The organism is Variovorax sp. R-27 (assembly GCF_049913215.1).
Lineage (GTDB): Bacteria > Pseudomonadota > Gammaproteobacteria > Burkholderiales > Burkholderiaceae_C > Variovorax.
In genome coordinates this window covers 809,120-866,790 of sequence record NZ_CP183984.1, presented here as the reverse complement: position 1 = coordinate 866,790, position 57,671 = coordinate 809,120, and the positions used below count along the sequence as shown (strand labels likewise).

Below are 57,671 nucleotides of genomic sequence, written 5' to 3'. Positions count from 1 at the left end.
CAGTCACAACCGTCGATTGCGTTGGCGCAATGGTGTCGACCGTGAAGGTCAGCGGTGTCGACTTCGGCCCCTCGTTGCCAGCCGCGTCGACGTTGCTCGTCGTCAGGCTGTGCGCGCCGTTGGCCAGTTCCTTGCCGGCCTCGGGCGTGAAGCTCCACTTGCCCGAGCCGTCCGCCATTGCGGTGCCGATCAGCGTGCCGTTGTCGTAGACCCTGACCGTGCCGTTCGGTTCTGCACCGGCTCCCTTCAACTCGGGACGGGTGTCGTTGGTCGTACTGCCCGATGTGATCGGACCGGTGACCGGTGCCACGTCGTCCATGGCGCCGTCGATGGAAGGCGCCGCCGTGGGCGCGCTCTGGTCGACTGTGAGCCTGAAGGCGGCCGAAGCACCACCCCGGTTGCCCGCCCCGTCCTCGACGCGGGCGGTGTAGCTGTAGCTGGTGCCGTCGACGAGGCCCGCGTCCTGGAAGGTCCAGGTCGCGGCGCTTGTCATGGTGGCGACGCCCAGACGGACGCCGTCGCGATAGACCGCCACCACTTCGCCCACAACGAGCGTGCCGGCGAGCGTGCCGCCGAGCTGCGGCGACGTGTCGTTGGTCGTGCTGCCAGATGCGAAGGTGCCCTGCTGCGGGTCTTCGTTGTCCGTGTAGCCCGTGATCGCTACCGATTGGAGCGGCAAGCCGGTGTGCACGGTCAGTGTGAAGTCGGCCGAGGCTGTGCCCTTGTTGCCTGCCGCATCAGCGATCACCGCCGTGTAGTTGTGGGTGCTGCCATTGGCCAGTGCCGGCGTAGCGAAGATCCACGTGGCGCCGGTCACTGTGGCCGTGCCCAACAGTGCAGTGCCTTCGTAGATCTGCACGACGTCGCCGGCCTTCAGGCCCGAGACCGTGCCCTTGAGCACCGGCGTGGTGTCGTTCGTGCTGGTGCCGCTGCCGTATTCGCCGGTGTTGGGTGCAACGTCGTCGGTGTAGGCGGTGATGGCCACGGCGTTGTCCGTGGTTGGCGCGCTGCTGTCGATGACAACGACTTGAGAGGTCGCCTGCGTCGCGTTGCCTGCCGCGTCCACCACGCGTGCCAGGAAGGTATGGCTGCCATCGGGCAGCGAGACGCCCGTGTTGTCGTACTGGTAGGTGCTGCCGCTGACCAGCGTGGCGTTGTTCCAGGTCTTGCCGTTGTCCAGCGAGACCTGCACCGTGGCACCCGCCTCCATTGCCGCGTCGATCGTGACCGTTGCCACGAGAGTGCGGTCGCTGGTGACGAAGTCGCTGCTGCTCGTGCCGGTGTCGGTGCTGATCGCGCCGAGCGTGGCCTTGATCGCGGGCGCCGTGGTGTCCACGTTGATCACGAAGTCGCCCGAGGGCTTGCTCTCGTTGCCCACCGGGTCGATGGCCGTAGCGGTGAGCCTGTGCGCCCCCTCCGCCAGCGGTGTGGTCGGCGTGAAGCTCCAGCTGCCGTCGGCCTTCACCGTCGTGCTGCCGATGGCGCCGCCGTTGTCGTAGACCTGAATGACGTCGCCCGGTGTCGCACCGCTGCCGGTGAGCGTGGGCGTGGTGTCGTCGCTGGCGCCGCCGCTTGCGAGCGGGCCCTGCACCGAGCCGACGTCGTCCGAAGCTCCGCCGATGGCCGGCACGTTCGGCGCACTCGTGTCGATGGTCAGCGCGAGGCTGGCTGCGCCGTTCTTGCCTGCGGCGTTCACCGCGGTGGCCGTGTAGTTGTGAGCCCCCTCGCCCTGCACTGGCAGCGCGAGGCTCCAGTTGCCGTTGGCATCCGCCGTGGTGGAGCCGAGAACGGCCGCACCTTCCTTGACGGTCACGACGGCACCCGCCGTGGCCGAGCCCGCGAGCGTGGGCGTGGTGTCGTCGGTGGATGCGCCGGCGGCGAGATTGCCTTGCTTGCTGCCCTTGTCGTCCAGCGCCTGGGCGATGCTGACGACGACATCCGTGGTGTCGACCTTGAAGTCCAGCGGAGCGCTGGCGACGCTGGTGTTGCCCGCGGTGTCGGTGAGCGTGTGCGTGATGCTGTGCGCGCCCTGGCCCAGTGGCGTGCTGGGCGTGAAGCTCCAGCTGCCATCGGCCTTGACAGTGGCACTGCCGAGGAGAGTGGCACCGTCGTACACCCTGGCGGTGTCGCCGGCCTGGGCGCCACTGCCGCCGAAGGTTGGCGAGGCGTCGTCGGTGGTGCCGCCGGCCACGATCGGACCGGTGACAGCGCCCTGGTCGTCCGTGGCCCCGACCACGCCCGGAGTCGCCGGTGCCGTGGTGTCGAGCACGATCGGGTAGGCGCCCGTGGCCGGGCTGGTCTGGCCCGCGCCATCGACTGCAACGGCGCTCAGGTTCTTGACACCGTCGCCGCTCAATGGGCTGGTGGTCATGCTCCACGTGCCGTTGACGGCCACGCTGGCCGATCCGACGGGCACGCCGTCGGCGCGCACGATCACGATCGTGCCGGCCGTGCCGGTGCCGTTCAGCGTGAGGGTGTTGTCGTCGGTGCTGGCGTTAGGGGCAACGCTGCCGCTCACGCCACCCTTGTCATCGTTCACACCGGTGATGGCCGGTGCCGCGGGCGCATCGCCCAGCAGGGTGAAGGTCGAGGCGGGCGTCACGGAGCTGACGTTGCCCGCCGCATCCACCGCCTGCGCGGTGAGGCTGTGCGGGCCCGTGGCCAGGGGCAGCGCGGGCTCGAAGCGCCAGCTGCCATCGGCATTCACTGCCGTGCTGCCGATCAGCTTGCCGTTGTCGTAGACGTTGATGCTCGACACCTGCGCGGCGTCTGCCTTTCCGGTGTACACCGGCTTGCTGTCGTCGGTCTGCGCGCCAGTGGCGATGGGGCCTGTCACGGCACCCACGTCGTCCAGCACCTGGATCAGGGACGGGTCCAGCGCCGCGGGCGCCGTGGTGTCCACGTTGAGCGTGAAGGCGCCCGAACGCGGGCTCTCGTTGCCGGCCGGATCGGTCAGCGTGTAGCTGAGCTGATGCGTGCCCTCGCCGAGCGGGTTGGTCGGCGTCAGCGTGCCGGTGGCCGGGTCGTAAGTCGCGGCAACCTTGGTGCCATCGACATACAGCGATGGTGTCGAGCCAGCCGCAACCGTGCCGATGTTGATGCCGGGCGTGGTGTCGTCGGAGGTCGCGGCGACGCTCGCCGGATTCCTGATCGCGCCGGCATCGTCGACATAGCTCGTCGCGGCGGCCGGAGCAGCCGGAGCGGTCGTGTCGACGGTGATGGCGAGTGCCGGTGACGGCTTGCCCTCGTTGCCGGCCGCATCGGTCAGCGTGTAGCCGATCTGATGTGCGCCCTCGCCCAGGGGGTTGGTTGGCGTCAGCGTGCCGGCAGCTGGGTCATAGGTCGCTGCAACCTTGGTGCCGTCGACATACAGCGACGGCGTCAAGCCGGCCGCAACCGTGCCGATGTTGATGCCCGGCGTGGTGTCATCAGTGGTCGAAGCGGTGCTTGCCGGGTTCTGGATCGCACCGACGTTGTCGGCATAGCCTGCCGCAGTGGCTGGCGTGGCCGGAGCGCTGGTATTGACGGCGACGGCGAGCGTCGGGGCCTGCTTGCTCTCGTTGCCCGCGGCATCGGTCAGCGTGTAGCCGAGCTGGTGCGCGCCCTCGGTCAGCGGCGTGTTCGGCGTCAGTGTGCCGGCGACCGGGTCATAGGTTGCGGCGACCTTGGTGCCGTCGACATACAAAGACGGCGTCAAGCCGGCCGGCACCGCACCGATGTTGATGCCGGGCGTGGCGTCATCGGTGGTCGAAGCGGTGCTTGCCGGGTTCTGGACCGCGCCGATATTGTCGGCATAGCCTGTTGCTGCGGCCGGGGTGGCCGGGGCGGTGGTGTCCACGTTGACCACGTAGTCACCCGAGGGCTTGCTCTCGTTGCCCACCGGGTCGACGGCCGTGGTGGTGAGCCTGTGCGCGCCCTCGGCCAGCGGCGTGGTCGGCGTGAAGCTCCAGCTGCCGTCGGCCTTGACCGCCGTGCTGCCGATGGGGCTGCCGTTGTCGTAGACCTTGATGACGTCGCCCGGCGTCGCGCCGATGCCGGCAAGCGTGGGCGTGGTGTCGTCGGTAGCACTTCCGCTCGCAAGCGGGCCTTGCACCGAGCCGACGTCGTCTCCGGCCTTGCCGATGGCCGGCACGCTCGGCGCCGTCATGTCGATGGTCAGCGAGAGGGTGGCCTCGCCCTTCGTGCCGGCGGCGTTCACCGCGGTGGCCGTGTAGTTGTGCGCGCCCTCGCCCTGCTCCGGCAGCGTGAGGCGCCAGTTGCCACTGGCATCCGCCGTGGTGGAGCCCAGAACGGTCGTGCCTTCCTTGACGGTCACGATGGCTCCTGCAGTGGCCGTGCCCACGAGCGTGGGCGTGGTGTCGTCAGTGAGCGCACCAGGGGCGAGGTTGCCCCGAATGCTGCCGTGGTCGTCCACCGCGTGGCCGACGCTGACGACGACACCCGAGGTGTCGACCGTGAAGGCCAGAGGTGCACTGGCGGCGCTGGTGTTGCCCGCGGCGTCGGTGAGCGTGTGCGTGATGCTGTGCGCGCCCTGGCCCAGTGGCTTCTCGGGCGTGAGGCTCCAACTGCCGCCGGCCTTGACCGTGGTGCTGCCGATGAGGGTGGCGCCGTCGTACACCTTGACGATGTCGCCGACATTGGCGCCGCTGCCACTGAAGGCGGGCGAGGCATCGTCGGTGGTGCCGCCGGTCGTGATCGCGCCGATGACAGCGCCCTGGTCGTCCGTGACCACGACCACAGCCGGTGTGAGTGGCGCCGTGGTGTCGAGCACGATCGGGTAGTCGCCCGTGGCCGGGCTTGCCTGGCCCGCACCATCCACCGCGATGGCTTTGAGGTTCTTGACGCCGTCGCCGCTCAGAGGGCTGGTGGTCACGCTCCAGGTGCCGTTGGCGGCCACGCTGGTCGAGCCCACGGCCACGCCGTCGGCATACACAGTCACGATTGTTCCGACAGTGCCGGTCCCGCTGATGGTGGGCGTGTTGTCGTCGGTGCTGGCGTTCGGGCCAATGCTGCCGCTCACGCTGCCCTTGTCATCGCTCACACCGGTGATGGCAGGTGCCGCGGGCGCATCACCCAGCAGGGTGAAGGTCGATGCCGGGGTGACAGCGCTGACGTTGCCTGCCGCGTCCACGGCCTGCGCGGTGAGGCTGTGTGCGCCAGTGGCCAGGGGCAGCGCGGGCGTGAATCGCCAGCTGCCGTCGGCATTGACGGCCGTGCTGCCAATCAGCTTGCCGTTGTCGTAGACATTGACGCTGGCCACTTGCGTGGGGTCGGCCTTGCCGGCGTAAGTCGGCTTGCTGTCGTCGGTCTGCGCACCGGCGGCGATGGGCCCCGTTACGGCGCCTACGTCGTCCAGCACCTGGATCAGGGACGGATCCAGCGCTGCGGGCGGCGCTGTGTCCACGGTGACGGCGAGTGCCGGTGACTGCTTGCTCTCGTTGCCTGCGGCATCGGTCAGCGTGTAGCTGATCTGATGCGCGCCCTCGCCAAGCGGGTCGGTCGGCGTCAGCGTGCCCGTGGCTGGGTCATAGGTCGCGGCGACCTTGGCGCCATCGACATAGAGCGACGGTGTCGATCCGGGTGCAACCGTGCCGACGTTGATGCCGGGCGTGGTGTCGTCGGTGGTCGCGGCTGTGCTTGCCGGGCTCTGGACCGCGCCGAAATTGTCTGCATAGCCCGTCGCGGCAGCCGGCGCGGCCGGGGCGGTCGTGTCGACGGTGACGGCAAGTGCCGGTGACGGCTTGCTCTCATTGCCGGCCGCATCGGTCAACGTGTAGCCGATCTGGTGCGCGCCCTCGGCGAGCGGGGATGTCGGCGTCAGGGTGCCCGTGAGGGGGTCGTAAGTCGCGGCGACCTTGCTGCCGTCGACGTAGAGCGATGGCGTCAAGCCGGCCGCAACGGTGCCGATGTTGATGCCGGGCGTGGTGTCGTCGGTGGTCGCGGCGACGCTTGCGCTATTCCGAACCGGACCGGCATCGTCGGCGTAGCCCGTCGCGGCGGCTGGAGTGGCTGGCGCGGTCGTGTCGACAGCAACGGCGAGTGCCGGCGACTGCCTGCTCTCGTTGCCGGCCGGATCGGTCAGCGTGTAGCTGAGCTGGTGCGTGCCCTCGCCGAGCGGATTGGCCGGTGTCAGCGTGCCGGTGAGCGGGTCATAGGTTGCGGCGACCTTGGTGCCGTCGATATACAGCGATGGCGTCAAGCCGGCCGCAAGCGTGCCGATGTTGATGCTGGGCGTGGTGTCGTCGGTGGTCTTTTCGGCGCTCGCCGGGTTCTTGACTGCACCGGAGTCGTCGGCATAGCTGGTCGCAGCTGCTGGAGCGGCCGGCGCGGTCGTGTCGACGTTGATCACGAAGTCGCCCGATGGCCTGCTTTCGTTGCCCACCGGGTCGATGGATGTGGCGGTAAGCCGATGCGCCCCCTCGGTCAGCGGCGTGGTCGGCGTGAAGCTCCAGCTGCCGTCGGCCTTGACTGCCGTGCTGCCGATGGGGCTGCCGTTGTCGTAGACCCTGATGACGTCGCCCGGCGTCGCACCACTGCCGGTGAGGGTGGGCGTTGTGTCGTCGCTGGCTGCGCCGTTGGCGAGCGGCCCCTGCACCGAGCCGACGTCGTCCGCTACCCCAGCGACAGCCGGCACATTCGGCGCACTGGTGTCGATGGTCAGCGCGAAGCTGGCTTCGCCGTTCTTGCCCGCGGCATTCACCGCGGTGGCCGTGTAGTTGTGAGCCCCTTCGCCCTGCACCGGCAGCGCGAGGCGCCAGTTGCCGCTGGCATCGGTCGTGGTGGAGCCAAGAACGGTCGTGCCTTCCTTGACGGTCACGATGGCGCCGGCCGTGGCCTTGCCCTCGAGCGTCGGCGTGGTGTCGTCAGTGCGTGCACCGGGAGCGAGATTGCCCCGCACGCTGCCCTGGTCGTCCGCGGCATGGGCGATGCTGACGACGACGTCCGTGGTGTCGACTTTGAAGTCCAGCGGCGCGCTGGCGACGCTGGTGTTGCCAGCGGCATCGGTGACCGTGTGCGTGATGCTGTGCGCGCCCTCGCCCAACGGCTTGCTGGGCGTGACGCTCCATGCGCCATCGGTCGCCGCCGTGGTGCTGCCGATGAGGGTGGCGCCGTCGTACACCTTGACGGTGTCGCCGGCCTTCACTCCGTTGCCGCCGAAGGTTGGCGAGGCGTCGTCGGTGATGCCGCCGGCTGTGATCGGGCCGGTGACTGCGCCTTGGTCGTCCGCAGCCACAACGATGGCCGGAGTGGCCGGTGCCGTGGTGTCGAGCACGATCGGATAGAGCCCCGTGGCCAGGCTGGCCTGGCCCGCACCGTCGACCGCGACGGCGCTCAGGTTCTTGACGCCGTCGCCGCTCAAAGGACTGGTGGTCACGCTCCAGGTGCCGTTGGCGGCCACGCTCGCCGAGCCCACGGCCACGCCGTCGGCGTATACGGTCACGACTGTGCCGACCGTGCCGGTGCCGCTCAGCGTGGGCGTGGTGTCGTCGGTACTTGCGTCCTTGGCAATGTTGCCGCTCACGCTGCCCCTGTCGTCGCTTACGCCGGTGATTGCCGGAGGCGTGGGCCGATCGCCCAGCAAGGTGAAGGTCGATGCGGGCGTGATGGCGCTGACGTTGCCCGCTGCATCCACACCCTGCGCGGTGAGGCTGTGTGCTCCTTCGGCCAGTGGCAGATCGGGTGTGAAGCGCCAGCTGCCGTCGGCGTTCACCGCCGTGCTGCCGATCAGCTTGCCGTTGTCGTAGACATTGATGCTCGACGCCTGCGCCGGGTCGGCCTTGCCGGTGTACTCCGGCTTGCTGTCGTCGGTCTGTGCGCCGGCGGCCAGCGGGCCCTTCACGGCGCCCACGTTGTCCAGCACTTCGATCCTGGAGGGGTCCAGCGCCGGAGGCGGCGTGGTGTCGACGCCGACCCTGAAGGCACCGGAACGCGGGCTCTCGTTGCCGGCCTGATCTGTCAGGGTGTAGCTGAGCTGGTGTTCGCCCTCGGCGAGCGGGGAGCTCGGCGTCAGCGTGCCGGTGGCCGGGTCGTAGGCTGCCGCGACCTTGGTGCCGTCGACGTAAAGCGACGGGGTCAGGCCGGCCGCAACGGCGCCGATGTTGATGCCGGGCGTGGCGTCATCGGTGGTCGCGGCAACGCTTGCCGGGTTCTTGACCGCACCGGCATCGTCGGCATAGCTCGCCGCATTGGGCGGAGCAACCGGAGGCGTTCGGTCAACGGTGATCGAGAAACTGCCCGAATGCACGCTCTCATTACCCACCGGGTCGAGGGCCGTGGCGGTGAACCGATGCACGCCCTCCTTCAGCGGCGTATTCGCCATGGTGAAGGCGAAGCTCCAACTTCCGTCGTCCTTGACCGTCGTGGTGCCGATGGCGATGCCGTTGTCGTAGACCCTGATCTTGTCGCCTGGCGTCGCACCGCTTCCGGCGAACGTGGGCGTGGTGTCATCGGTGAAGCCGCCGTTGGCGAGCGGGCCCAGCACCGAGCCGGCGTCGTCCATGACCTCGGCGATGGACGGCACGGCCGGCGGGGTCGCATCGATGGTCAACGCAAGGGTAGCCTTGCTGTTGGTGCCGGCGGCGTTCACCGCGGTGGCCGTGTACTGGTGCGCTCCCTCGCGCTGCACCGGTAGCGCGAGGCGCCAGTTGCCGCTGGCATCCGCCGTGGTGGAGCCGAGAACGTTCGCGCCCTCCGTGACAGTCACGACGGCGCCTGCCGTGGTCTTGCCCTCGAGCGTTGGACTGGTTTCGTCGGTGAATCCGTCGGGGAACGTCTTTGACTGGCGCCCGGACGCCAGCTTGAGGTTGACGGGCACGCTCGTGGTGTCGACCTTGAAATCCAGCGGCGCACCGGCGACGCTGGTATTGCCCGCGGCATCGGTGGCCGTCTGCGTGATGCGGTGCGCGCCCTCGCCCAGCGGCGTGCCGGGCCTGACGCTCCAGCTGCCGCCGGCATCGACCGTCGTGCTGCCAATGACGCTGCCGTTGTCGAAGACCTTGATGACGTCGCCCGGCGTTGCGCCGCTCCCGTCAAACGCGGGCATGGTGTCGTCGGTGGTGCTGCCGTTGGCGAGCGCCCCCCGCACCGGGCCGGCGTTGTCCGTGACCGCAGCGATGACCGCGGCCGGAGGGGTCGTGTCGAGCACAGCACTGTCGGCCACCGCCGACGTGGAGACATTGCCGGCAAGGTCACGGCTGGTCGCGCTGACGCGGATCGCCCTGCCTTCGGCCGGGTTGGCGAACGAGACATTGACGAAACCGTTGGCGACATCCGCCGCGGTCAGCGTGACGCTGGGCGTGGCCGTGCCGTCGGTAAGGCTGATGACATCGCCCACGGCGGCGCCGGACACGAGCGTGACCTTCACGGTCACGTCGGCGCCCTTCTCGCTGGCGTTGATGAAGCCGTCGTTGTTGGCGTCGTTGACGATCGCGACGCTGATGACCGGCGCAGTCCTGTCGACCGTGGCCGTGGCTTCGGGGCCGGTGTTGCCAGCCGCGTCGGCGGCGGCAGCGCGCAGCACGGTGCCCTCCGGCAAGGTGGCCGCCGGCGCGATGCTGTACTTGCCGTTGAGCGCAACAGTCGTGCCGACGACGTTGCCTGCGCCGTCCTTGATCGTGACCACGGAGTTGGCCTCGGCGGTGCCCGTGATCGCGCTCCCGTTGGTCGGGTTGATGGTGGGCGCGGCCGGAGGCTTGCTGTCCACCGTCGCCGTGGCCTCGGGGCTGGGGTTGCCAGCCGCGTCGGTGGCAACGACGTGCAGCACGGTGCCGTCCGGCAGAGTGCTCGCCGGCGTGACGCTGTACGTGCCGTTGGGCCCGGCGGTGGCGCTGCCGATGAGGTTGCCTGCGCCGTCCTTGATCGTGACCAGGGAGCCGGCTTCAGCCGCGCCAGTGATCAGGCGGCCACTGGTCGGGTTGATCGTCGGCATATCGACCGCCGCGCTGTCGACCTTGGTCGTGGCTTCGGGGCTGGTGTTGCCCGCCGCATCGGTAGCGACAACGTGGAGCACCGTGCCGTCCGCCGGGACGGTTGCCGGCGTGACCCGGTACGTGCCGTTGGCCGCGGCGGTGGCGCTGCCGACGATGTTGCCCAGGCCGTCCTTGATCGTGACGACCGAGCCGGCTTCGGCCGTGCCCGTGATCGGGTCGCCGTCGGTCGGGTTGACCTTGGGCGCACTCGGGGGCGTTCTGTCTACTGTTGCCCTGGTTTCGGGACTGGTGTTGCCAGCCGCATCGGTGGCGGCAACGTGGAGCACCGCGCCATCCACCGGGGGGGTCGCGGGCGTGATGCCGTACGTGCCGTTGGCAGCGACGGTGGCGCTGCCGATGACCTTGCCCGAGTCGTCCTTGATCGTGACGACAGCGCCGGCTTCGGCAGTGCCCGCGATCCGGCTCCCGTTCGTCGGGTCGACCTTCGGTGCAGCGGGCGGCGCGCTGTCGACCGTGGCCGTGGCGGGCTGGCTGGCGTTGCCCGCTGCGTCCGTTGCCACGACGTTGATCGCCGTGCCGTCGACCGGAGGCTTCGCCGGGATGATGGTGTAGGTGCCGCTGGGCCCGGCAGTCGTGCTGCCGATGACGTTGCCCAGGCCGTCCTTGATCGTGACGACTGAGCCAGCTTCGGCCGTGCCCGTGATCGGGTTGCCGTTCGTCGGGCTGACGGTCGGCGCAGCGGGCGGCATGCTGTCGACCTTGGTCGTGGCGGGCAGGCTGGCATTGCCGGCCGCGTCCGTCGCCACGACGTTGATCACCGTGCCATCGGCCGGAGGCTTCGCCGGGGTGAAACTGTAGGCGCCATTGACTGCGGCGGTCGTGCTGCCGATGAGGTTGCCCAGGCCGTCCTTGATCGTGACGACCGAGCCGGCCTCGGCCGTACCTGTGATGGGGCTGCCATCGGTCGGGTCGACGGTCGGCACGGCGGGTCGCGCGCTGTCGACCGCGGTCCTGGCTTCCGTACTGACGTTGCCGGCGGCATCGGTGGCGACAACATGCAGTTGCGTGCCGTTTGCCGGAGGCGTTGCGGGCGTGACGCTGTACGTGCCGTTGGCAGTGACGGTGGCGCTACCAACGAGCGTGCCCGAGTCATCCCTGATCGTGACCAGGGAGCCGGCTTCGGCCGTGCCGGTGATCGGGCTGCCGGCGGTCGGGTTGACGGTCGGCGCATCGGGCGCCTTGCTGTCGACCGTGGCCGTGGCGGGCAGGCTCGCGTTGCCGGCCGGGTCTGTTGCGACGACGCTGATCACCGTGCCGTGGGGCGGCGGCGTGGTGGGGGTGACGGCATACGTGCCGTTGGGCGCAGCGGTTGCACTGCCGATGACCTTGCCCGCGCTGTCCTTGATCGTGACCATGGAGCCGGCTTCGGCCGTGCCCGTGACCGGGCTGCCGTCGGTCGGGTTGACAGTGGGCCTTGCCGGAGCCGCGCTGTCGACGGTGGTCGTGGCCGGCTGGCTGACATTGCCGACCGCGTCCGCGGCCACGACGTTGATCACCGTGCCGTGGATCGGCGGCGTGGCCGGCGTGATGCTGTAGGCGCCGTTCTGTGCCGCGGTCGCCTGGCCGATGACGGTGCCGTTTGCGTCGATGACCGTGACCACCGAGCCGGGCTCCGCAGCGCCGGTGATCGGACTGCCGTCGGTAGGGTCGACTGTGGGCATCTGGGGCGGCGTGCTGTCGACGGTCGTCCGGGCGTCGGGGCTGACATTGCCGGCCCGATCCACGGCGACGACACGAAGCTCCATGCCGTGCGGCGGCGGCGTGGTGGGGTGGACGACATAGCTGCCGTCGGGCGCGACGGTCGCGCTGCCGATCTCCTTGCCCGCACTGTCGGTGACCTTGACGATCACACCCGGCTCTGCGGTGCCGGTGATCGAACTGGCATTGGCCGGGTTGACGGTGGGCCTGGCCGGGGGCGTGGTGTCGCCCGATGCTGCGAGTGGGAGAACCGGCAGTTGCTGACCACCGCCACCACCGGCAGCGCCCGCGACGGCCAGCCCGCCTCCGACCAGCCAGGGCAGCACGCCGAAGTTGAAGTCCTGGTGCAACAGCAAGGGTTCGATGGAATCGATGCCCGTGTAGCCGACCACCAGGTCACCCTGCCCTTCACCGAATCCGGCCAGCCACAGGCCATCCTTGTCGTCGCTCAGCACCAGGTCGTTCTTGTTGCCGTCGAACGACGCGAAGAACTCGCGAATGGTGATGACCTCGCCGGAAACGGCGGTAATGACCAGATCGTTGCCGACACGGCGCATTCCCTTGATCTGTTCTTTGGACAGGCCGATGCGGACAACCGATGCCTCTTTCAGAAGAATCTCGTTCATCGAGACCTGATTGGCTCCGCCGCCGCTCTTGCTTATTACTTTCAACGAAATCATTTTTTAATCCCTGACCTTTTAATCAACAACAATCTGAGCCTCCAGGCAATTCGACATTCATTCCATCGTCGATGTCACCGTGTGCAATTTGTATCCGTGCCCGAATACGGATCTGAGCATCAGTCCATTTATCGGCTCTATTTTCAATTTCCTGCGGATCTTGAAAATGCACACATCCAGTGCGCGAGAACGTAAATTGACCATGTCCCGCCACAAGAGGCTGTACAGCTCGTCTCTGTTCAACAGGCGATCCCTGTTGCGAAACAACTCGAGGGCAAGGTCGTATTCGCGAGGCTGCAGGCGCATCTCCCGTCCTTCATGGAAAACCCTGCGCTCGCCGATCTGAAAGCGATAGCCTCTATAAACCAGCAATTCATTGCTCACCGAGCTCGGCGCGGCAAGGCTCGCCTGGCTCAGCAAACGCTGCGCCTTCGATTTGATTTCCTCCAGATTGAATGGGGGAAGAACAAAATCGAAATTCTTTTCACCGGGAAATTCGCTGCCGATGCGCCGCAATGTATCCATGCTGTCGGCATTGGCCGCAAACAGCACCGGGGCGTCGGTCAGCCCACGGATCGCCTGCAGCCAATGGACGTCGGCACCTGAAGGCAGGGTCAGGAGCAGCACGCCAAAGCGCCGGCCCGCGTGCAGCGCATTCGCGAAGTCGCTCAGCAAATCGAATGCGACGGGGGGAAGCCCGGTCGATTGACGCTGCTGCGCGAGCAGATCAACCGCGGTTTGCGCCATCGAGCGCTCCCACGAACAAGAAAACCGGCGCTATGGTGATGGCACCGACCGCGCTCCATTCAGATGCTTGCAGACGCAAGCCGTGGGCGCGGGACTCTGACGAAATCATTCCGACCTCTCCGTTACAACAATCAATGGATGTCGCGGAGAGGCGTCTCGCCGCACTCCGCTATGCCCTTTTGGGCAGCGGAATGTATCGGCTCACAATCACATTAGACAATGACAATTAAAGACAGTTAATGACCGTCGTTAGCAAGCTCGGAAGCTTAAGAAATGCGAACTTTCGACTCATACCATGCAGGAAATCGCGCTTTCAGCTCGGCACCCAGAAAAGATGCACATACGCGGCCTCATTTGCCACTTGTTAATGACGGAGATTGGCAATAAATGCCCCATCCGAGACAATGAAACCGTTTTCTTTTCGCGTCGAAAACTTCACACTTTCAGTGCCGGCGCCTCGAAACTTGCCGCATGGGGCGCTTCCTGGTCTTGATGCCCGAGGTCCAGCGGCAATGTCAGGCAGAACACCGTGCCTTCGCCGTCGCTGGCAACCAGCGTGACGTCGCCGCCGTGCTGCTGGGCGATGGTGCGTGAAATGTGGAGGCCGAGCCCCGAGCCGGGCACGTTGGCAGACGTGGCGCCCCTGAAGTAGCGTTCGAACAGGCCGCTTCTCTCGAACTCCGGAATCGGCGCTCCCTTGTTCGAAACGGTCACGCTGAAAGAGTCCGCGCTGGTGTCGCATCGAACATCGACTGCCGACTCCGCCGGCGAATACTTCAGGGCGTTCTGGACCAGATTCCGGATTGCCATTTCGATTCTTGTCTGATCGCCCCGACACATCGCCTGGCCCCGCGCCACGCTGATACTCAATCGGGCGTTGTCCTCAGGCAGCCCGATGCTGCGGATGTTCCCGATCACGTCCCAAAGATCGAAGCTCCGGGCGACGGGCCTCGAGCCGACTTCCAGCGCGTCGTCCAGCAGGATGTTCTCGATCAGCGCGGCGAGCCGGCGGATCGCCTTGCGGATCTTCCCGACGCTGCGCTTCACCCGGTCGTCCTGCCCGGACGGAGACAGCTCCAGCGCGTGCGCCACCGCGTCGACAATGGCCAGCGGCGTGCGGAACTCGTGCGAGACGATGGCCACGAACTCGCGCTGCCGGACTCTCTCCTCAAGCGCCTGCTTGGCGACCTTCATCGAGTCGAAGGCGCGCTTGCGCTGGGCTCTCAGCTTCAGTTCCGCCTGCCTGGAACGGCTGGCCACCGCGAAGTTGAGCAACGCCAGGTTCGCCAGCTGCGAGAACGGGATCAGGGTTTCGAGAATGAACGATTGGTCCACCTGCACATAGCCCAGGAGCACCAGCGAGAAGAAAATCCACGACAGATCCACCACGCCGAAGACCACCGCCGCAAGGAGGTACTGGCGGGCGCCTCGGCCGACAACGATCCACACGACGAATGCAAGGTTGAAAAGCGCGACGACTATCTCGAGATACACCGCCGGCTGGATGATGTTGCCGATGCCCCACCAGAGGGAAAATGGAATCATCGCGGCGAAGGCGGCCGCTGCGAGGTACATGAACCGCGCCGCCCAGACCGAGTACTGGCCATAGTTGAAGAACCGGCACGCGAACACGGCCGCAATCGACATCAGTGCGCACGACGTCACATCGACAAAGCGGTCGGCGCGCAGCGGGTCATCTGGGAAGAACAACGAGCTCGAATACCCCTGCATGGCAACAATTGCGACCAGCATGGCCACCAGGAACAGCGCATAGATCGGATAGATGCTGCTTCGCAGCCACACCCAGAAAATCAGGTTCATGAGCACCATGACGCAGATCGCTCCCGCGAACGCGGAAAAGAATATCGTCCGGTTGATTTCCGATCTTTCGAGGGTCGATTTCTGCCAGGCATTCAGATCGAAAACGGTCGGCCCATGCGTTTTTATTCGCAGGTAATAGGTTCTGGGCGAAGAGTCCAGGGCCACCGGAAAAGCCAGCACGCTGGTCTGTATGGCCCGGCTGGCAAATGGATGCCTGTCTCCCAATTGATGGAGGGATATTTTTCCAGCCGGATCCTGGCTGTACACCCTCACATCGTCGACCCAGGTCGGAAATATCTGCACGACCCAGTCGGACGCCGCACCAGGCTCTTGCTGCAATGAGAAGCGGATCCAGAAAACGTCGTCCGAGTGCTTCTGGAGATAGCGGACATCCCTGGGTATAAACTTTATGCCACTACCTGCCGATAAGATGTCTTCGATGGTGATATTCCCGGGTGCGTCCCGGAATATTTCCACTTCCCCAGCCAATGAAATCGGCCCTTCCTTGCCTTTGCTTTCCTGCAGAACAAGGGCTTCCGCACCCTGAGCAAACAGCCAAAGCAATACCGCGAGAAAAAGAACAAGGCAGGGTTTTGCTTTCATGCTATTGATATATCCGGCTTACCTTCGACGCCCAGCACTCTCGATTCTGAAAAACCGAAGAGAGGCGCACCATGACTACAAGACCCGACACCGATAAAAAAATAGTCGTCTATCTGATCGAAGACGAAGAAGACCTTCAGGAAGCGCTTGTCTACAGCCTCAACCAGCTGGGCTTCGCAGCCTCCGGATTCTCGACGGCCTCCGAGTTCTACCGGGCCTATGCCGTCAGCCGCTGCGACATCGTCGTCATCGACATCGAACTGCCGGACGAGAACGGATTTTCGATTGCCCAGCACCTGCGTTCCGCCAGCAACGTCGGCATCGTGTTCGCTACCGCGCGCGGCGAGCTCAACGACCGCGTTCGCGGCTTGCGCGGCGGCGCCGACGCCTATTTCGTGAAGCCGGTGCATGCCGAGGAGCTTGCGGCCACGCTCGAAGGCGTCTACCGGCGCATCAAGGCATCGAAGAGCAGCGCCGAACGGGCGCAACCACCGGCTGCCCCGCGCGGCACGGGACGCTGGACGCTCAAGGAAGGCGACTGGATCCTCTGCGACCCCGACGGGCGAGGGCTTCGCCTCACCATGTCGGAGCGGGCCATCGTGGCCTGCCTCTTCAAGCAGCGCAACAAGCCCGTCGACCGCTCGCAGCTCGCGACCGCGCTTGGCGGTGATCTCGAGAATTTCGACCTTCAGCGCGTGGATGCCGTGGTCAGCCGCCTGCGGCGCAAGGCGCTTGCGGCGGGCATGTCGCTGCCGCTGCACGCGGTCAGGGGCACCGGCTACCAGTTCCAGGCCTGAGGCGCGGGCCGAGTGCGAGCTGCTACTTGAACTCGTCCACCGTCACGCCCAGCTTGCGCACCTTGTCGTGCAGCGTCTGGCGCGCAATGCCCAGTGCGGCAGCCGTAGCCGGCTGGTCGCCGTGCTGGCGGCGCAGCTCCTCGACGATCACCGCGCGTTCGAACGATTCCACCTGCTGGGGCAACCCGCGCGGCAAGGCGGGCACGCCTTCGGCGCTGTTGCCGCCACGTGTCTGCGTGAGGCGCTCGCCGAGCAGGCCCAGCACGAAGCGGTCGGCCACGTTGCGCAGCTCGCGCACGTTGCCGGGCCAGGCATAGGCCATCAGGTCGGCCAGCTGCGCGTTGCTCAAGAGCGGCGCGGGACGCTCGTAGCGGCTTGCGGCCTGCAGGGTGAAGTGTTCGAACAGCAGCGGAATATCTTCGCGCCGCTCGCGCAGCGGCGGCAGCTCGATGAAGGCCACGCCCAGGCGGTAGTACAGGTCGGCCCTGAACTTCTGCTGGTCGCTCATGGCCTTCAGGTCGTCCTTGCTCGCGGCCACCACGCGGCAGTCGAAGGGAATGGTCTTGTTGGAGCCGATGCGCTCGATGCTGCGCTCCTGCAGCGCGCGCAGCAGCTTGATCTGCACCGCCATCGGCATGCTCTCGATCTCGTCGAGGAACAGCGTGCCGCCGCTGGCGTATTCGAACTTGCCCACGCGCATGCGGCTGGCGCCGGTGAATGCGCCGGCCTCGTGGCCGAACAGCTCGCTCTCGGCCAGCGACTCGGGCAGGCCGCCGCAGTTGAGCGGCACGAAATGCTGCCGGCGGCGCGCGCTGTGGTCGTGCAGGCAGCGCGCGACAAGCTCCTTGCCGGTGCCGGTCTCGCCGTAGACCAGCACGTCGGCCGAGGTTTCAGCCAGCGTCTTCACGGTCTGGCGCACCTGCTGCATCTGCGCCGAACGGCCGATCAGCACGGACTGGATGCCCTGCCAGTTCTCCAGCGCGTCGCGCAGCGCGCGCACCTGCAGGCTGAGCTGGCGACGCTCGATGGCGTGGCGCACGATGGCCACCAGCCGCTCGGAGCTGAAAGGCTTTTCGATGAAGTCGTAGGCGCCCTCGCGCATGGCCTGCACGGCCATCGCGATGTGGCCGTGGCCGGTGACCAGGATCACGGGCAGTTCGGCATCGACGTTGCGCAGCTCGGGCAGCCACTCGGTGCCGCTCAGGCCCGGCAGGCGCACGTCGCTGATGACGACGGTCGGCACGCCGAAGCCGATGTGCGGCCGCGCGCGCTCGGCGCTGGCGAAAGATTCGACCTCGAAACCGGCCAGGGTCAGCACCTGGGTGGTGCTGATGCGGACGTCTTCGTCGTCCTCGACCAGCAGCACCCGGATGGCAGGGGCTTCGCTCACTTGGGGGTCACTCCTGTTGTGCAATGGAAAGGGGGGAATGGGAGGGGACAGGCGGGTTGTGGATCACGGCAATGGCAGCGGGCAGGTCGATGACGAAGCATGCCCCGCCGCCGTCCAGGTTGGCCGCGCGCAGCGAGCCGTCCATGGACCGCACCAATTGTGCCGAGATCACAAGCCCCAGGCCCAGCCCCGAGCCCGCGGCCTTGCCGGTGACGAAGGGTTCGAACAGGCGCGGCAGGATGTCGGGGCGAATGCCCGGGCCGGTGTCTGTCACCGACAGGAGCACACGCCCCTCCTTCGGCCGCGCCTCCAGACGCAGCGTGCGGACCGGCGCGTCCTGCATGGCGTCGATGGCGTTGCGCATCAGGTTGGCGAGCACGCTGCCCAGCGCGGCGTCTTCGGCCATGACGCTCAGCGCCGGGGGTTGCACGTCGACCTCGATGGTCACGCGCTGCTTCTTCGAGGCCTCGGCGACGATCACCTGCGCGTCGGCGATGGCATGCGACAGCTGCACCGGCGCCAGCGGCAGCTCGCCCTTGTAGGCGAAGGTTCGCAGCTGCGAGGTCAGCCGCGCGAGCCGGTCGACCATGCCGCGGATGCGCTCGAGGTTGCCGCGCACGTCGTCCAGGCGGCTTTTGTCGAGCAGGATGGTGGCGCTTTCCGACAGCGTGCGCATGGCCGTGAGCGGCTGGTTGAGTTCGTGCACCACGCCGGCAGACATCTGGCCCAGCGCGGCCATCTTGCCGGCGTGCACCAACTCGCCCTGTGCGGCGCGCAGCTGCGCAGTGCGCGCCACCACGGTCGATTCGAGCGTGTCGTGCGCCGCCTGCAGCGCGGCCTGGTTGGCCAGCTTCTGGCGTACCGCGCGGCGGCGCTGCCACAGCGCGACGGCCACCAGCAGCAGCACCGCCATCGCGAGGCTGGCGGTAATGGCTGCATTGCGCGCCGCCACGCGCAGCGGCACCAGGTCGTCGAGCACCACCAGTTGCCACGGCGCGCCGCGCAGGGTGCGGGCCGAAGCGAGCTGGTCCACGCCGTCGAGCGAGATCACCTGCACGTCGCGGTCGAGCGCTTCTTTCTGCGTCCACTGCAGCGGCTGCAGGGTGGCCTCGCCGTAGGGGCGCGAGCGCAGCACCTCGGCGCGCTGCAGCGCATCGAGCGGCAGCAGCGGGCGGAACTTCAGGTTGTCGCGCGTGGAAAGAATGACCACGCCGCGCTGGTCGATCAGCGCCACGTCGCCGGGCAGCTTGCGCCAGGCGCGCTCGGTCTCTTCGAGGTTGATCTTCACGGCCACCACGCCGCGCGCGGACTGGCCGCGGCGCAACGCATACGAAAGGTAGTAGCCCGGCCGCTTGCTGGTGATGCCCACACCGTAGAAGCGGCCCCTGCCCTGCCCCAGCGCATCGATCACGTAGGGCCGGAACGACAGGTCCTGCCCGACGGTGGTGCCGGGCTTGTCCCAGTCCGATGCGGCCAGCGAAGTGCCGGCGGCGTCGAGCACATAGAGCATCTCGGCACCGGCGGTGGCGTTGACGCCGTCGAGGTAGCGGTTGACCACGTCGCGCAGGCGAGTGTCGGTCGGCGTGCCGAGCAGCGCCGGCACGACGGGCGTCATCTCCAGCAGCGCGGGGAGGTAGTCGAAGCGGGCCAGGTCGGCGTCGAGCCCGGTCGCGAGCATGTCGAGCCGGTGTTCGGCCGCCTCGCGCAGGCGCGCCAGGCCGGCCTGCATGGCGATCTGGTGGCCGGCAAAGGCGGCCACGGCCACCAGGGCCAGTGCGCCGCACCAGCGCGGCAGGCCGCGCCATCCCCTGGCATTGTCGGTAGGTCCATCGAAACGCCGGGCCGGCTCCCTTGAAATCATGGGAGCGTTATTGCACAAGGCCGGGCCGTCCGCATCGGTGGCAGCCCGATGGCCCTGCGCCGCCCCGCTTTCGCGGGGCCGGCAAGGAAGGGGTCAGGCCTGCCGTGCCGGGCTGGCGGGCATATGCGCCTCGGTTGCGTCGAGCACGCGCTCGGGCTCGTCGGCTTCCACCGTGCTTTCCTGGTCCAGGTGCTGATGCATGCGCACGGTGTCGAGGTCGCCGGTCCACTTGGCGACCACGATGGTGGCCACGCCGTTGCCGATCAGGTTGGTGAGCGCGCGAGCTTCCGACATGAAGCGGTCGATGCCCAGGATGAGCGCCAACCCCGCCACCGGCACATGGCCCACGGCCGACAGCGTGGCCGCCAGCACGATGAAGCCGCTGCCCGTGACGCCCGCAGCGCCCTTCGAGGTAAGCAGCAGCACGGCCAGCAGCGTGAGTTGCTGCGTCAGCGTCATGTCGGTGTTGGTCGCCTGGGCGATGAACACCGCCGCCATCGTCAGGTAGATCGAGGTGCCGTCGAGGTTGAACGAGTAGCCCGTGGGCACCACCAGCCCGACCACCGACTTCTTCGCGCCCAGGTTCTCCAGCTTGGCCATCATGCGCGGCAGCACCGACTCGCTCGACGAGGTGCCCAGCACGATCAGCAGTTCTTCCTTGATGTACTTGATGAACTTCCAGATGCTGAAGCCGTGGAACCTCGCTATGAGCCCCAGCACCACGAAGATGAAGAACAGGCAGGTGGCATAGAAGGTGGCCATCAGCTGGCCCAGTTGCAACAGCGAGCTCACGCCGTACTTGCCGATGGTGAAGGCCATGGCGCCGAAGGCGCCGATGGGCGCGACCTTCATGATGTAGCCGACGATCACGAAGAGCACGTGCGAGCCCTTCTCGATTACGTCGAACACCAGCGTGCCGCGGCCGCCGAACTTGTGCAGCGCGAAGCCGAACATCACCGCGATCAGCAGCACCTGCAGGATCTCGCCCTTGGCGAAGGCGTCGACCACCGTGTTCGGGATGATATTGAGCAGGAAGTCGGTGGTGCTCTGCATCTTGCCCGGGCCGGTGTAAGCCGCAATGCTCTTGGTGTCGAGCTGACTCACGTCGACGTTCATGCCCACGCCGGGCTTCACGATGTTGATGATGACCAGGCCCACCACCAGCGCGATGCTGCTCACGATCTCGAAGTACAGCAGCGCCAGGCCGCCGGTCTTGCCGACCTTCTTCATGTCTTCCATGCCGGCGATGCCCACCACCACCGTGCAGAAGATGATCGGCGCGATGATCATCTTGATCAGCTTGATGAAGCCGTCGCCCAGCGGCTTCATCGAAGCGCCGGTGTCGGGGTAGAAATGCCCCAGCAGCACCCCGAGCACGATGGCCGTGATGACCTGGAAATACAGGGATTTGTAGAAGGGCTTGGGTGCGGTGGTGTGTTCCACGGGGTGGCTCATCGGGTTGTCTCCAATTTCGTGGCCAGGCTCCGCAGCGGGGCGCGCGGCCGGCCCCGTGGTTCAGCAATCGACATGCCACGCACGGCACCGGTCGCACCGCGCGCTAAGTCCTTGATTTGATGGACCTTTTGGTGAGCGTGCGAACCACGCCCCGCCGACGATCCGGATGGCGCGGGCAACGCCCGTCCGATCCACCGGATCAACACCTCGGGGAAAACCCTAGCCCTCATTCAACGATGTCAGACTTGCCGCATGAACGACAACGCCCAGCCGGCAGCGGCCACGGACAGCGCCTCCAAGCGCATTGCGCTCACAGTGGCGGCCGCCTTCTTCATGGAGACGCTGGACGCCACCATCATCGTCACCGCGCTGCCGGCCATCGGGGCCGGCTTCGGCATGGGCGCGCTGGACGCGAGCCTGGGCGTCACGGTCTACCTGATCGCGATGGCGGCGCTGGTGCCAGCGGCGGGCTGGTGCGCCGGGCGCTTCGGCGCGCGGCGGGTGTTTGCGCTCGCGGTCGGCACCTTCACCGTGGCCTCGCTCGCCTGCGGGCTGGCGCCCACCTTCGAGGTGTTCGTTGCGGCGCGTGTGCTGCAGGGCGCGGCGGCGGCCTTCATGTCGCCGGTGGGGCGGCTCGTGGTGCTGCGCGAAACACCGAAGCACCGGCTGATCGAGGCCATCGGCACCATCACCTGGCCGGGGCTCATCGCGCCGGTGATCGGCCCGCCGCTGGGCGGGCTCATCGCAACGCACGCGTCGTGGCGCTGGATCTTCCTGCTGAACGTGCCGCTGGGCCTCGTGGGCCTGTGGCTCATCATGCGACTGTTCCCGCGCCGCACCGACGTGGCTCCGACGCGCTTCGATGCGGTCGGCTTCGTGCTCACCGCCGTTGCGCTGGCCGCGCTGGTCGAAGGCCTCACGCGCCTGGGCGGCTCGCAGCCGGGCTCGGCCACCACCCTCGGCCTGCTGGCAGCCGGCGCCGTGGCGGCAGCCGCCGCAGTGCGCCACGCGCGGCGAACGACGGCGCCCCTGCTCGACCTGCGCGCGCTGGCGGTGCCAACCTATGCGCTGGCCACCGCGACGGCCGGCTTCGTCTCGCGCATCGCGATCAACGCCTCGCCCTTTTTGCTGCCGCTGATGTTCCAGATCGGCTTCGGCATGAACGCGTTCCAGGCGGGCTCGATGCTGCTGGTGTACATGGGCGGCAACCTCGTGATGAAGAGCGCCACCACGGCAGTGCTGCGGCGCTTCGGCTTTCGCAACGTGCTGACGGTGAACGGCGCGATCTGCGCCGCCACGCTGTTCGGCTGCGGGCTGCTGTCACCAGGCGACCCGTTGCCGTGGGTGTGCGTGCTGCTCTTCGTGGCGGGCATGGCGCGCTCGATGAACTTCACGGCCATCAACACGCTGGCCTTTGCCGACGTGCCCGATGAATCGCGCGCCGGCGCAAGCACGCTCGGCACGATGCTGCAGCAGGTTTCGCTCGCGCTCGGCGTCGCGCTGGGCGCGATGGTGCTCGGCGCTTCGAAGGCGCTGCGCGGCGCGCCGGCCGTGCAGCTCGCGGACTTCCACCACGCCTGGTACGTGGTCGGCCTGCTTATGGCCATCGCAACGCTGATGACGCTGCGGCTCGACCGCCATGCGGGCATGGCGGTGTCGCGAAGGCCGTGAGAACATCGTTCGCCCTGCTGTTTCCCTTTCGGAGATTTCTTCCATGCCACTGCACATTGGCATCGTCGGCTGCTCGGCCGAAGGCGCTGCACTCTGCTATCGCACTCTGTGCGTCGAAGGCGCCAAGCACATGGGCCAGGAGCACGCGCACCCCGAGGTTTCGATGCACACGCACTCGCTCGCCGCGTATGTGGACTACCTCGATCGCGGCGACATCGACGGCGTCGCGCAACTGATGCTGTCGTCGGCGGGCAAGCTCGCGGCGGCTGGTGCTGATTTTCTGATCTGCCCCGACAACACGATCCACCAGGCGATACATCGGGTGCTGCCGCAGTCGCCGCTGCCGTGGCTGCACATCGCCGAGGTGGTTGCGGCGGAGGCGGCATCGCGGGGCTTTCGCCGCGTGGGCGTTCTGGGCACGCGCTGGCTGGTCGACAGCGAGGTCTACCCGCAGGCGCTGTCGGCCGCCGGGCTGGAAGCCGTGCGGCCTGATGCCGATGAGCGTGCAATGCTCGGCCGTATCATCATGGACGAACTGGTGCGCGGCGTGGTCCGGCCCGAGTCCACCACGGTGCTGCAACAGATGATCGACGGCCTGAAGGCGCGCGGCTGCGATGCAGTAGCACTGGGCTGCACCGAACTGCCACTGGTGCTGAACGACGGCAACTCGGCACTCCCGACACTCGACTCGACGCGCCTGCTGGCACGCGCGGCACTGCGGCGCGCAACAGCCGGCTGAGCCCCCCGCCTATTTGCGCGCCTTGTCGATCTCGGCCATCAGCTCTTTCACGGTGGCCTCGCCGACCGAGGCCGAGTACTTGTCGATGACCGGCTTCACCTTCGTGCGCAGCTTCGCCATCTCTTCGGGCGGCAGCTCCGACACGGTCATGCCCGCCTTCTTCAATGCGTCGAGCGCGCTGTCGGCGGCGCCGCGCGAGGCCTCGCGCTGGAACGCGGTCGATTCGGCCGACGCCTCGGTGATGATCTTCTTCTCTTCCGCGCTCATGCCGTCCCAGGTCTTCCTGCTGATCAGCAGCGCCTGCGGGTTGTAGATGTGCCGGGTCTGGGTGATGTACTTCTGCACCTCGGCGAACTTGGACGACAGGATGGTGGTGTTCGGGTTCTCCTGCCCGTCGACCGCCTTCTGGTCGAGAGCGGGATACAACTCGGGAAACGGCAGCGGAGTGGCATTGGCGCCCAGCGCACCGAACAGGTCGATGTAAATCGGCGACTGGATCACGCGGATCTTCAGCCCCGCGATGTCGTCCGCCTTCACGATCGGCCGCTTGCTGTTGGTGAGGTTGCGAAAGCCCAGGTCCCAGTAGCCCAGGCCATGCAGGCCCTTGTCTTCCAGCCTGGCCATCAGCTTCTGGCCGAAGGGTCCGTCGGTGACCGCATCGGCCTCCTTGCCGCTGTTGAACAGGAACGGAAAGTCGTAGGCCGCGAACTCCTTCACCTGCGCCGAGAGAATGCCCGCGTTCAGCACCGTGAGTTCGACCGTGCCGCCCTGCAGCGCCGACACGGTCTGAAGATCGCCGCCGAGCGCGCCGCCCGCGAACAGCTTGACGGTGATCTTGCCGCCCGACTTGGCGGCCACGAGGTCGGCGAACTTCTGCGCGCCCTGCGCCTGCGGATGGCCGGTCTGGTTCTGGAACGCGAACTTGAGCGTTCGCTCCTTGACTTGCGCACCGGCGCCGCACATGGCGAACAACGCAACGGCGGCAACCAGCAGTTTCAGCATCGAGGGCTTCTTCATGGCAACGTCTCCTTGTATGTATATGTCTATCCGTGGAACAACCTGGCCGGCCCCGTCACCAGCCACGGGAACAGCACCATCAGGAACATGACGGCGAACTCGGCGATCATGAAAGGCACCACGCCGCGCGTGACGTCGTCCATCGAGATCTTTCCGACGCCGGCCACCACGTTGAGGACCGTGCCCACCGGCGGCGTGACCAGGCCGATCGAGTTGTTGATGATGAAGAGCACGCCGAAGTAGACCGGGTCGATGCCCGCGGCCTTCACGATGGGCATCAGCACGGGTGTGAGGATCAGGATCGTCGGCGTCATGTCCATCGCAGTGCCCACGATCATCACGAGCACCATGATCGCGATCATCAGCAGGATCTGGTTGCCCATGAAGGGCTGCAGCAGCCCCACCACCTTCGAAGGCAGGTCGGCCACCGTGATGAGCCACGCGCTCACCATGGCCGCGGCGATCAGGAACATCACGATGGCGCTGGTCTTGGCCGCCCCCACGAACACCGCGTAGAGGTCCTTCCAGCTCAGCTCGCGATAGACGACGGTCGACACGAAAAGCGCATAGACGGCGGCCACCACGGCCGCCTCGGTCGGCGTGAACACGCCCATGCGCAGACCTACGAGGATGATCACCGGCAGCATCAGCGCCCACAGCGCCTTGCGGAACGCGGTGAAGATTTCGCCGCCCGACTTGCGCGGCGGAGGCACGATCTTCTCGCGCCGCACCAGCCAGGCCCAGGTGATCCACAGCGCGCCGCCGATCAGCAGGCCCGGCACGATGGCCGCGAGGAACAGCTTGGAGATCGAGACGTTGGCCGCCACGCCGAAGATCACGAGCCCGATGCTCGGCGGTATCACCGGGCCGATCACGCCGGTGGCCGCGATGAGCCCGCCCGCGCGCGCCTTGTCGTGGCCCGCCTTGACCATCATAGGCAGCAGCAGCGCTGTCAGCGCGGCGGCGTCGGCCACGGCCGACCCCGAGAGCGCCGAGAGCAGGCAGCCCGCCATGATGGTCACGTAGCCAAGGCCTCCCTTCACATGGCCGACCAGCGCGAGCGCGAAGTCGACGATGCGCTTGGAGAGGCCGCCCACGTTCATGATCTCGCCGGCCAGCATGAAGAACGGCACGGCCAGCAGCGGAAAGCTGTCGGCGCCGCCGATCACGTTCTGCGCAAGGATCTGCGCGTCGAACAGGTCGAGGTGCCACATCAGCGCGACGCCGCTGGCCAGCAGCGAGAACGCGATGGGAATGCCCATCGCCATGGCAAGGAGCAGCGAGCCCACGAAGACGACGATGGTCACTTGCGTGCTCCCTGTTGTGCATCCCCTTGAGCGGTGCTGTCTTGCGAACCGAGGATCTGCTGCAGCTGTACCGCTTCCTCGGACTCCTGCACCATCACCAGATCGCTCTCGGCAATGCGCCCGGTGAGCAGGCGCAGCAGGTCGAGCATGAGGATGAACGCAGCCAGCACCGAGAACACCACGCCTGACATGTACACCACCGCCATCGAGGCGCCGGTGACCGGCGCTGTCACGTCCCAGTTGATGCGCGTCTGCGCCGTGCTGCCCTGGAACAGCAGCCACACGATGTAGAGCATTACCACGTGCCCTATCGCAAGGCAGATCTTCTTGCCGATGGGCGGCAGCTTCTGCACCACCATGTCGACGCCCAGGTGGCCGTGCTCCTTCAGCGCGACGACCGCGCCGAGAAAGGTCATCCAGATGAAGAGCCAGCGCGAGACTTCCTCGGACAGGGTGATGCCCGAATTGAAGCCGTAGCGCAGCACCACGTTGCCGAAGACCAGCACGACCATGACCGCAAGCGCGGCTGCGATCAGGGCTTCGATGCCGGCGCAGCACCGGTCGATCCATCGGTTCATGGCCATGCTCTGCGTTCAGGCCGGCGCGGCCTGCCTGTGCATCTCGACCAGCGCGCGCAGCGCAGCCAGGTAAGACTGCGGGCCCAGGCCCTGGACCGTGCCTTTCACCGCCGGCGAGATGATCGAATGCGCGCGCCATGTCTCGCGAGCGGCGATGTTGGACATGTGCACCTCGATGATCGGGAACGGCATCGCCTTGATCGCGTCGTGCAGCGGCACGCCGTGCTGCGTGAGGCCGGCCGGGTTGACCAGCGCACCCTGAGCCTCGTCGATATGGGTGTGCAAAAAGTCGATCAGGTCGCCTTCGTGGTTCGACTGGAGGATGTCCAGCGTCACGCCGAGTTCGGTGGCGAGCTGCTGCAGCTGCGCATTGATTTCGGCCAGCGTGGTCTTGCCGTAGATGTGGGGTTCGCGGCGGCCGAACAGGTTGAGGTTGGGGCCGTGCAGGACGAGGATCTTCATGAGGCGCCTTCGGTCGGAGGTCTTACTGCTTGCGGATGCGCGCGAGTTCGTCGGTGTAGAGCTTGACGATGGCGGGGTCATAGCTCGCGGCGAAACGCTCGGTGACAGGCTTGGCAATCTGCCGCATGCGGGCCTGCTCGGCAGGCGCGAGCTCGTTGAACTGCGCCCCCTTGGCCTGCAAGTCGCCTACGGCGCGCTGCGCGGCGGCGCGGCTCACCTGGCGCTGATAGCCGCGCGCTTCGTCGGCGGCCTCGCGCATCATCTTCTGCTCGGTAGGGCTCAGCGAGTCCCAGAACTTCTTGCTGACCAGCACGATGTTGGCCGCATACACATGGTTCGTGGCGCTCACGAACTTCTGCACCTCGTAGAACTTGTTCGACAGGATCACCGCGTACGGGTTCTCCTGGCCATCGACCGCCTTCGACTCGAGCGCGCCGTACAGCTCGGCGAAAGGCATCGGCACCGGGTTGGCCTTGAAGGCCTTGAAGGTTTCGAGGAACACGGGGTTCGGAATGACGCGGATCTTCAGGCCTTCGAGGTCCTCGGGCTTGGTGATGGGCCGCTTGCTGTTGGTGACGTTGCGAAAGCCCAGGTCCCAATAGCCCAGCGCCACCAGCCCCTTCTCCGGCAGCTTCGCGATCAACGCCTGGCCCAGCGGGCCGTCGAGCAGCGCATCGGCCTGCGCAAAGCTGCCCACCGCGAACGGGAAGTCGACAAGGCCGAACTCCTTGACGATGCCTGCGAGCGACGTGGTGGCCGGTGCCGACATCTGCTGCACGCCGCCCTGCAGCGCCGACTGCTGCTGCATCTCGTTGCCCAGCTGCGAGGCCGGAAACTCCTGCACCTTCATCTTGCCGCCGCTCTTGGCCGCGAGCAGTTCGGCAAAACGCTTCACGCCAAAGCTCACCGGATGGTCTGCGTTGTTGAGGTGGCCGAAGCGGATCACACGGTCCTGCACGCCCTGCGCGAACGCGGGAATGGCCAGGGCGAGGGTCAGGCCGGCTGCGGCGAGCTGGCGATGAAGCGTTCTCAAGATGTGATCTCCAACTGTGTGAAGGTGCAAGGGCGGCGCGATCTTAGGGCGGAATTGGAAAATATTTCCACTAGTGAAAACACTTGGCAAAAGCGCTAGAGTGACGTCATGACAGCCATACTCGAACGCAGCTTCAAGGTCCTCGAACACCTGGCCGGCCACCCCGAAGGCCGCGCGCTGTCGGCACTGTCGGCCGAGCTGGAAATGCCGCTGAGCGCCACGCACCGCCTGCTGACCGAGCTCATCCGCTGCGGCTATGTGCGGCAGGACCAGAGCCACGGCGACTACATGCTCACCATCAAGCTGGTGTCGCTCGGCCTCAGCTTTCTCAGCAACAGCGGCATCGTCGACGTGGCGCAGCCGCTGCTCGACCGGCTCGCCGCCGAATCGGGCGAACTGGTGCGGCTGGCGGTGGTCGACGGCGACGAGCTCACCTTCGTCGCCAAGGCGCAGGGTGCAACGCGCGGCCTGCGCTACGACCCGGACATGGGCCTTTCGGTGAACCTCTCCTGCAGTTCCGCCGGCCACGCCTGGCTGTCGACAATGACGGACGAGCAGGCGCTGCAACTCGTGGCGAAGCAGGGCTTTGGCAAGCCCGAGGACTACGGCCCGAAGGCGCCGACCACCGTGAAGGCACTCCTGGCATATCTGCGTGCGGCACGCAAGCGCGGCTTCGCGATGATCAGCGAGGTGTTCGCGCCGGCAATGACTGCCATGGCCGCGCCGGTGCGCAGCGGCAACGGCGCGGTGATCGGCGTCATCACCATCGCAGGGCCACTGGTGCGACTGACCGAGGAACGCATGCTCGAACTGGGACCGGTGCTGCTGTCGTCGGCCGAGGACGTGGCGCAGGCCAGCGGGGCTTCCGCGATGTTCAAGCGAAGGGCCTGACCGGACATCGCGCGGCGGCCATGGTGCTTATCTATTCAGAATGGAGCCTCCTCGACAAATCAAGGAGACATTCATGCACGACATCGCCGCGCTCCAGAAACTGCTGGGCGCGATCTTTCCCGGCCTGATGGGCGTACGGCTCACCGAGCTCGCACCCGACCGCGTGGTCGCGCAGATGGAGGTGCGGCAAGACCTGTGCACCGCCGGCGGCATCCTGCACGGCGGCGCCTACATGGCCTTCGCCGACACTCTGGGTGCGGTCGGCACCATCGCCAACCTGCCAGAAGGCAAGCGCACGACAACCACCGATTCGAGCACCAAGTTCATCGCGGGCGCGCGCCTGGGCACTACCGTCACGGGCACCTGCCTGGCGCTGCATCGCGGACGCACTACGCATGTGTGGCAAACCTCGGTGACCAATGCCGACGGCAAGCTGTGCGCGGTCGTCACGCAGACGCAACTGGTGCTGGACGGGGGCGCGTAACGGCGCGAGCCTGCCCCGGCGCCTCTGGCCGACAGCGCCACGGGCATTGCGATGGCGCGCAAAACGGCGTCGGCTGACGCATCCGCGCGCGCAACGGTGCCAGCATCGCCCCGCACTGGAGAACACGCCCATGGAACGACTCTTCGACTCCTTCGCCAACACCTTCGCCCGCATGGCCGGCAGCCCGGCGGCCTTCCTGATCTGCGTGGCCGTGGTCGTGGCCTGGGCGGTTTCGGGGCCGTTCTTCGGCTTTTCGGAGACATGGCAACTCGTGATCAACACGGGCACCACCATCGTCACCTTCCTGATGGTCTTCCTCATTCAGAACACCCAGAACCGCGACGGTGTCGCCTTGCAGACCAAGCTGGACGAACTGATCCGCTCCTCCAACGCGGAGGATGACTTCATCGGCATCGAGAAGCTCACGGACAGGGAGTTGATTGCGCTGCACGAGCGCTGCGAGGCGGCTGCGAAGAAAAGCCAGGAGACGCTGGAGAAAGCCCGGACCGAGCGCAAGCGCCGCGGCCACCATAACCACCGCGTGGACCGAGGCAGCAACGCCCGCTCAATCGATCCATAGCTGCCGGCAAGCGGCCATATCCAGTATGGTGATGAGCTGCTTGTTGCGCCGTATCAGGCACGCAGTTGTGATGCGACTACCTCGCGGAACGTCGTCAGCTGATCGTCGATGCGCACGTGATACGACGCCAGATCCGCTCGCGCGTTCACGCGCACGCTCCCTCATTCCGTCGAAGAACCCGCTGCGGCGCCCAACGCAGCGCCACAGTCACACTCTCTTCAGCACAACCCCGAATCATTCGCGCTGCAAGCAGGCGATGACATCGAAAACATTCGCGACGTGCACTGCGCATATGCATGCCTCGAGAAGCTTAGCGTTCCACAGCAGGTGAATGACTGCGAAGAGGTCTATCCAACCCGCTCCGAACTCGGCGCGTTGATCCGCCTCGTCAATGAGGAACTGCGGCGGCGCATCGAAGCCGCGGGCGGCACGATCAACTCCTTGCGTGGCGCCCTGCTACGCGAACAGGCGCCGCAATGACGCCGATTTGCTAGCGCAAAAGCAAAAAGGCGCTACAACCTCGAAAGTTGTAGCGCCTTGCGGAATATGGTGGCCTGGGGCGGAATCGAACCACCGACACGCGGATTTTCAATCCGCTGCTCTACCAACTGAGCTACCGGGCCATTGCATTTGTGTGCAGCCCTAAATTATACAGCGCTTCTGCGCCCTCTTGAAAGATCGACGCCAAGTTGTTTGAGCTTGCGGTACAGGTGGGTGCGTTCGAGGCCGGTTTTCTCGGCGACGCGGGTCATCGAACCGTTCTCCATCGCCAAGTGAAACTCGAAGTACGCCTTCTCGAAACCATCGCGCGCATCGCGCAGCGGGCGGTCGAGGTCGAAGCTCTGGGTCGATTGCGGGCCGGCGTCGACCACGGGCACGGAAGCCAGCGAGGCCATCAGCAGGCTGTCGCCTGTCGTCGTGATGGCGGCCGCCTGGTTGCCGGTGACCGGCGCGGGCACCACGCCTGCCGCGGCGCGGCGTGCGCTCTCGCGCGCCAGGCCCTGCTCCACTGCCTTGAGCAGCTTCTGCATGGTGATGGGCTTTTCAAGGAAGGCGAAGGCGCCGATGCGCGTGGCGTCGACCGCGGTGTCGATGGTGGCGTGGCCGCTCATCATGATGACGGGCATGCTCAGCAGGCCCGCGGTGGACCACTCCTTGAGCAGCGTGACGCCGTCGGTGTCGGGCATCCAGATGTCGAGCAGCACGAGATCGGGCCGTGCGCGCTGGCGCGCAGCGCGGGCTTCGGCGGCGTTTTCCGCGAGCTCCACGTTGTGGCCTTCGTCATTGAGAATTTCGAAGAGCAGGTCCCGGATGCCCAGCTCGTCATCGACCACGAGAATGTTTGCCATGAGTGCTGCTTGTTGTTTGCGCTGGTGTCTGCAATGTATTGAGGGTCCGCTGGCCCATCCATCGCCTGTGCGACGACGGAGATTCGTGCGGCTCAGGCGGCGGAAGACTTCGAATCTTCGGTGTGAGCGACCGCTGCCCGCGGCTCGCCTGCCAGCGCGAATGATAGCGAGACTTGTGCCCCTGCTACAGCCCCATCGACGACGCGGTTGGAAAGCTCGATGCGCGCGCCGTGTTCGTCCGCGATTTTCTTCACGACGGCAAGGCCCAAACCAGTACCTTTTGTTTTCGTGGTTACGTATGGTTCGAAGGCGCGCTTCAAAATATTTTCGGCAAAGCCCGGGCCGCTGTCCTGCACCGTCAGGCGCACGCGCTGCCCCGAATCGCCGAGCCGCGTGCGGATGACGACCTCGCCCGCCTTGCCCGTGCCGCTGGCGGCAGCTTCGGCGGCGTCCTGCGCGTTCTGCAACAGGTTGTGTATGACCTGGCGGATCTGCTGCGCGTCGCCGCGGATGGGCGGGCAGCGCTCGTCGAGTTCTGAGCGCAGCGTGATCGGCAGGCTCTCGGCGTTGTAGAGCTGGAGCACGTCGGTCAGCAAGGCGTTGAGGTCCACCGGCTTGAGGTCGGCCGCGGGCAGGCGCGCATAGTCGCGGAATTCGTTCACCAGCCGCTTCATCGCATCGACCTGGTCGACGATGGTCTTCACCGACTTCACGAGCACGGCCTGTTCGGGCGGCGGGACCTTGCCCGAGAGCTTCATCTCGAGCCGCTCGGCCGAGAGCTGGATCGGCGTGAGCGGATTCTTGATCTCGTGTGCGAGGCGACGCGCCACTTCGCCCCAGGCCTGCGCGCGCTGGGCCGAGACGATTTCGGAGATGTCGTCGAACACCAGCAGCCGCGCGGCGCCGGGCAGTTCCGCGCCGCGCGCGACGATGTTGATGGCGCTGTCCTGCTGCGGCAGGTCGGTGCCGGAGGCGTGCAACTCGAAGGCGTGCTGCCAGTGGTCGAGGCCGTGCTGCATGCGCTCGACGAGAAAGTCGTCGAACTGCTGCTGCACCTTGGCACCGAACTCGGCCAGGCCCGGCACATCGACGAGCGCCCGGCCTTCGTAGGCCGCGAGCGGCGCGCGCAGCACACGGGTCGCGCCCGGATTGGTGGACAGCACAGTGCCCTTGGCGTCGAGCACGATCACGCCCGATGTCAGGTTGTCGAGAATGGTCTGCAGGTTGGCGCGCGCAGCGTCGAGCTGGCCCATGGTCTTCTCGACCGCGCCGCGGGCGTCGGCCAGCTGCTGCGTCATGACGGCGAACGAGCGCGTGAGGCCGCCGAGTTCGTCCTTGCCCTGCAGCACGGCGGTGGGCCGCAGGTCGCCAGCCGCCACCTGGCGCACGCCGTCTGCCAGCACGAGCAGCGGCCGCGCGAGCTGGTTGCCGAACAGCACGGCCAGCAGCACCGCACCGAACACGGCGAGGAACAGGCTCAGCGTGAGCGTGCCGATGTACATGCGACGCAGGCCCTCGCGCGCGAGCGCCCGCTCCTGGTATTCGCGGTTGGCCTCCTGCACGGCGAGCGCGTTGGCGACCACGGCCGGCGGCAGCGGCCGCGTGACCTGCAGATAGCGCGGCGCGGTGTCGAAGTCGAAGCCCGGCCTTTGCACCATGGCGAGCGCACGCACGCTCGCGACTGGCGGGGTTGCGCCCGGCGCGGCTGTTTCGTCCAGCCCCTCGACGTGCGCGACGGCGCGCTCGGGGCGGACTTGGCGGAACTGCTGCACGGTTGGCCGCTCGGGGTTCAGCTGGAAGCGCGAGGAGCCGGCGCTGGCCACAAGTTGCCCGTTGCCGGTCCACAGGATCACGTCGGTGGCCTCAAGCTGATCGCGGATGCGTTCCAGCACCAGGCCCGCGCTCGTGTCGGGCACTTGCGCCAGTTGCGCGCTGGCGCTGCGCGTCTTGGCAGCGAGGTCATCGGACAGCGAATCGAGCGTGGCGCGCCCCAGATTGAGGCCAGCATCGAGCGCGCCCTCGACCTTCACGTCGAACCAGCTCTCGATCGAGCGCGCGACGAACTGATAAGACACCACGTAGACCAGCGCCCCGGGCACCACGCCCACCAGCGCGAAGATGGCCGCCAGCTTGATGAGCAATCGGCTGCCGAACTTGCCCTGCCGCAGCCGCCGCAGCAGGCGGAAGGCAACCCAGCCGATCACCAGCACCAGCAGCACCGCCACCACGACGTTGATGCCGAACAGGCGCACGTAGTAGCGCTCGTACAGTGCGCGGTTGTTGGTGGCCTGCGCCAGCAGGAACATCAGCACCAGGCCGATGGCCGTGACCAGCGCGGCGCCGACACCAATGGCCCAGCGCGTGGCCCGCGCGCGGCGCGCGGCCGGCGTGGCCGCTGCGCCGCTGCGCCCGGAAGTGCTCACTTCTGCTTCTCCAGCGGGAGCTTGGCCGTGCGTTCGGCGGCGATGTTCCAGTCGGCCTGCCCGACCACGCCGATCTGGAACGGGCGCGGCAGCTGCGAGGTGTCGAGCCGGAAGCGGAAAGTGACCTGGTGCTGCGGGTCGTCGCCGATCTCGGCCACATCGCCCAGCCGCAGGCGGCCGATGCGCTTGATGGCGTCGAGCGCATCGCCGAGGGTGTCGAAGTTCTGGTTCAGCGAGATGCCCAGGCCGGCCGCGCCGGTCATCGGCGCCGCCGACACATTGAGTCGCCAGCGTCGCGTGAGCGGCTGGTAGGCCAGCCGCATGTGGCGAGCGACCTGGGCGACCTTGCGATCGGTCCAGTACCAGCGCTCCTGGTAGAGCTCGGCCTCGGCCACGAAATAGATGGCGATGCCCTTGTCGAGCACCTCCTCCACCAAGGAGGGCAGCTCGAACTGCACGGCCGCGCTGAAGTAGACGCCATCGTCGGACTGCTCGAGGCGCATCTGGGTGATCGACGTGCCGTTGCGGCCCTGGGCGGCCGCCGGGGCCGGCAGCAGCAGGACCATCCACATTGCCCAGGCCCAGAGCAGGACGGCCAGCAAGGCCGGCCAGCGCCGTTCAGTGCGGGCGCTTCTCAAGCAGGGCGTAGAAGAAACCGTCGTGGTCACCAGAGGGATTGTCCGGGACGCCACGGGCATTCGACCCGCTTTGGGGCAGCAAATGGCCCGGCGATGGCAGCAATCGTGCGTCGGTGTTGTGTACAAGAAACGCATCAATTTGTTGCGAACCCTCTTCGCGGAACACGGAGCAGGTGCAGTAAAGGAGCCGGCCGCCGGGCCGCACCAGCGGCCAGAGCGCGGCCAGGAGAGCGGCCTGCTGGGCTGCGAGCTGGGCGGTGTCGCTTTCGCGGCGCAGCCAGCGCACATCAGGATGGCGTCGCACGATGCCCGAGGCCGTGCATGGTGCGTCGAGCAGGATGGCGTCGAAGGGCGTGCCGTCCCACCATTGGTCCGGACGCCCCGCGTCGGCGACGAGCACCTTGGCCTTGAGGCCGATGCGGGCCAGGGTTTCGTCGATGCGGCGGCTGCGGACGGCATCGACTTCCAGGGCTGTCACGTCGATGGCGCCGGGGGCCGCCATTTCGAGCAGGTGCGCGGTCTTGCCGCCGGGGGCGGCGCAGGCGTCGAGCACGCGCAGTGGCGCCGCCACGCCCGGCTTCGTCGGCAAGAGGCCTTCGAGCAGCAGCGGTGCGGCCATCTGCGCGGCGGCGTCCTGCACCGAGCAGGCGCCGTCGGCAAAACCGGGCAGTTGCTGCACGGGGCGTGCGCGCGTCAGCTGCAGGCCGCTGGGGCCTACGCGTATCGCACCGAGGCAAACGGCCTCCAGCTCCGCCAGATACGAAGCCACGGTCGATTTCTGAGCGTTGACCCGCAGCGTCATCGGCGCCTGCGCGTTGTCGGCGCCCAGCACCCGCTGCCAGTCGCGCGGATGGTCGCGCTTGAGGCGCTCGATCCACCAGCGCGGGTGGTTCCATTGCGCGACGGGTTCGGTGTCGGTGGCGGCCACGAGCTCGTCGCGCTCACGCAAGAAACGCCTCAGACAGGCATTGATGAAGCTGGCCTGCGCCCGCGTGGCCGGGTTGCGCTTGGCGGCCTCGACGGCCTGGTCGACCAGCGTGAAGGGCTCGTAGGGTGCACGCTCGCTGTCCCATGCCAGCGCCAGCGCGGTGCACAGCAGGGCATCGGGCAGCGGCGGCGGCGTGCGTTTGGCCAGGTGGCGACGCAGCGCCTCGGCGCGGCCGAGCCAGCGCAGCACCTGGAAGCCGAGCGCCTGCACGCCGGGGCGCAGCGAAGGCTCGACCGCCTCGAAGGCAACCGAGCCCGAGGTGCCGGCGCGAATCGACGCCAGCGCCACCGCGGTCAGTTGCAGTTGGCGCCAGAGCGGAGGCTGCAGCGACGGCGCACCGTTGTTGCTGCTGGAGGAAGGATCGGAAGGTAGTTCTGACAAGTTGGGGCGATGGTAACGGGCGACCGTAAAGCCGGACGCCGTGCAATGGAAAGAAGAAAGAGCCGCGCCGGGCGCCGAACTCAGAGCAGCGGAGCGGCTGGACGCAGACGCACGGCCCATGCCACCAGCAACGCCGGAAACTGCGCGATCGCAGCGTTGTAGTGCCCCACCGCCTGGTTGAACTGGCTGCGCGCGATCTCCGCCGCGGCCGAAGGCTCGGGCCACGCGATCGGCTCGATGGCGCTGGGCACCGTGGCCTCGGTCCCGGGCTGAAGTTGCGCCGGCCGCGACAGAGTGCCGTCGGCGTCGAACACCGTCACATCGTCCGGGTGCTGGCGTCGCCACGCATTGATCCACACCTGCAGCGCAGTGGCCAGCGCGGCCATGACGCCGGTGTCCAGCGGGTGCAGCCGGGTCGCGCCGAGCAGGGTCGCGAGCTGGGTGGTCGCGGCCTGCAATGGCGCGATGGACGACAGCGACTCACCCGTTGGCGACGCCTCCACCGGTGGCGCAGCGGTGATGCTGGCCTGCACGAAATCGAGCTGCTTGCCCAGGGCCGCATCGAGCAGGCCGTAGGCCTGCAGCACGGCCGCGCGCAAACGCACCAGCCGGTTGTAGGCACCGACAAACCAGAACAGCAGGACCGCGATCACGATCCAGCTGGTCAGCGATTCGGGCAATACGCTCATCGACGACAACGCCTCATCATTGAAAACACAAAGAAAAACGCCCCCCAACCGGAGGCGGTCGGGGGGCGTGGTGTACCGGTCATGGCCGGTGATGCTACCGAGTTATTCGGTCGCAGCGCCTTCGCTGGCGTCAGCCGTGCTGGCCGCTGCATCGCTGTCGGCGGAGCCTGCCAGTTCGGCCGCTTCCGATTCGGCGATGGCACGGCGCTCGGCTTCGTCCATGGCGTCCTTGACCTTGCGGGCCTGGTGGTAAGCCATGCCGGTGCCTGCGGGGATCAGGCGGCCGACGATGACGTTTTCCTTCAGGCCGCGCAGCTCGTCGCGCTTGCCCATGATCGCGGCTTCGGTCAGCACGCGCGTCGTTTCCTGGAACGAAGCAGCCGAGATGAACGAGTCGGTCGACAGCGACGCCTTCGTGATACCCAGCAGCAGGTTGGTGAACGTCGCGGGGATCTTGCCGTCGGCGCGCAGGGCGTCGTTGGTGTTGAGCATTTCGCTGCGTTCGACCTGTTCGCCGGAGATGTAGCTCGTGTCGCCGATGTTGTCGACCACGACGCGGCGCAGCATCTGGCGAACGATCACCTCGATGTGCTTGTCGTTGATCTTCACACCCTGCAGGCGGTACACGTCCTGCACTTCGTCCACGATGTAGCGCGCCAGTTCTTCCGAACCCAGCAGGCGCAGGATGTCCTGCGGGTCCGCCGGGCCGTCGACCACGGATTCGCCCTTGTTCACCACCTGGCCTTCGTGCACCAGGATGTTCTTTTCCTTCGGCACGAGGTCTTCCCAGACCGTGCCTTCCGGATCGGTGATCTGCAGGCGGATCTTGCCCTTCGTTTCCTTGCCGAACGACACGGTGCCGGTCATTTCGGCCAGCATGCCCTTGTCCTTCGGCGAACGGGCTTCGAACAGCTCGGCAACGCGCGGCAGACCGCCGGTAATGTCGCGGGTCTTCTGGCCTTCGACCGGAATACGCGCCAGCACTTCGCCGGGGCCCACGTCCTGACCGTCACGGATCTGGACCAGAGCGCCGATCGGGAAGCCGATCGTCACCGAGTGGTCGGTGCCCGGGATCTTCACTTCGGCGCCGGAGGCGTCGATGAGCTTCACCTGCGGGCGCACGACCTTGGCAGCGCCGCGGCGCTTCGGGTCGATCACGACCAGGGTCGACAGACCGGTCACTTCGTCCACCTGCTTGGCAACCGTGAGGCCTTCCTCGACGTTTTCGAACTGCGTCTTGCCGGCGAACTCGGTAATGATCGGGCGCGTCAGCGGATCCCAGTTGGCAAGCACGTGGCCGGCCTTGATCTGCTGGTCGGCCTTGACCGTCAGGGTCGCGCCGTACGGCACCTTGTGGCGTTCGCGCTCACGGCCGTGCTCGTCATGAATGACGATCTCGCCCGAACGCGAAATCACGACCAGCTCGCCCTTGCTGTTGGTCACGTAGCGCATCGTGGCGTTGAAGCCGATCGAGCCGTTCGACTTGGCTTCCACGCTCGAAGCGATGGCAGCGCGCGAAGCGGCACCACCGATGTGGAAGGTACGCATCGTCAGCTGCGTGCCGGGTTCGCCGATGGACTGAGCGGCGATCACACCGACGGCTTCGCCGATGTTGATCAGGCCGCCGCGGCCCAGGTCGCGGCCGTAGCAGGTCGCGCAGATGCCGAAGCGGGTTTCGCAGGTCAGCGCCGTGCGGACCTTGACCTCGTCGACGCCTTGCGCTTCCAGCGCTTCGATGTTGTCTTCGTCGAACATCTCGCCGGCCTTCAGCAGCACCGAACGGTTTTCCGGGTGCAGCACGTCGTCCGCAGCCGAGCGGCCGAGGATACGGTCGCGCAGCGACTCGATCACTTCACCGCCTTCGACGATGGCGCGCATCAGGTAGCCGCCGTGCGTGCCGCAGTCCTGCTCGGTCACGACCAGGTCTTGCGTCACGTCGACCAGACGACGGGTCAGGTAGCCCGAGTTCGCCGTCTTCAGCGCCGTGTCGGCCAGACCCTTACGGGCACCGTGGGTGGAGATGAAGTACTCCAGCACGTTCAGGCCTTCGCGGAAGTTCGCGGTAATGGGCGTCTCGATGATCGAGCCGTCCGGCTTGGCCATCAGGCCTCGCATACCGGCCACCTGGCGAATCTGGGCCGCGGAACCGCGGGCGCCCGAGTCGGCCATCATGTAGATCGAGTTGAAGGACTCCTGCTCGACTTCCTTGCCGTGGCGGTCGATGACGCGTTGCTTCGACAGCTTGGCCATCATGACCTTCGACACTTCGTCGCCGGCCTTGCCCCAGATGTCCACCACCTTGTTGTAGCGTTCGCCGGAGGTCACCAGACCCGACACGTACTGCTGCTCGATCTCCTTCACTTCCTTGGCGGAGCGCTCGATGATGCCGTGCTTCTCGGCGGGCACCAGCATGTCGTCGATGGCGATCGAGATGCCGGCCTTGGTCGCCAGGCGGAAGCCGTTTTGCAGCAGCTTGTCGGCGAACACGACGGTCTCTTTCAGGCCGCACTTGCGGAACGAGACGTTGATGAGCTTGGAGATTTCCTTCTTCTTCAGCGCCTTGTTGATGTTCGAGAACGGCAGGCCCTTCGGCAGGATCTCGGACAGCAGGGCACGGCCCACGGTGGTGTCCACGAGCGAGGTCGACGGCGTGAATTCACCGGTTTCCTTGTTCTTGGTGTATTCCGTGATGCGCACTGCCACCTTGGCGGTGAGTTCGACTTCGTTGGCGTCGAGCGCGCGCTGCACTTCACCGATGTCGGAGAAGATCAGGCCCTCGCCCTTGCCGTTGATGCGGTCGCGGGTCGTGTAGTACAGACCCAGCACCACGTCCTGCGAAGGAACGATCGACGGTTCGCCCGAAGCCGGGAACAGCACATTGTTGGAGGCCAGCATCAGCGTGCGGGCTTCCATTTGCGCTTCCACCGACAGCGGCACGTGAACAGCCATCTGGTCGCCGTCGAAGTCGGCGTTGAATGCCGCGCAGACGAGCGGGTGCAGCTGGATGGCCTTGCCTTCGATCAGGATGGGTTCGAAGGCCTGGATGCCCAGACGGTGCAGCGTAGGAGCGCGGTTCAGCATGACCGGGTGCTCCTTGATGACCTCTTCCAGGATGTCCCAGACCACCGGCGTGCCCGATTCGACTTCCTTCTTGGCAGCCTTGATCGTCGTCGCGATGCCCATGGCTTCGAGGCGCGAGAAGATGAAGGGCTTGAACAGTTCGAGCGCCATCAGCTTCGGCAGGCCGCACTGGTGCAGCTTGAGCGTCGGGCCCACCACGATGACCGAACGGCCCGAATAGTCGACGCGCTTGCCCAGCAGATTCTGGCGGAAGCGGCCGCTCTTGCCCTTGATCATGTCGGCCAGCGACTTCAGCGCGCGCTTGTTGGCGCCCGTCATGGCCTTGCCACGACGGCCGTTGTCCAGCAGCGAGTCGACAGCTTCCTGCAGCATCCGCTTTTCGTTGCGCGCGATGATTTCCGGAGCCTTCAGCTCCAGCAGGCGGCGCAGACGCGAATTGCGGTTGATGACGCGGCGATACAGGTCGTTCAGGTCGGAGGTCGCGAAGCGGCCGCCGTCCAGCGGCACCAGCGGACGCAGGTCCGGCGGCAGCACGGGCAGCACGTCGAGCACCATCCACTCGGGCTTGATGCCCGACTTGCGGAAGGCTTCCAGCACCTTCAGGCGCTTGGAGTTCTTCTTGACCTTGACTTCGGAGCCGGTCAGGTCGCCGCGCAGGCGTTCGATCTCGCTGTCGAGTTCGATGCCTTCGAGCAGGTCCTTGATGCCTTCGGCGCCCATCTTGGCGACGAATTCGTCACCGTATTCCTTGCGCTTCGCGTCGTAGTCGTCCTCGGACATGATGCCGAACTTCTTCAGCGGGGTCATGCCGGGGTCGGTGATCACGTAGGCTTCGAAGTACAGCACGCGTTCGATGTCGCGCAGCGTCATGTCGAGCACGAGGCCCAGGCGCGACGGCAGCGACTTCAGGAACCAGATGTGGGCGCAGGGCGCGGCCAGGTCGATGTGACCCATGCGCTCGCGACGCACCTTGGTCTGCGTGACTTCAACGCCGCACTTCTCGCAGATCACGCCGCGGTGCTTCAGGCGCTTGTACTTGCCGCACAGGCACTCGTAGTCCTTGATGGGGCCGAAGATCTTGGCGCAGAAGAGACCGTCGCGCTCGGGCTTGAACGTGCGGTAGTTGATCGTCTCGGGCTTCTTCACCTCGCCGAAAGACCACGAACGGATCTTCTCGGGCGAAGCCATGCCGATCTTGATGGCATCGAAATGCTCATCAGGCGTGAATTGCTTGAACAGGTCGAGTAGCGATTTCATAAGACTCTTTCCCTTTTCAAATTAAGAACGCTCGAGCTCGATGTCGAGGCCCAGCGAACGAATTTCCTTGACCAGCACGTTGAACGATTCCGGCATGCCGGCTTCGATCGAGTGCTCGCCCTTGACGATGCTTTCGTACACCTTGGTACGGCCTTGCACGTCGTCGGACTTCACGGTCAGCATTTCCTGCAGGACGTAGGCGGCGCCGTAAGCTTCCAGCGCCCACACTTCCATTTCCCCGAAACGCTGGCCGCCGAACTGCGCCTTGCCGCCCAGCGGTTGCTGCGTGACGAGCGAGTACGGGCCGGTGGAACGCGCGTGCATCTTGTCGTCGACCAGGTGATGCAGCTTCAGGAAGTGCATGTAGCCGACGGTGACGGGACGCTCGAACTGGTCGCCGGTGCGGCCGTCGAACAGGTACGCCTGCGTGCGCGTATCGGTCAGGCCCTTGAGCTTGGCGATGTCGTCCGGGTAGGCGAGCTTCAGCATGCCGCGGATTTCTTCTTCCGAAGCACCGTCGAACACAGGCGTCGCGAAGGTCGCGCCGTTCTGCAGGTTCGCTGCCATTTCGAGCAGTTCGGTGTCGTTCAGCGAGCTGATGTTTTCCTGGCGGCCCGAGCCGTTGTACAGCTGCTCCATGAACTTGCGCAGCTCGGCCACCTTGGCCTCTTGCTGCAGCAGGTCACCGATGCGCTGGCCGATGCCCTTGCCGGCCCAGCCCAGATGCACCTCGAGCACCTGGCCCACGTTCATCCGCGAAGGCACGCCCAGCGGGTTCAGGCAGATGTCGCACGGCGTGCCGTCGGCCATGTGGGGCATGTCTTCGACCGGAACGATCTTCGACACCACACCCTTGTTGCCGTGACGGCCGGCCATCTTGTCGCCGGGTTGCAGGCGGCGCTTGACGGCCAGGTAGACCTTGACCATCTTGAGCACGCCCGCGGGCAGCTCGTCGCCCTGCGTGAGCTTCTTGCGCTTTTCTTCGAACGCGAGGTCGAAGCTGTGGCGCGTCTGCTCCAGCGAGTTCTTGATCGACTCGAGCTGCGAAGCCACTTCGTCTTCCGCCGGGCGGATGTCGAACCAGTGGAACTTCTCTACCGACGACAGGTAGGCCTTGTCGAGTTTCGTGCCCTTGGCCAGCTTGTTCGGGCCGCCGTTGGCGACCTTGCCGGTCAGCAGCTTCTCGATGCGGTCGAACGCGTCGGCTTCGACGATGCGAAGCTGGTCGTTCAGGTCGAGGCGGAAGCGCTTGAGCTCGTCGTCGATGATCTGCTGTGCGCGCTTGTCGCGCGTGATGCCTTCGCGGGTGAACACCTGCACGTCGATCACGGTGCCTTGCGAGCCCTGATCCACACGCAGCGAGGTGTCCTTCACGTCGGAAGCCTTCTCGCCGAAGATGGCGCGAAGCAGCTTCTCTTCAGGCGTCAGCGTGGTCTCGCCCTTCGGCGTGACCTTGCCCACCAGCGTGTCGCCCGGCTGCACTTCGGCGCCGACATAAATGATGCCGGATTCGTCGAGGCGGTTGAGCTGCTGCTCGGCCAGGTTCGGGATGTCGCGCGTGATTTCTTCCGCGCCCAGCTTCGTGTCGCGAGCCATCACCACCAGTTCCTCGATGTGGATCGAGGTGTAGCGGTCTTCTGCGACGACGCGTTCCGAGATCAGGATCGAGTCTTCGAAGTTGTAGCCGTTCCACGGCATGAACGCGATCAGCATGTTCTGGCCGAGGGCCAGTTCGCCGAGGTCGGTCGATGCGCCGTCGGCCACCACGTCGCCCTTGGCGATCTTGTCGCCGCGCTTGACGATGGGGCGCTGGTGGATGTTGGTGTTCTGGTTCGAACGCTGATACTTGATCAGGTTGTAGATGTCCACACCGACTTCACCGGCAGCCGCTTCGGCGTCGTTCACGCGCACCACGACACGGGTCGCATCGACGTAGTCGACGATACCGCCGCGGGTGGCCGTGACCACGGTGCCGGAGTCGACCGCGGAGACGCGCTCGATACCGGTACCGACCATCGGCTTCTCGGGGCGCAGCACAGGCACGGCCTGGCGCTGCATGTTGGCGCCCATCAACGCGCGGTTCGCGTCGTCGTGCTCGAGGAACGGCACGAGCGATGCGGCCACCGACACGATCTGCGCGGGCGACACATCCATGTACTGGATGCGTTCGGCACCGACCAGGATCGATTCGCCGGCTTCACGCGCCGAGACCAGGTCGCCGGTCAGCTTGCCGTCCTTGTCCAGGGCCGCGTTGGCCTGGGCGATGACGTACTTGCCTTCCTCGATGGCCGACAGGTAGTCGATGTCCATCGTGACCTTGCTGTCGATCACGCGACGGTACGGCGTCTCGATGAAGCCGTATTCGTTCAGGCGGGCGTACAGGGCCAGCGAGTTGATCAGGCCGATGTTCGGGCCTTCAGGCGTTTCGATCGGGCACACGCGGCCGTAGTGGGTCACGTGCACGTCGCGCACTTCGAAGCCTGCACGTTCACGCGTCAGACCACCCGGGCCAAGGGCCGACACGCGGCGCTTGTGGGTGATTTCGGACAGCGGGTTCGTCTGGTCCATGAACTGCGACAGCTGCGAGGCGCCGAAGAATTCCTTCAGCGCGGCCGAGATCGGCTTGCTGTTGATCAGGTCGTGCGGCATCAGCGGCTCCTGTTCCGCTTGACCCAGACGTTCCTTCACGGCCTTCTCGATACGTGCCAGGCCGGTGCGGTACTGGTTTTCGGCCAGTTCGCCGACGCAACGCACGCGGCGGTTGCCCAGGTGGTCGATGTCGTCGACTTCGCCGTTGCCGTTGCGCAGGTCGACGAGGATCTTGACCACGGCCAGGATGTCTTCGTTGGTCAGCACCATCGGGCCGGTCGATTCGTCGCGGCCGACCTTGGCGTTGAACTTCATGCGGCCGACGCGCGACAGGTCGTACGTGTCCGGGTTGTAGAACAGGCGCTGGAACAGGGCCTGCACGGCGTCTTCCGTCGGCGGCTCGCCGGGGCGCATCATGCGGTAGATGGCCACGCGTGCAGCGAATTCGTCCACGGTTTCGTCGATGCGCAGGGTCTGCGAGATGTACGCGCCCTGGTCGAGTTCGTTCGTGTAGATCACCTGCACGTCTTGCACGCCGGCCGTGCGCAGCTTCTTCAGCAGCGCTTCGGTCAGCTCGTCGTTGGCCTTGGCCAGGATTTCGCCGGAGTCGGCGTCGACGATGTTGCGGGCGATCACGCGGCCGATCAGGAAGTCTTCCGGCACGCTGATGTGCGTGGTGCCGCCCTGCTCGAGCTCACGCGTGTGGCGCGCGGTAACGCGCTTGTCCTTGGCGACCACGACCTTGCCCGACTTGTCGGTGATGTCGAAGCGCGCGACTTCGCCGCGCAGGCGCTCGGAGACGAACTCCATCTGCGCGCCGCTGTCCATCAGGCGGAAGTTGTCGTTCACGAAGAAGTTCGCGAGGATCGATTCCGGGTTCAGGCCGATGGCCTTCAGCAGGATCGTGACCGGCATCTTGCGGCGACGGTCCACGCGGAAGTACAGCATGTCCTTCGGGTCGAATTCGAAGTCGAGCCACGAACCGCGGTAGGGAATCACGCGGGCCGAGAACAGCAGCTTGCCCGAGCTGTGCGTCTTGCCCTTGTCGTGTTCGAAGAACACGCCCGGCGAACGGTGCAGCTGCGACACGATCACGCGCTCGGTGCCGTTGATGATGAACGAACCCTTTTCGGTCATGAGCGGCACTTCGCCCATGTAGACCTCTTGTTCCTTCACTTCCTTGACCACCTTCGACTGCGAAGTCGACGACTCGCGGTCATAGATGATGAGCTGGACCTTGGCGCGCACGGCCGAGGCGAAGGTCAGACCACGGGTCTGGCACTCGCGCACATCGAACGCCGGCTTCGCCAAGTTGTACTCGAGGAACTTCATCTCGACGAAACCGTTGTGCGAGACGATCGGGAAGGCGGCGTCGAACGCGGCCTGCAGGCCTTCGACGGTGCGTTGTTTCGGGGGAATGCCGGCTTGCAGGAACGCGGTGTACGCGTCTTTCTGCATCTGCAGCAGGTAGGGAATTTCGACGACGCTATCGCGATTGCCGAAACTTTTTCGGATGCGCTTGCGTTCGGTGTAACTGTACGCGGACGATTGGGCCATGAGAGCTCCGGTGCTTGAGATCTTCAGCGACTTGTCAGCAGTGCCGAGGCACCACTGCTTGGCGGCTGGCCACTACCAGCCGTTGGCGGACAGCGATGCGTTGCACATCGCCCGAACCAAGGGGTCTTCTGCAGTCGGGGTCAGAAGACACTCAAAAAACGTCTCGTCTTGGCTTTTCCGTCGACCTGAAGGTCTCCGGGAAAGCCGGCAACGAGCCGGCTTTTGGGTGCGCTCTGAAAGCGGCAAAGGCTGGAGGGCCTTTTCAGGCGCCTCCAGCCCTCCAGGGGGTCTGAATTACTTCAGTTCCACCTTGGCGCCGGCTTCTTCCAGCTTCTTCTTGGCAGCGTCAGCGTCAGCCTTCGACAGGCCTTCCTTGACAGCCTTGGGAGCGGCTTCCACCAGATCCTTGGCTTCCTTGAGGCCCAGGCCGGTGATTTCGCGCACAGCCTTGATGACCGACACCTTGTTCGCGCCGACATCAGCCAGCACGACATTGAATTCGGTCTTTTCTTCGACCACAGCAGCGGCTGCGCCACCACCAGCGGCCGGAGCCGACATTGCAGCGGCGCTCACGCCGAACTTCTCTTCGATGGCTTTCACCAGGTCGTTGAGTTCCAGGACCGTCATGCTGTCGAGCGCGGTCAGAAATGCGTCTTTATCGAATGCCATTTTTGTTTCCTAACAATTGGGTTGAATATTTCAAACGCGAGGCTCAGGCGGCCTGCGCTTCTGCCGGTGCATCGGCAACGGGTGCAGCTTCGCCACCACCGCGCTTCTCGGCCAGCGCCGCGAGCACGCGGGCGGTACGAGAGATCGGGGATTGCATCAAGCCCAGCAATTGCGCCAGCAGCACTTCCTTCGAAGGGATGTTGGCCAGTTGCTTCACGCCGTCGACGTCCAGGGCCTTGCCACCGAAGGCGCCGCCGCGAATGACCAGCTTGTCGTTGGTCTTCGCGAAATCGGCCACCACCTTGGCGGCGGCCACAGCGTCTTCGGAGAAGCCGTAGATCAGCGGACCGGTCATCTGGTCGCCAACAATCTCAAACGGGCTACCAGCGACAGCACGGCGGGCCAGGGTGTTCTTCAGAACACTCAGGCTCACACCCTTGCTGCGCGCTTCGTTGCGCAGTTTGGTCATATCGGCCACCGTGATGCCACGGTATTCCGCCATCACGAGCGTTTGAGCTTTTGCGGCGAGGCTGGTCACATCACTGATGACCGCTTCTTTCTCACTGCGATTCAGACTCAAGGTCTACTCCTTTTAATGCGATCTTCGGCCGGGGCCTGGGATCGCGCTTCATGCAGCGACCAACTGTTTCGGAACAAAAATCAAATTCCTTGCAGCGGGATCGCCATCTGCGCTGATTGCCTGACGGAAAGGTCCGGCGATTAAGTGCAGCACCCTGCACACCAGCGGTCTTGGATGGCCCGCGGCAACCGAAGCTGCCGCGACCCACCACATTCGCCCCACCCTTTCGGGCGGAGCAAATCTCTTTAGCTCGCCGAGATGGTTTGCGTGTCCACGCGGACACCCAGACCCATGGTCGACGACACAGCCACCTTGCGCAGGTACACGCCCTTGCTGGTCGCGGGCTTGGCCTTGACCAGAGCATCGATCAGCGCTGCGAGGTTGCCCTGCAGCTTGTCGTTGTCGAACGAGCGACGGCCGATCGTGCCGTGCACGATGCCGGCCTTGTCGACGCGGAACTGAACCTGGCCAGCCTTGGCGTTCTTCACGGCCGTAGCGACGTCCGGGGTCACCGTGCCAACCTTCGGGTTAGGCATCAGGCCGCGCGGGCCGAGGATCTGGCCGAGCGTACCGACGACGCGCATGGCGTCCGGTGCGGCGATCACGACGTCGAAAGGCATGTCGCCAGCCTTGACCATGGCAGCCAGGTCGTCCATGCCGACGATGTCGGCGCCGGCGGCCTTGGCTTCTTCAGCCTTGGCGCCTTGGGCGAACACGGCGACGCGCTTGGTCTTGCCGGTGCCGTTGGGCAGCACGACGGCGCCACGCACGACCTGGTCCGACTTCTTCGCATCGATGCCGAGTTGCACGGCCACGTCGATCGATTCATCGAACTTGGCGGTAGCGGCTTCCTTGACGATGGTGATCGCGTCAACCAGCGGGTACAGCTTGTTGCTGTCGACCTTGCCTTCGAGCGACTTCTGCTTCTTGGTGATCTTGGACATTTACACGCCCTCCACATTCACGCCCATCGAGCGGGCCGAGCCGGCGATGGTACGAACTGCTGCGTCGAGGTCGGCGGCAGTCAGGTCCTTCATCTTGGCCTTGGCAATTTCTTCGAGCTGAGCGCGCGTGATCTTGCCGACCTTGTCGGTGTGCGGACGGGCCGAGCCCTTTTCCAGCTTGATGGCCTTCTTGATCAAGGTGATCGCCGGGGGCGTCTTGATGATGAAGGTGAAGCTCTTGTCAGCGAACGCGGTGATGACCACCGGCAGCGGCAGACCCGGCTCGACGCCTTGGGTTTGCGCGTTGAACGCCTTGCAGAACTCCATGATGTTCAGACCGCGCTGACCGAGTGCGGGACCGATCGGCGGGGACGGGTTGGCCTTACCAGCTGGCACTTGCAGCTTGATGAAGCCGACGATTTTTTTCGCCATGCTATTTGCTCCTTGCGGGTGATATCGCCTTGGCTTGCGGCCGCGGCTCCCCGGGGTTAAACGACTCTTCGATCAAGGCCGCGCGCCGAGTCGGACAACGCGCAGCCGAAAACAGTAACGCCGACCCGAAGGCCGGCGGGGCGTCAGGTCTTCTCGACCTGGCTGAATTCGAGTTCCACAGGTGTCGCGCGGCCGAAAATCATGACCGACACGCTGACCTTGCTCTTCTCGTAGTTGACTTCTTCGACAGTGCCGTTGAAGTCGGTGAACGGGCCTTCCTTGACGCGCACGAATTCGCCAACGGTGAACTCGACCTTGTGGCGCGGCTTCTCGGTGCCCTGCTGCATCTGGCTGACGATGTCCTCGACCTCTTTCTGCGAGATCGGGGCCGGACGGTTCTTGGCGCCGCCCACGAAACCCGTCACCTTGTTGGTGTGCTTCACCAGGTGCCAGCTCTCGTCGTCCATGATCATTTCGACCAGCACGTAGCCCGGGAAGAAGCGACGCTCGGTGGTGCGCTTCTGGCCGTTCTTGATTTCGACCACTTCTTCGGTCGGAACCAGGATGCGGCCGAACTTGTCCTGCATGCCGGCGCGATTGATGCGCTCGGTGATGTTGCGCTCGACGGCCTTCTCCATGCCCGAATAGGCATGCACCACGTACCAACGCAGATCTGGATTGGCGGCGGGAGCCAGCACCGAGGTGTTTTCTTCCTCTGGCGCGCCCGGCGTGGTTTCAACTGCATTCACTGGATCAGCGGTCATTTATTTTCTCCAGCCCAGAATGAGGTCGAAAAACACCCATTCGAGCGTCTTGTCGGTGAGCCAGAGGAAGACGGACATGATCGCCACGAAGGCGAACACATAAGCCGTCATCTGCATCGCTTCCTTGCGGGTCGGCCAGACGACCTTCTTGACCTCGCGCCACGAGTCGCGGCCGAAGGCCCACAACTGACGGCCATTCTCCGAACTGCCGAAGGCAGCTACCGCTGCGGCCAAGCCGACCAGCAGCGCAGCCCATTGCACCAGCGAGCCTTGGCGCGACAGCAGATAGAACGCCACGATGGCGCCCACTGCCAGCACGACAGCCACGGCCAGTTTGGCCTTGTCGGCGCCGGTGCTCACGGTTTCGATTTGAGAAGTGGCCATGTTTGGCTGATTTCCTGTGACCCTGAGGCCTTCAATTCAATGCGTCTCTTGAGACGCCGAAGCCCGTCGGGACGCGACGGGCTTTTTTCGGAGTGCCACCTAAGTGGCAGGGGCAGTAGGAATCGAACCTACAACCTTCGGTTTTGGAGACCGACGCTCTGCCAATTGAGCTATACCCCTCCGGTACTCTTTGCGCCCGACTTAGATGTCGAGGATCTTGGCCACGACGCCCGAACCCACGGTACGGCCGCCTTCACGGATGGCGAAGCGCAGGCCCTCTTCCATCGCGATCGGGTTGATCAGCTTGACGGTGATGCTGACGTTGTCGCCAGGCATGACCATTTCCTTGTCCTTGGGCAGCTCGATCGCGCCGGTCACGTCCGTCGTGCGGAAGTAGAACTGCGGACGGTAGTTGTTGAAGAACGGCGTGTGACGGCCGCCTTCGTCCTTCGACAGAACGTACACCTCGGCGGTGAAGTGCGTGTGCGGCTTGATCGAGCCGGGCTTGCACAGCACTTGGCCGCGCTCGACTTCTTCGCGCTTCGTGCCGCGCAGCAGCACGCCGACGTTGTCGCCAGCCTGGCCCTGGTCCAGCAGCTTGCGGAACATTTCCACGCCGGTGCAGGTGGTCTTGACCGTCGGGCGGATGCCCACGATTTCGATTTCTTCACCAACCTTGATCACGCCGCGCTCGACAGCGCCGGTCACCACCGTGCCGCGACCCGAGATCGAGAACACGTCTTCCACGGGCATCAGGAACGTGCCGTCCACAGCGCGCTCGGGCGTCGGGATGTACGTGTCCAGGGCTTCGGCCAGCTTCATGATGGCGCCTTCGCCCAGTTCGCCCTTGTCGCCTTCCAGGGCGAGCTTGGCCGAGCCATGGATGATCGGGGTGTCGTCGCCGGGGAATTCGTACTTGTCGAGGAGTTCGCGAACTTCCATTTCGACCAGCTCGAGCAGCTCCTTGTCGTCGACCATGTCGCACTTGTTCAGGAACACGATGATGTAGCCCACGCCCACCTGGCGAGCCAGCAGGATGTGTTCACGGGTCTGGGGCATCGGGCCGTCAGCAGCCGAGCACACCAGGATGGCGCCGTCCATCTGGGCAGCGCCGGTGATCATGTTCTTCACATAGTCGGCGTGGCCGGGGCAGTCGACGTGTGCGTAGTGGCGGTTGGCCGTTTCGTACTCGACGTGCGCGGTGTTGATCGTGATGCCGCGGGCCTTTTCTTCAGGCGCAGCGTCGATCTGGTCGTAGGCCTTGGCTTCGCCGCCGAACTTGGCCGACAGAACCGTCGCGATCGCAGCCGTCAGCGTCGTCTTGCCGTGGTCAACGTGACCGATCGTGCCCACGTTCACGTGCGGCTTGGTGCGGGTGAATTTACCTTTTGCCATTTTTCGACTCCGAAAAAAACGTTTCCAACGTATGCAGATGGGTTGCAAAGCTGCCGTTGCAACCCCCAAAAACTGGTGCCCTTTGCGGGAATCGGACCCGCGACCTCTCCCTTACCAAGGGAGTGCTCTACCACTGAGCCAAAAGGGCATTTGTAACAAAGTTACGAATTCACATCGCCTCAACAATGAACCGAGTCTCTGGAGCGGGAGACGGGAATCGAACCCGCGTCATCAGCTTGGAAGGCTGGGGTTCTACCATTGAACTACTCCCGCATCTGGGGCACTCAAGGCACCCAAAGCGCGAAATCCAATCGCTCTTAGAAACCAAATTCATCGCTGGTGGAGAGGGCTGGATTCGAACCAGCGTACTCGTAAGAGGGCAGATTTACAGTCTGCTGCCATTAACCACTCGGCCACCTCTCCGGCGAACCTCGAAATATAGCACGGTTTTGTGACTACTCAGAAATCCAAGCATCCAGAAGATGCGGGGAAACTGCTCAAGGTGTGAGCCTACGATTATCGCCCAACTTCACCCCTCCGCCCGCTGGGCCTCCCGCCACGCACGCGCTTCACCGAAGTGGCCGCAGCCGATGAACGGCACGGGCGGGCGCAACGCCGAGAGAGGGGACGGATGATTCGACATCAGCACCTTATGGCGCTTAACGTCGATCAACGCCCGCTTACTCTGCGCGTGCGAGCCCCACAGCATAAAAACAACAGGTTTTGCGCCGTCTGAAACATGGCGAATGACGGCATCTGTCAGCACCTCCCAGCCACGGCCGGAATGGCTGGCTGGCTGCGCTTCCTCGACCGTCAGGCAGGTGTTGAGCAGCAGTACGCCATGCGTCGCCCACTTCACCAGACTGCCACCCGGATTCGGGAATGCTGGCGGCGGTGTGCCCAAGTCGCGCTGGAGCTCCTTGAAGATGTTGCGCAGCGAAGGCGGCAGTGCCACGCCGGGCGCCACGGAGAACGCCAGCCCCTCGGCCTGGCCGCGCCCGTGGTACGGGTCCTGGCCCAGGATCACTACGCGCACGTCCTCCGGCGGCGTGAGTTCTAGCGCCCTCAGCGGCTGCGGCGGAAAAATCACCGCCCCCGCATCGAGACGCTCGCGCAAGAAGCCCAGCAGCTTTTGTCCCACGACACCGCCAAAGAAATCGTCAACCAGTGGCTGCCAGCCAGGCGCCACCGGCCAGTCGGCAGGATCGCTGCTCGACAGCTGATCGGGCCGGCTCATTTGAACAACGCAGCGAGGGCCTCGCCGGGTTCCTTGGCGCGCATGAATGCTTCGCCGACCAGGAAGGCGTTGACACCGGCCGCACGTAGCGTGGCGACGTCTTCGCGCGTGCCGATGCCCGACTCGGTCACCGGCAAACGATCGGATGGCAGCTTCGGCAGCAAGTCGATGGTCGCCTGGATCGACACCTCGAAATTGCGCAGATTGCGGTTGTTGACCCCGATCAGCGCCGTCTTCAGCTTCAGCGCACGGTCGAGCTCAGCCGCGTCATGCACCTCCACCAGCACCGCCATGCCCAGCCCGCGCGCGATGGCTTCGTAGTCCTTCATCTGCGCATCGTCGAGACAAGCGACGATCAACAGGATGGCATCGGCACCCATCGCGCGCGATTCATACACCTGGTACGCATCGATGATGAAGTCCTTGCGCAGCACCGGCAGGTCGCACGAGGCGCGCGCCTGCTTGAGATAGTCCACACCGCCCTGGAAGAACTGCTTGTCGGTCAGCACCGAAAGGCAGGCCGCGCTGATCTCGCCGTCGCCCTCCGCATAGCTCTGGGCGATGTCGGCCGGAATGAAGTCTTCGCGCAGCACGCCCTTGCTCGGGCTGGCCTTCTTGACTTCGGCAATCACCGCGGCCTGCCCGGCGGCGATCTTGGCGCGCAGGGCGCCTTCGAAGTCGCGCGTCAGCACGCGGCTCTCGGCATCGAAGCGCACGGCCTCGAGCGGCGCTCGCTTCAGGGCCGCAGCCACCTCCTGGTGCTTGACGGCAACGATCTTGTCGAGGATGTCGGACATAACTTCTGGGGTTTCCGGTTTCTTGGGACTCAGACTGTCGTGGAGGCCTTGATCAGCTCGGCCAGCTTGGCCTTCGCCGCGCCCGAGGCGATGGCGCTGCGTGAGCGCTCCACACCCGCTTGCACCGAATCGACCACGTTCGCCGCATACAGTGCCGCGCCAGCATTCAGCAGCACGATGTCGAGCGCAGGGCCGGCCTGATTGTCGAGCACGCCCAGCAGCATCGCCTTCGACTGCTCGGGCGTTTCCACGCGCAGCGCGCGGTTGCTCGACATCTGGAAGCCGAAGTCCTCGGGATGCAGTTCGTACTCGCGGATCTCGCCGTCCTTCAGCTCGCCCACCATGGTGGCGGCACCGAGCGATATCTCGTCCATGCCGTCGCGCCCGTAGACCACCACCGCATGCTCGGCGCCGAGCCGCTGCAGCGCGCGCACCTGGATGCCCACGAGGTCGGGGTGGAACACGCCCATCAGGATGTTCGGCGCACCGGCCGGATTGGTCAGCGGCCCAAGGATGTTGAAGATGGTCTTGATGCCGAGCTCCTTGCGCACCGGCGCGACGTTCTTCATCGCCGGATGGTGGTTCGGCGCGAACATGAAGCCGATGCCGCATTCCTCGATCGAGCGCGCGATCTGCTCGGGCTTGAGGTTGATGTTCACGCCCAGCGACTCCAGCACGTCGGCGCTGCCCGACTTGCTCGACACGCTGCGCCCGCCGTGCTTGCTCACCTTGGCGCCCGCCGCGGCCGCCACGAACATCGAGCAGGTCGAGATGTTGAATGTGTGCGAGCCATCGCCGCCCGTGCCGACGATGTCCACGAGATGCGTCGTGTCCGCGACGGGCACCTTGGTCGACACCTCGCGCATCACCTGCGCGGCGGCGGTGATCTCGCCGATGGTTTCCTTCTTCACGCGCAGGCCGGTGATCAGCGCGGCCATCATCACGGGCGAGCACTCGCCGCTCATGATGAGGCGCACGATGTGCAGCATCTCGTCGTGGAAGACTTCGCGGTGTTCGATGGTGCGCTGCAGCGCTTCCTGGGGGGTGATCATGGAAAGTCTCCTCGAGAGTGAATCAGCGGCCGACGCGAACGGCGGGCGCGTCGGTGAACGCGAGCTTGAGGCCGAAGCCGATGAAAAGCACGCCGGCAGCACGGTCGAGCCAGTGCATGCCCTTCTGCACGGCGCTGCGGTGCGCCATCCAGCCTGCGGCCAAGGCCCATCCCACGTTGACGGGAATGGCATTGAGGTTGAACAGCACGCCCAGCAGCACGAAGGCCAACGCCTTGTTGTCGGTGCCCGGCGCGATGAACTGCGGCACGAAGGCCAGGAAGAACAGCGCGACCTTGGGGTTCAACACGTTCGTCCAGAACCCCCCCAGAAAGATCGCCTTGAGACTGCGCTCCCCGCCCGCATCGGCGGCCGCCTTGTCCAGATCCGCAGGCGGCGCCGCGCGCGACAGCAGCATGCGCAGGCCCAGATACAGCAGGTACGCCGCACCGATGTACTTGAGCACCGTGAAGGCCGCCGCCGATGTCGCCATCAGGGTGCCGACGCCGACTGCGGCGGCAAAGATGTGAACGAAGCAGCCGGCCGTGATGCCCAGCCCCGCCACGATGCCGGCGCGCACGCCGGAGCGCAGCGAATTCGTCACGACGTACAGCACGTCGGGTCCGGGCGTGAGGTTCAGCAGCCAGCCGGCGGCGATGAAAGCGAGCAGATGGGGAAGATCAGGCATCGCGTCCTCGCAGGGCTCAGGCGTTGAAGAAGGCGCGGATCGCGGCGACGGCCCGGTCGACGCCGGCGGCATCGACGTCGAGGTGCGTCACGAAGCGCAACCGGTAAAGCCCCGTCGCCAGGATGCCTTGCTGGTTCAGGCTCGCGATCAGTTCCGACGAACGCGCCTGCGCAGCCCCGGTGAGATCCGCGAACACGATGTTCGTGTGCGGCGCCTCGACCGTCAGGCCCTCGATGCCTTCGAGCCCTTGTGCAAGCCGCTGTGCCAATGCGTGGTCGTCGGCCAGGCGATCGATATGGTGATCGAGTGCATGCGAAGCCGCCGCAGCCAGCAGCCCGGCCTGCCGCATGCCGCCGCCTGCCATCTTGCGAATGCGATGTGCGCGTGCTATGAATTCACGCGATCCCACCAGCGCCGAGCCGATGGGCGCGCCCAGCCCCTTGCTGAAGCACACCGACACGCTGTCGAAGCATTGCGCGATGCGGCGCGCCTCCGCGCGGATGTCGCTGCGCTTGTTCAACGCCGCCTGCGCGGTCGCCGCATTGAAGAGCCGTGCGCCGTCCAGATGCCGCTGCAGCCCCTTGCTCTTCGCCAGATCGGTCGCCGCCTGCACGTACTCGAAGGGCAGCAGCTTGCCGCCCAGCGTGTTCTCCAGCGCCAGCAGCCGCGTGCGCGCGAAGTGCGCGTCATCGGGCTTGATGGCCGCCTCGATCTGCGCCAGCGGCAGCGTGCCGTCGGGCGCGTGGTCGAGCGGCTGGGGCTGCACGCTGCCGAACACCGCCGCGCCGCCGCCTTCCCACCGATAGCAGTGCGCCTGCTGGCCGACGATGTATTCGTCGCCGCGGCCGCAGTGCGAAAGAATCGCGCACAGGTTGCTCTGCGTGCCGGTGGGCACGAACAGCGCAGCCTCGAAGCCCAGCATCGTGGCAATCTTTTCCTGCAGCGCATTGACGCTCGGGTCGGTGCCGAAGACGTCGTCGCCCAGCGGCGCCGCCATCATGGCCTCCCGCATCGCGGGCGTGGGTTGCGTGACGGTGTCGCTGCGCAGGTCGACGAGGGAAGTGCGATCGGTCATGGTGGCTCAGTCCAGGAAGTTCTTGAGCATGGCGTGGCCGTGCTCCGTCAGGATGGATTCGGGATGGAACTGCACGCCTTCGATGCGCACGTCATGCGCGAATCCGGTGTGCCGCACCCCCATGATCTCGCCGTCATCGGTCCATGCGGTGACAGCCAGTGCCTTCGGGCAACTCTCGCGCTCGATGGAAAGCGAGTGGTAGCGGTTGACGATGAACTTCTCGGGCAGACCCGCGAACACGCCTTCTTGCGTGGTCGTGATCTCGCTGGTCTTGCCGTGCATGAGCTGCTGCGCGCGCACGATCTTGCCGCCGAAGGCCGCGCCGATGGCCTGGTGGCCCAGGCACACGCCAAGAATGGGCAGCTTGCCCGCAAAGGCCTCGATGGCCGCCACCGAAACACCCGCTTCCGCCGGCGAACACGGCCCGGGCGACACCACCAGCCGCGTCACGCCGGAGGCGATCAGCTCGCCGATCTGCTCCACCGTGATCTCGTCGTTGCGGTGCACCTGCACGTCCGCACCCAGCTCGCCGAAGTACTGGACGATGTTGTAGGTAAAGGAATCGTAGTTGTCGATCATCAGCAGTTTCATGGCTTGCTCACAATCCGGTGCACGCCCTTGACGACGGGGAACACGTTGAAGTTGATCAGAAGGCCCAGCTTGAGGCCCGACAGGCGCAGCGCGGCAAGCACCTGCGCGCGATGCAGGTCGGTCAGCACGTCGACTGCCTTGAGTTCGACGATGACAGATTGCTCGATCACGAAGCCCGCACGGTACACCTCGCCGAGCGAGCGGCCCTTGTAGCTGGCCGACAGCGCCACGTCGCGCGTGAAGCCGATCTCGCGCTCGGCGAGCTCGATGGCCAGCGCAGCCGCATAGGCCCCTTCGTCGAGCCCCGTGCCGAGCACGCGCTGCACCTCGACGGCCGCGCCGATGATCTCGTGCGAGAAGTCGTTCTGAATATCGGGTGCGGTGCTCATTCCAGGCCTTCCTCGACCAGTTCGGCGGCACGCAGGAGTGCGCGCGCCTTGGCTTCAGTTTCTTTCCACTCCAGCTCGGGCACCGAGTCGGCCACCACGCCGGCCGCGGCCTGCACGTGCAGCATCTGGTCCTTCACGATGCCGGTGCGAATGGCGATGGCCACGTCCATGTCGCCCGCGTAGCTGATGTAGCCGCACGCGCCGCCATACAGCCCGCGCTTGGTCGGCTCCAACTGGTCGATGAGCTCCATCGCATGCACCTTCGGCGCACCGGTCAGCGTGCCCGCCGGGAACGTGGCTTTCAGCACGTCGATGGCGGTCATGCCGTCCTTCAGCGTGCCTTCGACGTTGCTCACGATATGCATCACGTGGCTGTAGCGCTCCACCGCAAAGGCTTCCGTCACCTTCACCGTGCCGGTCTTGGCGATGCGGCCGATGTCGTTGCGCGCGAGGTCGATCAGCATCACGTGCTCGGCGCGCTCCTTCGGGTCGTTGATGAGTTCTTCCTCCGCCGCCTTGTCGAGCTCGATCGATGCGCCGCGGGGGCGCGTACCGGCCAGCGGGCGGATGGTGATCTTCTGTTCGCCCTCGCCCGTGTTCTCCTGGCGCACCAGAATCTCGGGCGAAGCGCCCACCACGTGGAAGTCGCCAAGGTTGTAGTAGTACATGTAGGGCGACGGGTTCAGCGAACGCAGCGCGCGGTACAGCGACAGCGGCGACTCGGTGTAGCGCTTGCTGATGCGCTGGCCCACCTGCACCTGCATGAAGTCGCCGGCGGCGATCATTTCCTTGGCGCGCTCGACGGCCGCAAGGTAGTCGGCCTTGGCAAAGCTTCGCTCCGGCGGATGCGGCTGCGTGGGCTTCACGACGGGGGCGCTCACCGAGTACTTGAGCTTTTCCTTCAGCTCGCGCAGGCGGCGCTTGCCCACGGCATAGGCCTCGGGCTGCTTCGGATCGGCATAGACGATGAGGTAAAGCTTGCCCGACAGGTTGTCGATGACGGCCAGCTCCTCGCACTGCAGCAGCAGGATGTCGGGGCATCCCAGCGTGTCGGGCGGGCAGCTCTTTTCGAGCTTGCGCTCGATGTGGCGCACGGTGTCGTAGCCGAAGTAGCCGGCAAGGCCACCGCAGAAGCGCGGCAAGCCGGGCCGCAGCGCAACCTTGAATCGCTTCTGGTACTCGGCCACGAAGTCGAGCGGGTTGCCCTTTGCAGTCTCGACCACCTGCCCGTCGGTCACCACTTCGGTGACGGCCTCGGCGCCGAAGCCGCTGGCGCGCAGCAGCGTGCGAGCCGGAAGTCCGATGAAGCTGTAGCGCCCGAAGCGCTCGCCGCCCACCACCGATTCGAGCAGAAAGCTGTGCTTGCCGCCGCCCTGCGAATGGGCCAGCTTGAGGTAGAGGGAAAGAGGCGTCTCGAGGTCGGCAAAGGCCTCGGCCATCAGCGGAATGCGGTTGTAGCCCTGGGCGCTGAGGCTCTTGAATTCAAGTTCGGTGATCACGGATTCGTTCTCCAGTTGCCTGCGGCGCTCCTTCGGCCGGCGGCAAGGTCATTCACGGGTGGTCCGGCGTCGTAGTGTGTATCGACTCGGAACCGCGGGCGCACGGCGTGCGCCGTGCAATCAAACAGTCAGCGAAGTATGGCGACGCCAGGGCCAGGCTCCCCGGCTGCCTTCACCTGTTTGAATGATGTGATGAACGAACATATGAGGCGCGGAGTTTAGCCCACGAAAACGCCAAAGCGTGCAACGGTCGCCTTCATTGGCCGCTTTCAGGGTTCCCCCGAAGCCGTGAACGTAAAACAAAAAGATACATTCGCACGACCGTTCGCAAAACTCCAAGGAGACTCCGTTGACCGCTCTTTCGCTTCCGACCGTGCTCTTCTCCCGCCTCGCCCTGGCCGCCTGCCTGGCCACCGCCCTCGG

The 57,671-nt window shown here is 65.7% G+C and carries 41 protein-coding genes and 5 tRNA genes (2 of these 46 running past the window's edge); 8 read left to right on the top strand and 38 right to left on the bottom strand.

Annotation, left to right across the window (positions count from 1 at the left end):
* The 3 genes from ACN9MV_RS03885 to ACN9MV_RS03875 all read right to left on the bottom strand — a co-directional run.
* Positions 1-12,313 carry the 5' portion of an Ig-like domain-containing protein gene (locus tag ACN9MV_RS03885; RefSeq protein WP_426391353.1) on the bottom strand. It extends 9,110 nt beyond the left edge of the window, so 12,313 of the gene's 21,423 nt are visible here — the first part of the coding sequence; the start codon lies at positions 12,311-12,313; the stop codon falls past the left edge of the window.
* A gap of 111 nt (positions 12,314-12,424) precedes the next feature.
* On the bottom strand, positions 12,425-13,114 hold the full coding sequence (locus tag ACN9MV_RS03880; protein ID WP_093178242.1) for a winged helix-turn-helix transcriptional regulator: 690 nt from the start codon (positions 13,112-13,114) through the stop codon (positions 12,425-12,427).
* Positions 13,115-13,549: 435 nt separating this feature from the next.
* The gene (locus tag ACN9MV_RS03875; protein WP_426391352.1) at positions 13,550-15,538 is read right to left on the bottom strand and encodes a sensor histidine kinase; all 1,989 of its coding nucleotides are present in this window, start codon (positions 15,536-15,538) and stop codon (positions 13,550-13,552) included.
* A 71-nt stretch (positions 15,539-15,609) separates the two neighbouring features.
* Here ACN9MV_RS03875 and ACN9MV_RS03870 point away from each other — a divergent pair, with 71 nt between their 5' ends.
* Positions 15,610-16,335, top strand: coding sequence for a response regulator transcription factor (locus ACN9MV_RS03870; RefSeq protein WP_426391351.1), 726 nt, complete (start codon positions 15,610-15,612; stop codon positions 16,333-16,335).
* Between the two features lie 22 nt (positions 16,336-16,357).
* On the opposite strand, the gene ACN9MV_RS03865 is transcribed toward ACN9MV_RS03870, so the two are convergent.
* The 3 genes from ACN9MV_RS03865 to ACN9MV_RS03855 all read right to left on the bottom strand — a co-directional run bounded on the left by ACN9MV_RS03865 (position 16,358) and on the right by ACN9MV_RS03855 (position 21,041).
* Positions 16,358-17,725 (bottom strand): sigma-54-dependent transcriptional regulator, encoded by a 1,368-nt coding sequence (locus tag ACN9MV_RS03865; RefSeq protein ID WP_426391350.1) that lies wholly within the window; start codon positions 17,723-17,725, stop codon positions 16,358-16,360.
* Positions 17,726-17,732: 7 nt separating this feature from the next.
* Positions 17,733-19,586 carry a sensor histidine kinase gene (locus ACN9MV_RS03860; RefSeq protein ID WP_426391349.1) on the bottom strand — a complete coding sequence of 618 codons (1,854 nt, stop codon included), beginning with the start codon at positions 19,584-19,586 and terminating at the stop codon, positions 17,733-17,735.
* 93 nt (positions 19,587-19,679) lie between these two features.
* Positions 19,680-21,041 (bottom strand): dicarboxylate/amino acid:cation symporter, encoded by a 1,362-nt coding sequence (locus tag ACN9MV_RS03855; protein WP_426391348.1) that lies wholly within the window; start codon positions 21,039-21,041, stop codon positions 19,680-19,682.
* A 252-nt stretch (positions 21,042-21,293) separates the two neighbouring features.
* On the opposite strand from ACN9MV_RS03855, the gene ACN9MV_RS03850 reads away from it, so the two are divergent.
* Together ACN9MV_RS03850 and ACN9MV_RS03845 are read left to right on the top strand one after the other, a co-directional pair.
* Positions 21,294-22,712 carry an MFS transporter gene (locus ACN9MV_RS03850; protein ID WP_426391347.1) on the top strand — a complete coding sequence of 473 codons (1,419 nt, stop codon included), beginning with the start codon at positions 21,294-21,296 and terminating at the stop codon, positions 22,710-22,712.
* Positions 22,713-22,755: 43 nt separating this feature from the next.
* Positions 22,756-23,451, top strand: coding sequence for an aspartate/glutamate racemase family protein (locus ACN9MV_RS03845; protein ID WP_426391346.1), 696 nt, complete (start codon positions 22,756-22,758; stop codon positions 23,449-23,451).
* A gap of 9 nt (positions 23,452-23,460) precedes the next feature.
* Here ACN9MV_RS03845 and ACN9MV_RS03840 read toward each other — a convergent pair whose 3' ends face one another.
* The 5 genes from ACN9MV_RS03840 to ACN9MV_RS03820 are packed head-to-tail and all read right to left on the bottom strand — an operon-like array spanning position 23,461 to position 27,848.
* Positions 23,461-24,468 carry a TRAP transporter substrate-binding protein gene (locus tag ACN9MV_RS03840; protein ID WP_426391345.1) on the bottom strand — a complete coding sequence of 336 codons (1,008 nt, stop codon included), beginning with the start codon at positions 24,466-24,468 and terminating at the stop codon, positions 23,461-23,463.
* Positions 24,469-24,494: 26 nt separating this feature from the next.
* The gene (locus ACN9MV_RS03835) at positions 24,495-25,775 is read right to left on the bottom strand and encodes a TRAP transporter large permease (RefSeq protein ID WP_093079309.1); all 1,281 of its coding nucleotides are present in this window, start codon (positions 25,773-25,775) and stop codon (positions 24,495-24,497) included.
* On the bottom strand, positions 25,772-26,353 hold the full coding sequence (locus ACN9MV_RS03830; RefSeq protein WP_093079440.1) for a TRAP transporter small permease: 582 nt from the start codon (positions 26,351-26,353) through the stop codon (positions 25,772-25,774). Before ACN9MV_RS03830 ends, ACN9MV_RS03835 begins: the two co-directional genes overlap by 4 nt.
* Positions 26,354-26,368: 15 nt before the next feature.
* The gene (locus ACN9MV_RS03825; RefSeq protein WP_093079312.1) at positions 26,369-26,815 is read right to left on the bottom strand and encodes a type II 3-dehydroquinate dehydratase; all 447 of its coding nucleotides are present in this window, start codon (positions 26,813-26,815) and stop codon (positions 26,369-26,371) included.
* Between the two features lie 22 nt (positions 26,816-26,837).
* The gene (locus ACN9MV_RS03820; protein ID WP_426391344.1) at positions 26,838-27,848 is read right to left on the bottom strand and encodes a TRAP transporter substrate-binding protein; all 1,011 of its coding nucleotides are present in this window, start codon (positions 27,846-27,848) and stop codon (positions 26,838-26,840) included.
* Positions 27,849-27,956: 108 nt separating this feature from the next.
* Here ACN9MV_RS03820 and ACN9MV_RS03815 point away from each other — a divergent pair, with 108 nt between their 5' ends.
* The 4 genes from ACN9MV_RS03815 (at position 27,957) to ACN9MV_RS03800 (ending at position 30,283) form a co-directional block, all read left to right on the top strand.
* Positions 27,957-28,739 carry an IclR family transcriptional regulator gene (locus tag ACN9MV_RS03815; protein ID WP_093079318.1) on the top strand — a complete coding sequence of 261 codons (783 nt, stop codon included), beginning with the start codon at positions 27,957-27,959 and terminating at the stop codon, positions 28,737-28,739.
* A 73-nt stretch (positions 28,740-28,812) separates the two neighbouring features.
* A complete protein-coding gene (locus ACN9MV_RS03810; RefSeq protein WP_426391343.1) occupies positions 28,813-29,223 on the top strand; it encodes a PaaI family thioesterase in 411 nt (136 codons plus the stop codon).
* A gap of 130 nt (positions 29,224-29,353) precedes the next feature.
* Positions 29,354-29,803, top strand: a complete 450-nt coding sequence (locus ACN9MV_RS03805; RefSeq protein ID WP_093178225.1) for a low affinity iron permease family protein — start codon at positions 29,354-29,356, stop codon at positions 29,801-29,803.
* Positions 29,804-30,130: 327 nt separating this feature from the next.
* Entirely contained in the window at positions 30,131-30,283 is a 153-nt protein-coding gene (locus ACN9MV_RS03800; protein WP_256330919.1) for a hypothetical protein, read from the top strand.
* A 67-nt stretch (positions 30,284-30,350) separates the two neighbouring features.
* Here the strand turns inward: ACN9MV_RS03800 and ACN9MV_RS03795 are convergent.
* The 27 genes from ACN9MV_RS03795 to trpE all read right to left on the bottom strand — a co-directional run bounded on the left by ACN9MV_RS03795 (position 30,351) and on the right by trpE (position 57,248).
* Positions 30,351-30,426, bottom strand: a tRNA-Phe gene (locus tag ACN9MV_RS03795).
* A 24-nt stretch (positions 30,427-30,450) separates the two neighbouring features.
* Positions 30,451-31,152, bottom strand: coding sequence for a response regulator (locus ACN9MV_RS03790; protein ID WP_093057187.1), 702 nt, complete (start codon positions 31,150-31,152; stop codon positions 30,451-30,453).
* A 92-nt stretch (positions 31,153-31,244) separates the two neighbouring features.
* On the bottom strand, positions 31,245-33,575 hold the full coding sequence (locus ACN9MV_RS03785) for a sensor histidine kinase (protein WP_093180098.1): 2,331 nt from the start codon (positions 33,573-33,575) through the stop codon (positions 31,245-31,247).
* A complete protein-coding gene (locus tag ACN9MV_RS03780; protein WP_371127394.1) occupies positions 33,572-34,147 on the bottom strand; it encodes a DUF4390 domain-containing protein in 576 nt (191 codons plus the stop codon). Before ACN9MV_RS03780 ends, ACN9MV_RS03785 begins: the two co-directional genes overlap by 4 nt.
* A gap of 46 nt (positions 34,148-34,193) precedes the next feature.
* Positions 34,194-35,582 carry a 16S rRNA (cytosine(967)-C(5))-methyltransferase RsmB gene (gene rsmB / locus ACN9MV_RS03775; protein ID WP_426391342.1) on the bottom strand — a complete coding sequence of 463 codons (1,389 nt, stop codon included), beginning with the start codon at positions 35,580-35,582 and terminating at the stop codon, positions 34,194-34,196.
* A gap of 80 nt (positions 35,583-35,662) precedes the next feature.
* Positions 35,663-36,271 (bottom strand): lema family protein, encoded by a 609-nt coding sequence (locus ACN9MV_RS03770; protein ID WP_093057184.1) that lies wholly within the window; start codon positions 36,269-36,271, stop codon positions 35,663-35,665.
* A 102-nt stretch (positions 36,272-36,373) separates the two neighbouring features.
* A complete protein-coding gene (rpoC, locus tag ACN9MV_RS03765) occupies positions 36,374-40,609 on the bottom strand; it encodes a DNA-directed RNA polymerase subunit beta' (RefSeq protein ID WP_093057183.1) in 4,236 nt (1,411 codons plus the stop codon).
* 21 nt (positions 40,610-40,630) lie between these two features.
* Positions 40,631-44,755: a DNA-directed RNA polymerase subunit beta gene (gene rpoB, locus ACN9MV_RS03760; protein ID WP_093057182.1), complete on the bottom strand. Its 4,125-nt coding sequence runs from the start codon at positions 44,753-44,755 to the stop codon at positions 40,631-40,633.
* 294 nt (positions 44,756-45,049) lie between these two features.
* On the bottom strand, positions 45,050-45,424 hold the full coding sequence (gene rplL, locus ACN9MV_RS03755) for a 50S ribosomal protein L7/L12 (RefSeq protein WP_093057181.1): 375 nt from the start codon (positions 45,422-45,424) through the stop codon (positions 45,050-45,052).
* A 43-nt stretch (positions 45,425-45,467) separates the two neighbouring features.
* Positions 45,468-46,004, bottom strand: a complete 537-nt coding sequence (gene rplJ, locus ACN9MV_RS03750; RefSeq protein WP_093057180.1) for a 50S ribosomal protein L10 — start codon at positions 46,002-46,004, stop codon at positions 45,468-45,470.
* A gap of 245 nt (positions 46,005-46,249) precedes the next feature.
* Positions 46,250-46,948, bottom strand: coding sequence for a 50S ribosomal protein L1 (rplA, locus tag ACN9MV_RS03745; protein ID WP_093057179.1), 699 nt, complete (start codon positions 46,946-46,948; stop codon positions 46,250-46,252).
* Positions 46,949-47,380 carry a 50S ribosomal protein L11 gene (rplK, locus tag ACN9MV_RS03740; protein ID WP_007831051.1) on the bottom strand — a complete coding sequence of 144 codons (432 nt, stop codon included), beginning with the start codon at positions 47,378-47,380 and terminating at the stop codon, positions 46,949-46,951.
* Positions 47,381-47,523: 143 nt separating this feature from the next.
* Positions 47,524-48,144, bottom strand: a complete 621-nt coding sequence (gene nusG, locus ACN9MV_RS03735) for a transcription termination/antitermination protein NusG (protein ID WP_256217011.1) — start codon at positions 48,142-48,144, stop codon at positions 47,524-47,526.
* Positions 48,145-48,528: a preprotein translocase subunit SecE gene (gene secE / locus ACN9MV_RS03730; protein ID WP_093057178.1), complete on the bottom strand. Its 384-nt coding sequence runs from the start codon at positions 48,526-48,528 to the stop codon at positions 48,145-48,147.
* Positions 48,529-48,632: 104 nt separating this feature from the next.
* Positions 48,633-48,708 (bottom strand) — tRNA-Trp (locus ACN9MV_RS03725).
* A 21-nt stretch (positions 48,709-48,729) separates the two neighbouring features.
* A complete protein-coding gene (gene tuf, locus ACN9MV_RS03720; protein WP_093060175.1) occupies positions 48,730-49,923 on the bottom strand; it encodes an elongation factor Tu in 1,194 nt (397 codons plus the stop codon).
* A gap of 73 nt (positions 49,924-49,996) precedes the next feature.
* Positions 49,997-50,071: transfer RNA gene (locus ACN9MV_RS03715), tRNA-Thr, on the bottom strand.
* A gap of 51 nt (positions 50,072-50,122) precedes the next feature.
* Positions 50,123-50,196: transfer RNA gene (locus tag ACN9MV_RS03710), tRNA-Gly, on the bottom strand.
* Positions 50,197-50,260: 64 nt separating this feature from the next.
* Positions 50,261-50,346: transfer RNA gene (locus ACN9MV_RS03705), tRNA-Tyr, on the bottom strand.
* 106 nt (positions 50,347-50,452) lie between these two features.
* Complete coding sequence (locus ACN9MV_RS03700) at positions 50,453-51,160, bottom strand: uracil-DNA glycosylase (RefSeq protein ID WP_093077153.1); 708 nt, start codon at positions 51,158-51,160, stop codon at positions 50,453-50,455.
* Positions 51,157-51,957 carry an indole-3-glycerol phosphate synthase TrpC gene (gene trpC / locus ACN9MV_RS03695; protein ID WP_093077151.1) on the bottom strand — a complete coding sequence of 267 codons (801 nt, stop codon included), beginning with the start codon at positions 51,955-51,957 and terminating at the stop codon, positions 51,157-51,159. The genes ACN9MV_RS03700 and trpC overlap by 4 nt, the downstream gene beginning before the upstream one ends.
* A gap of 29 nt (positions 51,958-51,986) precedes the next feature.
* On the bottom strand, positions 51,987-53,009 hold the full coding sequence (gene trpD / locus ACN9MV_RS03690; protein WP_093077150.1) for an anthranilate phosphoribosyltransferase: 1,023 nt from the start codon (positions 53,007-53,009) through the stop codon (positions 51,987-51,989).
* A gap of 22 nt (positions 53,010-53,031) precedes the next feature.
* Positions 53,032-53,694 (bottom strand): LysE family translocator, encoded by a 663-nt coding sequence (locus ACN9MV_RS03685; protein WP_426391341.1) that lies wholly within the window; start codon positions 53,692-53,694, stop codon positions 53,032-53,034.
* Between the two features lie 16 nt (positions 53,695-53,710).
* Entirely contained in the window at positions 53,711-54,769 is a 1,059-nt protein-coding gene (ltaE, locus tag ACN9MV_RS03680) for a low-specificity L-threonine aldolase (RefSeq protein ID WP_093077147.1), read from the bottom strand.
* 6 nt (positions 54,770-54,775) lie between these two features.
* Positions 54,776-55,360, bottom strand: coding sequence for an aminodeoxychorismate/anthranilate synthase component II (locus ACN9MV_RS03675; protein ID WP_093058808.1), 585 nt, complete (start codon positions 55,358-55,360; stop codon positions 54,776-54,778).
* Positions 55,357-55,749 carry a GxxExxY protein gene (locus ACN9MV_RS03670; RefSeq protein ID WP_093058807.1) on the bottom strand — a complete coding sequence of 131 codons (393 nt, stop codon included), beginning with the start codon at positions 55,747-55,749 and terminating at the stop codon, positions 55,357-55,359. Before ACN9MV_RS03670 ends, ACN9MV_RS03675 begins: the two co-directional genes overlap by 4 nt.
* Positions 55,746-57,248 carry an anthranilate synthase component I gene (trpE, locus tag ACN9MV_RS03665; protein WP_093058806.1) on the bottom strand — a complete coding sequence of 501 codons (1,503 nt, stop codon included), beginning with the start codon at positions 57,246-57,248 and terminating at the stop codon, positions 55,746-55,748. The genes ACN9MV_RS03670 and trpE overlap by 4 nt, the downstream gene beginning before the upstream one ends.
* A 349-nt stretch (positions 57,249-57,597) precedes the next feature.
* Between trpE and ACN9MV_RS03660 the strand changes: the two genes are divergently transcribed.
* On the top strand, positions 57,598-57,671 hold the 5' portion of the coding sequence (locus ACN9MV_RS03660) for a chalcone isomerase family protein (protein WP_093077145.1). 529 nt of this gene lie beyond the right edge of the window; the window shows 74 of its 603 coding nt (coding positions 1-74); its start codon is at positions 57,598-57,600; the stop codon falls past the right edge of the window.

What these genes read in the sequence shown, in the direction of transcription:
- ACN9MV_RS03880 (WP_093178242.1), bottom strand. Translation starts at nt 13,114, where the DNA reads ATGGCGCAAACCGCGGTTGATCTGCTCGCGCAGCAGCGTCAATCGACC.
- ACN9MV_RS03875 (WP_426391352.1), bottom strand. Translation starts at nt 15,538, where the DNA reads ATGAAAGCAAAACCCTGCCTTGTTCTTTTTCTCGCGGTATTGCTTTGG.
- ACN9MV_RS03870 (WP_426391351.1), top strand. Translation starts at nt 15,610, where the DNA reads ATGACTACAAGACCCGACACCGATAAAAAAATAGTCGTCTATCTGATC.
- ACN9MV_RS03860 (WP_426391349.1), bottom strand. Translation starts at nt 19,586, where the DNA reads ATGATTTCAAGGGAGCCGGCCCGGCGTTTCGATGGACCTACCGACAAT.
- ACN9MV_RS03855 (WP_426391348.1), bottom strand. Translation starts at nt 21,041, where the DNA reads ATGAGCCACCCCGTGGAACACACCACCGCACCCAAGCCCTTCTACAAA.
- ACN9MV_RS03850 (WP_426391347.1), top strand. Translation starts at nt 21,294, where the DNA reads ATGAACGACAACGCCCAGCCGGCAGCGGCCACGGACAGCGCCTCCAAG.
- ACN9MV_RS03845 (WP_426391346.1), top strand. Translation starts at nt 22,756, where the DNA reads ATGCCACTGCACATTGGCATCGTCGGCTGCTCGGCCGAAGGCGCTGCA.
- ACN9MV_RS03840 (WP_426391345.1), bottom strand. Translation starts at nt 24,468, where the DNA reads ATGAAGAAGCCCTCGATGCTGAAACTGCTGGTTGCCGCCGTTGCGTTG.
- ACN9MV_RS03830 (WP_093079440.1), bottom strand. Translation starts at nt 26,353, where the DNA reads ATGAACCGATGGATCGACCGGTGCTGCGCCGGCATCGAAGCCCTGATC.
- ACN9MV_RS03825 (WP_093079312.1), bottom strand. Translation starts at nt 26,815, where the DNA reads ATGAAGATCCTCGTCCTGCACGGCCCCAACCTCAACCTGTTCGGCCGC.
- ACN9MV_RS03815 (WP_093079318.1), top strand. Translation starts at nt 27,957, where the DNA reads ATGACAGCCATACTCGAACGCAGCTTCAAGGTCCTCGAACACCTGGCC.
- ACN9MV_RS03810 (WP_426391343.1), top strand. Translation starts at nt 28,813, where the DNA reads ATGCACGACATCGCCGCGCTCCAGAAACTGCTGGGCGCGATCTTTCCC.
- ACN9MV_RS03805 (WP_093178225.1), top strand. Translation starts at nt 29,354, where the DNA reads ATGGAACGACTCTTCGACTCCTTCGCCAACACCTTCGCCCGCATGGCC.
- ACN9MV_RS03790 (WP_093057187.1), bottom strand. Translation starts at nt 31,152, where the DNA reads ATGGCAAACATTCTCGTGGTCGATGACGAGCTGGGCATCCGGGACCTG.
- ACN9MV_RS03780 (WP_371127394.1), bottom strand. Translation starts at nt 34,147, where the DNA reads ATGTGGATGGTCCTGCTGCTGCCGGCCCCGGCGGCCGCCCAGGGCCGC.
- ACN9MV_RS03770 (WP_093057184.1), bottom strand. Translation starts at nt 36,271, where the DNA reads ATGAGCGTATTGCCCGAATCGCTGACCAGCTGGATCGTGATCGCGGTC.
- rpoC (WP_093057183.1), bottom strand. Translation starts at nt 40,609, where the DNA reads ATGAAATCGCTACTCGACCTGTTCAAGCAATTCACGCCTGATGAGCAT.
- rpoB (WP_093057182.1), bottom strand. Translation starts at nt 44,755, where the DNA reads ATGGCCCAATCGTCCGCGTACAGTTACACCGAACGCAAGCGCATCCGA.
- rplL (WP_093057181.1), bottom strand. Translation starts at nt 45,424, where the DNA reads ATGGCATTCGATAAAGACGCATTTCTGACCGCGCTCGACAGCATGACG.
- rplA (WP_093057179.1), bottom strand. Translation starts at nt 46,948, where the DNA reads ATGTCCAAGATCACCAAGAAGCAGAAGTCGCTCGAAGGCAAGGTCGAC.
- rplK (WP_007831051.1), bottom strand. Translation starts at nt 47,380, where the DNA reads ATGGCGAAAAAAATCGTCGGCTTCATCAAGCTGCAAGTGCCAGCTGGT.
- nusG (WP_256217011.1), bottom strand. Translation starts at nt 48,144, where the DNA reads ATGACCGCTGATCCAGTGAATGCAGTTGAAACCACGCCGGGCGCGCCA.
- secE (WP_093057178.1), bottom strand. Translation starts at nt 48,528, where the DNA reads ATGGCCACTTCTCAAATCGAAACCGTGAGCACCGGCGCCGACAAGGCC.
- tuf (WP_093060175.1), bottom strand. Translation starts at nt 49,923, where the DNA reads ATGGCAAAAGGTAAATTCACCCGCACCAAGCCGCACGTGAACGTGGGC.
- ACN9MV_RS03700 (WP_093077153.1), bottom strand. Translation starts at nt 51,160, where the DNA reads ATGAGCCGGCCCGATCAGCTGTCGAGCAGCGATCCTGCCGACTGGCCG.
- trpC (WP_093077151.1), bottom strand. Translation starts at nt 51,957, where the DNA reads ATGTCCGACATCCTCGACAAGATCGTTGCCGTCAAGCACCAGGAGGTG.
- trpD (WP_093077150.1), bottom strand. Translation starts at nt 53,009, where the DNA reads ATGATCACCCCCCAGGAAGCGCTGCAGCGCACCATCGAACACCGCGAA.
- ACN9MV_RS03685 (WP_426391341.1), bottom strand. Translation starts at nt 53,694, where the DNA reads ATGCCTGATCTTCCCCATCTGCTCGCTTTCATCGCCGCCGGCTGGCTG.
- ltaE (WP_093077147.1), bottom strand. Translation starts at nt 54,769, where the DNA reads ATGACCGATCGCACTTCCCTCGTCGACCTGCGCAGCGACACCGTCACG.
- ACN9MV_RS03675 (WP_093058808.1), bottom strand. Translation starts at nt 55,360, where the DNA reads ATGAAACTGCTGATGATCGACAACTACGATTCCTTTACCTACAACATC.
- ACN9MV_RS03670 (WP_093058807.1), bottom strand. Translation starts at nt 55,749, where the DNA reads ATGAGCACCGCACCCGATATTCAGAACGACTTCTCGCACGAGATCATC.